This window comes from Vibrio sp. A1-b2, assembly GCF_021726015.1.
GTDB classification, from domain to species: domain Bacteria; phylum Pseudomonadota; class Gammaproteobacteria; order Enterobacterales; family Vibrionaceae; genus Vibrio; species Vibrio diazotrophicus.
Genome location: NZ_JAKKCI010000003.1, coordinates 400208 through 457878, shown reverse-complemented (window position 1 = coordinate 457878; position 57671 = coordinate 400208). Strand labels below are relative to the sequence as shown.

The following is a 57671-nucleotide window of genomic DNA, read 5'->3' as shown; positions in this document are numbered from 1 at the left end:
AACAAACTTCCAGACATTGCCGGTTTTTCACCATTCACAACAAGTAAATCAACAGAGCTAGGAACTTCGATGGTGACTTTAGCGGCCGCTGACGCGCTAAAAGCGAGGGCGAGAATATACGAGAGTGGTTTGATTAATTTCATTTTGTTTGTCCTTGAAGCCAACTTGCGGAAATACGCAAACTACTTGCAGTAACAGCAGAACCAATAACGAGGAACGCCGCTGGCATCGCTGTACATTCAAATAGGAAGGATATAGAGGGTGCCGATAGATGGCGGGAAATGCAAGTCATCATCTGTGAGTAACATAAGAATTGCGATTAATTATAAATCTGCATTTATTTTGCAACATTCTCACTCAGTGAGAATGTAATGCTTTAATTTGGGTGGGATTCTCGATATATAAGAATTTGAGTTTGAGGCGTTTACTGATAAAGGCTAAAACAATCCCATGAATGAATTAAAACTGTCTACGAATCAGGTCAACGAAAAGTCACTCCAGCTATTAATGCAAGTGGCGGTGAATAGTGAACCTGTTTCAGCGAAAACGCTGAGTGAACAATTGCAAGTCCCTTTGAGTAGTCTTTACCGACACTTAAAGTTGCTGAAAGAGTGGAGTTTGATTGAGGAAAGTCCATACGACAAAACCTTGATCATCGGTCCGGCTGCTTTGCTGTTAATGCATAGTTACGAGACCAGCCAACACAATTTAGACGAAGTTGATGCGGTGTTAACACGCTTGCAAAAACAGACAGGTGAAATGGCTGCATTCATGGTGCCGGTAGGTTACAGAGCACTGTGTGTCATCCAGAAAGAAAGTATGCAGGCGCTCCGATGCAGCTACGTCCAGGGTCAAAGTCAACCCCTGCTTCGTGGCGCCTCATCCAAAGCTATGCTGGCTTTTATGCCAACTCAGCGTTGTGAAAAGATATTGCGACACTTCGGGCAAGAAGAGCAATTGGACAAGTGGCAAGTTGAGTTGGAGAAAATTCGGCAACGAGGATATGCCGTGAGTACTTCTGAGATTGATCCGGGCGTTTCTGGGATCAGTGCTCCGGTGATGAAAGGAAGCAAATTGATTGGCGCGATTACAGTTATGGCTCCAGCCCATCGCGTTGACGCTAATAAACAGCGAATCATTTTGCATGTGTTACAGGCCGCTCGCGCGTTGCCACCTGAGAGGTAATCATCATGTTGAGTTTATTCAAACGTTACCGTATGAACCGCAGTTCGGTGCATACATTCTCTCCGTTCACTTTTCTAACCGTTTGTGAACGTGTAAAGCCTATGACACAGGTAGAGTTTGAATTTGCTCAGCAGAGTTTGGAGTTGTCTTCAGAGTGGCTTTACAAACAGCAATCTAATCTTAACTACAGTGATGCTGGTCATTTCGTGGTTCAAGATCATCAGGATGTTGTTTATCAAGAGTTGCTCAGCCGACACTTTGCGTTGTGCTCTGTCCCGGTGGCTTTGGCAAACTGCCATGAGCTGATCCTCAAAGCGATGCCAGTGCTTGCGTTGGATAACGAAGAGATTGGTGTGATTCATATTGGTCACGGATTTGAGCTGAAGCAATCGCTTGAGCCAACTTTGGGCTCTGCGTTTCACTTTATGTTGTCGCGTTTTCAAAATACCAGAGCTTTCTTTATTGGCGCAGATCTCAAGCGTACTGCTTCTCAAGTATTGGAGTATGCCGAGGATCTCGGTTGTGATTGGCTAAGCTCTGACGAATGCAGTTTTCGTCATCGCACACAGTTGAAAAACCAGCTTAACCACTTTATGGATCACTGCGATCAACTGGTGGTGAATATCGATTTGGCGTCATTGGTGCCAAGTACTGGGTTGTCCGATGATGACGTGCTCGATAATCAGATGGTTTTGCGTATTTTAAGACATGCGATTTTGTCTAAAAAAGTGAAGATGGTTCAGTTGGTTGGCTCGAAAGATAAGTTGATCTACTCAAAACAAACCAAAGAGATTGTTGATGAGCTTTGTTCGCTCTCTCCGGACATTATTCATGCTGCTTAATTAGCGACTGCAACATTAGCAACTGAAACGGCAGATGAAAAAAAACCACTCTTATTAAAAGAGTGGTTTTTGCTTTTTAGAGCCAGTTGATGGAGGTTGTTTCCACACTAAGTATAGACACAGATTATTCTTTCAAAGCTACTTTCGATATCTTTTTATTAGTTAAACCTAATTTTTCTAACCTTACCGCTGAAACCTTGAACTCCGGTATTTTGGCATAAGGGTCTCTTGCTTCAGATGTCAGTCTGTTAGCGGGAGCTTCCGCAAAATGGAACGGAACAAAGACCACACCTTCTTGCATTCGTTTGGTGACAAAAGCTGGCGCTTCGATAATGCCTCGGCGAGAGCATAGGCGTACCATTTCACTGTTTTTGATACCCAGTTTTTCTGCATCCTGAACGCTGATCATGATTCTTGGCCCTGCGAGTTTGTCCAGCCCTTGGGTTTTACGAGTCATGGTTCCAGTATGGAACTGCTCCAGCAAACGCCCAGTAGTCAAAATTAACGGGTATTTCTCGTCTGGCATTTCAGCAGCATAGATGAAAGGTACTGCTACCATCTCACCACGACCACGTTTGAATGTGCTTTGGTGCATGATACGTGTACCGTTTGGTGCTTGGTCGTTACATGGCCATTGCACACCTTGGCTGCCCACTTTCTCCCATGTGATGCCTGCGTACTGCGGTGTCACTTCGCATATCTCAGCATTGATTTGTTCAATGTTTTGATAGTGCCAGTTGCCACCCATTGCATTCGCTATCTGAGTAATGATCCACCAGTCCTGTTTCGCTTCGCCCGGTGATTTAATCGCAGGAGAAAGTGCCTGAACACGTCGCTCGGTATTGGTAAAGTGCCCGCGTTTTTCTGCAAATGACGCCGAAGGTAACACTACATCAGCTAGTTCGGCAGTCTCCGATAAGAAGATATCTTGCACCACCAGAAAATCGAGCGCTTTAAGCGCTTCAATCACATGGGCTTGGTTCGGATCACTGAGTACAGGGTTTTCACCCATAACGTACAAACCTCGAAGCTCTTTACGATGCGCCGCATCAATCATCTCTGTTAGGGTTAAACCATTTTCAGTGGATAAGTGTTCTGCTTGCCATGCTTTAGCAAATTTGGTTTGCACCAGCGGGCTCAACACTTTCTGATAACCAGGGTAGTCCGTTGGCAAGGCTCCCATGTCGCAAGCCCCTTGAACGTTGGATTGACCGCGCAGTGGATTGATACCGCCACCTTCAACGCCGATGTTGCCACACAGCATTTGTAAGTTGGCGATGGAGCGAACGTTATCGTGCCCTGTGGTGTGCTGGGTAATACCCATAGCGTAATAGACGGCGGTCACTTTGGCTGTACCGATCATCTCTGCCATTTGCTTAATGTCTTGTGCTTTGACACCAGTGACGAGTTCAACTTTTTCCGGTAAATAAGCATCGGACATTACTTCCATCATCAAGTCTTCAAAGCCGTCAACACGCTCGCGAATGTACTCTTTGTCATACCAAGCATTCTGGATGATTTGCTGCATGATACCGTTGAGTAGCATTACGTCTGTACCCGGACGCTGTTGAACATGCAGTGTTGCGACATCAGCCATGCCGATACGTTTCGGGTCTGCCACAATCAGTTTCGCACCACGACTTACTGCTTGTTTGAGGTGTGAGGCAATGATTGGGTGCGCCGATGTTGTATCTGAACCGATCACAAAAATCACATCCGAGTGCTGAATGCTGGCAATATCATTGGTCATCGCACCGCTACCAATTGACGCTTCCAGACCAGTAACCGTAGAGGCATGACAAAGCCTTGCACAGTGATCAACGTTATTGGTGCCAAACTCGCGACGAATCAGCTTCTGGAACAGATAGTTATCTTGGTTGGTAGTTTTCGCGGATGAGAAGCCACCGAGCGCATTGCTGCCGTGTTTCTGTTTAATTTCAGTAAAGCGTTTAGCGATAGTTTCAATCGCATTCTCCCAAGAAGTGGGTACTAACTTACCATTTTGGCGAATTAAAGGCTGAGTTAGGCGTTCTGGGCTATGAATGAAGTCAAAGCCAAAACGGCCTTTCACACACAGCATACCTTGGTTAACTGGCGAGTTTTTATCGCCTTCGACATAACGAACTTTGTTGTCTTTTTCATCCACATACAGTACGACGTTACAACCTACGCCACAGTAGGTGCAGACGGTTTTTACGGGTTTGAGTATTTCCACTCGGGAGTAAGACTTGTCGCGTTTGTCTGCAAGTGCACCCGTTGGGCAAACTTGAACACAAGCGCCACACTGCACGCAGCTTGAACCGCCCATTGATTCACCGTTAGCGAAATGAGGGCGTAATGAACCTTGTGTAAACTGGAGGACGCCATGCTGTGTGTCTTCTTGGCAAGTTTGTACGCACAGGCCACAACTGATGCAACGGTTCGCATCAAACACAATGAACTCACTGCTTTTGTCCACTGGGAAACGATGTTTACCCGATGCACAATCGACTTCTTCTGTTTTGACTTGATACTCACTAGCGTAATCTCGCAGATCGCACTGGGTGCTTGCTTGGCAGCCACATTCCAGACAGCGTTGAGCTTCTTGCATTGACGCTTCAATACCCGCATCCAGTTCTACTTCGTTAAAGCTGGTGGTCGATTCTGATTCTGGCAAATGCGGGAATTGGATTCTGCGTTTCACCGCCTCTAAACGATATTCGAGTTGCTTAACTCGGCTGAGTGATGGTTCTTTTCTGCTTCTGAATTGATGAGGTTTAGGAGCAATACCACCGAGCAGCAGCTTTTCTGCAATGGCTTCGGCGGCGAGTTTTCCGTCGGCTATGGCTTCGATCGCTGTGGCTGGTCCTCGGCGGAAATCACCAATTGAAAACACATTTCGCGCATGGTGCATGGTCTCTTCTGTGACATCTGCTGTACCGCGACGAGTTAGTGGTAGGTCAGCACCTGCAATGATCACCGTATCTGAGCGTTGTGAAATGGCTGAGATGACAGTATCAAATTTCATCTCGACAATCTCACCCGTTGGAATCGGTTGCCTGCGGCCGGATGAGTCTGGCTTACCTAACATCATCTTTTCGAGTTTCACCGCCCGCACATGCCCGTTTTTATCGGCAAGGTTTTCTACTGGATTGGCTAGAAACTGGAATGCCACACCTTCGTTTTTGGCTTCTTCAATTTCATACTCTTCTGCTGGCATTTCTGCCATGGTGCGACGATAAATCAGCGTTACTTTAGCGCCAAGTCGCAAAGCAGTGCGGGCGCAGTCGATGGCGGTATTACCACCACCGATAATCGCCACTCGTTTACCTGTTTTCAGTTTGCGTTCTGTTGCGGCATCTTTGAGGTAATCGACGCCCAGATAACAGCCTGCTAACTCACTGCCGGGATAGGGACTGCTCACTGCCAGACTTGCCCCAATCGCAAGGCAAACTGCGTCGTAATCGTGTTCCAGTTGTGCCAGCGTGTAATTCTCACCGATCTTCTGATTGCAGTGAATTTGCATGCCCGTTTGGGTGAGCAGTTCAATTTCCTTGTCGAGCACATCTTTTGGTAGGCGATATTCAGGAATACCGTAACGTAACCAGCCGCCTGCTTTCGGCATCTCTTCATACACAGTGGTCGCAAAACCCAATAAGCTCAGATAGTAGCCACACGCTAATCCACCGGGACCTGCGCCGACAATCGCCACCTTCTTGCCATTACTTGGCTGGATTGCAGCTTGGTAAGGTGCTGCGTCTAAATCAATGTCTGCTGCATGACGTTTTAAATGGCGTATGGCGACAGGTTCATCGACGACACTACGACGACATTCCGCTTCACAAAAAGCTGGGCACACACGACCAATGGAGGCAGGAAGTGGCAGGTGCTTTTTAATGACTTCGATAGCTTTTTGCGGTTCGCCTTGGGCGATGTGGTGCAAATAAGTTTGAATATCCACATGGGCAGGGCACGCGATTTGGCAAGGTGCTTCACAGTCGGCATTGTGGTCAGACAAAATGCGTTTCAGAGCCTGATGGCGAAGTTGCTGCAAAGTTTCTGTGTGGGTTTGAATACGCATGTTCGGTGTCAGTTCTTGTTCACAAGAACGAACGATACCGACTCCGTCAATGTCGACCACACAGAGTCCGCAAGGTTGTTTTTGTTGCTGATGACTGGCCGCGCACAGGCTAGGGACGTCAATCCCAGTAGATTGAATAAATTGAAATACGGTTTTCCCTGCCTCATAGGCATAGGAAACACCATTGATAACCACGTTCATAATACCCTCATTAACTCCCATAGGAGGAAGTTGGCCTGTTAATGAATTAAGCTCAGGCCCTTGGTTTCTGTTCTCATTGTTGTGTCGTTTCTTTTTCCGCTTGCTCTGTGGTCACTGGTTTAGGATGACGATGCAGAGTTTCTACTGATTTTTTTCTGATTAGCATTGCTATAAACAATCGTAGAAAGCTTTCTAATGACTGGGCGTTACGGGTTTGTAGTTAGTAAATAAGTCTCCATTTGCATAGATGATTCATAGATAAACAACTATGTAATGGAAACAAATAAACGTTGCTCATGCCGCAACAGCTTCAGTAACAGAAATAACGGTAATAAAAATGTGGTTACTGCTGTTGAGTATAAGGAATAGAAAGGAAATGTGAACGGATAGGGCTCTCAAATTTTTATACTGCTGTCATTAGTTAGAAACATTACATTCACCTTTTAGTCACATTTGAAAGATAAGCTCCTGAATCTTAGAAATCTAAGTTGCAATGATGCAATAACTATAATGAGTAAAGTCAAGGAGTCTCCAATGTGGAATCGTGATGAGCAAGATTCTCAGTTCAGTGAAATGATCGAAGCGAGATTGTCTCGCCGTGGTTTCCTAACTGGAACAGCAGCAGTGAGTGCGGGTGCTTTTTTAGCGCTTAATCCAGTGGCAAAAGCGGTTGCAGCAAAACCGACATCGTCACTATTGAATTTTGAGCCAGTGCCAGCCTCAACCGCTGATACAGTTGTTGTTCCTAAAGGCTACAAAGCAACACCGCTCATTTCGTGGGGTGACCCAATTTTCCCCAATGCTCCTGACTTTGATCCAAGTGGAAAACAAGAGTCTGCCGCTCAGGCGCTTCAATTTGGTGACAACACTGATGGTATGAGTTTGTTCCCGATCAGCGATGATCGCGCAGTTCTAGCAATCAACAACGAATACACCAACTACGAGTATTTGTTTGATCACCAAGGCAAGAATATGACTGCTGACGATGTGCTGAAAGCACAGGCGGCAGTAGGTAACACCATTGTCGAAATCGTACGTAAAGATGGTCAGTGGATGATTGACCGTAACGGTAAACGTAACCGCCGTATTACTGCCAATACACAAATGAAGATGACGGGTCCGGCAGCAGGTCATGAACTGCTAAAAACGGCAGCTGATCCATCGGGCACTATGCCAAAAGGGACGTTTAACAACTGTGCAAACGGTCAAACACCTTGGGGTACTTACCTAACGTGTGAAGAGAACTTCAACAGCTTCTTTGGTGCAAATACCAAAGGCAGTGTTAATGCAGACCAAAAACGTTACGGCATTTCTGCTAAGCCAAGTGATTACCAGTGGCATAAATTCGACGAACGTTTTGACGTAACGAAAAACCCGAACGAGCCAAACCGCCACGGTTGGGTAGTGGAAATTGACCCGAATGATCCGAACTCAACGCCTCTTAAGCGTTCTGCTCTTGGTCGTTTCAAACATGAAAATGCGGCGTTAACCATTAACAAAGACAACCACGTTGTGGTGTATTTAGGTGACGACGAGCGTGGTGAGCATCTGTACCGATTTGTATCGAAGAACAAATACCAGAAAGGTGATGATGCAGCGAACCGCAATTTGCTTGAAGAAGGCACCTTGTATGTTGCTCAGTTCGATATGGAAGACAAAGCGCTGAAAGGTCAAGGTCGTTGGCTAGAACTGACTTTCGGCAAAAACGGCTTAACGCCTGAAAACGGGTTTAACAGCCAAGCGGAAGTGCTGATTTTTGCTCGTCGCGCCGCAACACAAGTGGGCGCCACGACTATGGATCGCCCTGAATGGGTAGCGGTACATCCAAATAACGAATACGTATTCTGTACTCTGACCAACAACAAGAACCGTGGTAAAGAAGGTCAGCCAGTGGGTGGTCCTAACCCGCGTGAGAAAAACAACTACGGTCAGATTGTTCGTTGGATGCCAGTAAAAGGCGACCACACCGCAGAGATGTTTGCATGGGATCTATACCTGATTGCGGGTAACCCAACAGTAAACCAAGGTAACTTGTACGCAGGCAGTGAAAACATCAATGCCAACAATATGTTCAACAGCCCTGATGGTATTGGTTTTGATAAAGCAGGTCGTCTGTGGATTCAAACCGATGGTAACTATTCAAACAAGGGCGAGTTTGCAGGGCAGGGTAACAACCAGATGTTGTGTGGCGACCCAATCACTGGCGAAATCCACCGCTTCTTAACTGGTCCAGTAGCTTGTGAAATTACAGGGTTAACCTTCTCTCCAGACCAGAAAACCATGTTTATTGGCGTTCAGCATCCGGGTGAAGAGTTACAAGCGTCGAACTTCCCTGCGGGTGGTTCTTCTAAGCCTCGTTCAACCATCATGATGATTACGCGTGAAGATGGCGGCGTCATCGGTGCTTAAAGGATTGGCGCTTAAAGCGTAGTGAATGAAAGAAGTTGTGACTGATATTGATAAGTAAACCCTGCGTGCCAAGGAAGGCACGCTGGAGCTCCATGGATGGGTCTATGCGTGTTTATGTTCAATATCAGTCATCATTGAGGTGTAGACATGTTATGCGATAAAGGTAGACACAAGGCCAATTACACCACCGAAGATACCGCCCCAAACAACTAGCCAGCCAAGGTGCTCTTTAATCATTTTCTGCACCATCTCTTTAACCAGCTGAGGCGTTAACTCGCTCAAGCGTTGGTCAATAATGCCCTCAATGTTGGTTTTGATTTCATCTAACATTGCTGGTGATTCTAGCTGCTCTTTAAGGGCATTTTTTACCGATTCACTCTGACTGATTTCCACCATAGATTCTTGCATCTTCTCAACAAATGGTTGCTTCATTGGCTGAAGTGCTTCAGTGCCGCCAAACATTGCCAGCATACCGCCAAATTGAGAGTTCGCGATCACATCCACTAACTTGTCAAAGCTTGGGTTGAAGTCGACTTTGGCGATAATCGGTGTTAAGTCGAGTGGTTGTTTGCCACTGAGCTCTTGATTCAGGAAGCGGTCAATATTGGTGTCGGTAAAAAACTGCTCCATCATCAAGGTCTTAATTGCATTTTTAAATGCTTCAAATCGCGCTGGAATAACACCTGAACCATATAAACCGGGTACTTTCTCAAACAACATATGGATAGCTAGCCAGTTGGTAATTGCGCCCGAAAAAGCGAACAGACCTGCGTACAGAGCAAACTGATTCTGAGTGGTATAACCCACAGCCAATAGCACGAGAGAGATAAGGTTGGTGATAAGACTTTTATTCATGATTGATGAAATTCATTATGTTGAAACAGAAGTTGGCGGAATTTTAAGAGAAATTCACCACAGTGAAAAGAGAAGAGCCAACCTTTATAGGATGGCTCCTGTGTGGTTGGCTCTTTAACTTTAGTTGTTATTCGTTATTTTGTTTTGCTTAGTGAGACTGCTGCTTCAGGCAACGTTCTCTTCTTCAAGTTCATCACAACCGATAAAACCGCCAGTCTGATGAGCCCAAAGATGGGCGTAGATGCCGTCCTGCTCGATAAGTTCATGGTGCGTACCTTGCTCAATGATCTTTCCGTCATCTAAAACAATAAGCCTGTCCATAGCGGCAATCGTTGATAGACGGTGGGCAATCGCAATCACCGTTTTACCGTGCATCAGCTCAAGCAAACTTTCCTGAATGGCAGCTTCCACTTCTGAATCCAGTGCCGAGGTCGCTTCATCCAATACCAGCAATGGCGCATCTTTGAGTAATACTCGTGAAATAGCGATACGCTGACGTTGACCACCCGACAGTTTCACACCGCGCTCGCCCACTTGAGCATCGTAGCCGACGTTGCCATGTGGATCGGTCAGGTCAGTAATAAACTCATGAGCATGCGCTTGTTTGGTCGCTTTGAGCAGATCTTCTTCGGTTGCATCAGGTCTGCTGTACAAGATGTTGTCGCGAATTGAACGGTGCAGCAATGAGGTATCTTGCGTCACCATACCAATAGCGCTACGCAGTGAATCTTGAGTGACTTTAGAAATATTCTGACCATCAATTTTAATCTCGCCGCTCTCCACATCATGGAAGCGCAGAAGCAGATTCACTAAGGTTGACTTACCCGCGCCAGAACGCCCCACCAAGCCGACTTTTTCGCCTGCTTTGATATGCAGATTAAGGTGATCAATCACACCTTTGTTCTCGCCGTAGTGGAAGCTGACATCGTTAAATTCAATTGCACCTTGAGTAACCACCAGATCTTTGGCGTCTTTGTCATCTTGGATATCAATTGGTTTAGACAGCATCTGCATGCCATCAACTACAGTACCCATGTTTTCAAACAGACCGCCAACTTCCCACATGATCCATTTCGACATACCGTTAATACGCAGTGCCAGTGCAATCGCAATCGCAATCGAGCCTACTGATATTGCACTTTGCATCCACAAGTAGATAGACATAGCGGAAATCACGAACACCAGAATGTAGTTGGCAAGCTCAACACAAACGTTAAAGCCAGTGACTAAACGCATTTGTCGATACACGGTATCCAGGAAACTGCCCATGCCTTCTTCTGCGTATTTGGTTTCGCGTTTGCTGTGAGAAAACAGCTTCACAGTGGCGATATTGGTGTAGCTATCGACAATGCGCCCGGTCATTTGCGAGCGAGCATCAGCTTGCTCAGAAGAGACTGTTTTAAGTTGCGGCACAAAATAGAGCTGAATAGCGACATACGCGGCCAGCCAAATCAGCATCGGCAGCATTAAACGCCAGTCTGCCTGAGCCAGCATGACAACCATCGCGGTAAAATAAACGGTGACGTAGACAAAGACATCCAGCGTTTTCATCACGGTTTCTCGGATCGCCAGCGAGGTTTGCATCACTTTGGTCGCTATACGGCCAGAAAACTCGTCCTGATAAAAAGATAAGCTCTGTTTCAGCAGGTAACGGTGTGCCAGCCAACGTATCGACATCGGATAGTTGCCCAGCATGGTCTGATGTATCACCAACGAATAGAAGCCGATCAAAATAGGCATCACAACCAAAATAAGTACGGATAACCCCATCAGAGTATCTTTGTTGTCCGCCAAAAATGTTTCTGGGTTGCTACCTGATAACCAATCGACTAACTGACCCATAAAGCCAAACAGTGAGACTTCAATTATGGCGATGGTGGTACTCATTAACGCTAATAAAATCAGCGGTTTTTCAAAGCCTTTTGTGTAGTGCAGACAGAATGCTAAGAGTGTATTGGGTGGCCTGTCTGGCTCCTTTTGAGGAAACGCTTCGGTGAAGCTTTCAAATTTTTTATACATTGAAGATCCTTATTTTTATTCATTCACCACATCACAAATAGGCAGAAGTCGTTGTGATGCGAAAGCAGGATAATTTTCTCGTTGCTTACTGTGCCGCCAACGAAAATATGCAATTGAATGCTTTATGCTCAGCAGTATATCTCTAAACCGAGGTTATTAAGAGTACAAATATCCGCCAGTATAAAACGCTGCGGCTCGTTCGGTATTCATTCATTAAATTGAATACCCTATACACTTGTTGCATAAAAAGTGCATATATGCCGCTCAGCTAAAAAATAGTCAGTAATATTTACTGATATAAATTAAAACGGCAGTAAATGAGAAGGTTTGCTTGCATTTGATAGCCAAAATTCAGTGAAAGTTATTATAACAAACTGTTTACAATCCAAAACATTGCTGAACAAACGGATGTGTTTCAACCATGCTACAAGCGCAAAATTTATCCCAACGTCACTCAGGTGTTGTGCAGAATGCCAACTGTGTTGTTATGGTTCCGCCAAAAGAGTTTAAGTTCAATGCGGAGACGGCTCAAGACAACGAATTTCAGAATCAATCTGCCTTGTCTGATGAACAAATCACTCAACATGCAATGGCTGAATTCAATCAAATGGTCACCAAGTTACGGAAAGAAGGTGTTCAGGTAGTTGTGTTCGATTATCCGTTGGGCGATGTGGTGACACCGGATGCGGTGTTCCCAAATAACTGGTTCAGTACCACCACTGACGGCGCTTTCTATATCTTTCCTATGGCTTGTACTAATCGCCAGTATGAGGTTCGTTCAGATGAGTTGATTCAGCAACTTTCCTTTGCAGGCCGTACCGTCTCTCGCCAAGATTCGCTGGTGGAATACCAAAAGCAACATGCGTATCTGGAAAGCACTGGTGTTATGGTGATCGACCATATCAACCGCACTATTTATGCTGCACTTTCCCAGCGTTGTGATCGTGAAGTTCTTGAAGATTATGCTCAGCGCATTGGCTACGAGCGTGTGGTTTCTTTCCAAACGGCTTTGCCTTCAGGACAGCCGATTTATCACACCAATGTGATGATGGCGATTGGAGAAAGCTTCTGCGTAATTTGTGATGAAGTGATCCCTGAATACGAGCGCCGCTTTGTGCTGAAGTCGCTGGCGAAAGACAAACAGGTGATTTCCATTTCACTGGATCAAATGAACCGGTTCTGTGGCAACATTTTGCAACTCGAAACGGTCAATGGTGACAAGGTTATTGCGATGTCTCAATCGGCTTATGAGGCATTTTCTCCAGCGCAACGCACTCAGCTTTCCAGCCACGGTAAGCTACTGCCTATCAATGTTGAAACCATCGAAAGCATCGGTGGCGGTAGTGTTCGTTGTATGTTGGGCGAAGTATTTTTGCCAGTCCGCAGCCATACTCTCTAAGTCCAGGTTTATAGAGAAGAAACTAATCGTCTCTAAATCGGGTAACGATATCGGCAGCTTGATCGATGTTTTCAATTAGTGCGTTAACACAAACAGGATCAAGCTTGCCAATCTCTACCATTTTTTGCAGTTCTTTGATGGACTCTTCAATTGACATAGGTTCCTTGTAAGGGCGTTTACTGGTAAGTGCATCAAATATGTCTGCCACGGTGACAATTCGCGCTTCTATCGGAATTTCATCGCCCACCAAACCTTTCGGATAACCTGTGCCATTAAGGTATTCATGGTGGCCTGCCACAATGTTGAGCATTAACTGTGAATCGCTGAGGTGGGAGAGCTGATAGTCATCCAATACTTTAGAGATGATTTTGATCCCTTTATCGACATGGCCTTTCATAATCTCAAACTCTTCTTCAGTGAGCCTGCCGGGTTTGAGCAGTATTTTGTCGGGAATCCCTATCTTTCCGATATCGTGCAATGGACTAAACAAATAGAGATGCTCGATAAACTCATCGGTGAACTGAAATTGATCGGCGATCGATTTCGCTATCATGCGTGACAGCAGTGCCATTCGGTTCAGATGCATGCCAGTTTCGAAATCCCGCAGGTGAGCGAAGTCTCTCGCAGCCTGAGCGGTGGCTAACAGTGCCTGAACTGTTGATATCTCACTGACGATAGTTAGGGTAATCAGTTTGGTGAGTAGTACCAGATCTCTTTGCACCTGCTCGTCAAAGTAACCTTCTATCTCACTGTCGATAAAGATAAAACCAATGAAATGGTTGTCTGTCATCATTGGAATAGTAAAAGAGGAGCGGTATTTCTGTTCAAGAAGCCAGTCAGAGTGGGCGGTTCCTGTTCCAATCTCTTCTTCAATTTTGTCGATAACTCGGCACGAACCGCTTTCTCTCAGTTTTTGCAGTTGATAGCTTTTACTCAGTGGAAATTCATAACGACTAATGGCGTGCCCTGAGTTAGTACTGTTAATAAAGGTTTTCAGAAGGTCGGTCTGCGGGTCATAAAGTGCGCAAGCAATACGGCACACTCCTGGTGAGCGCTCTAGTATCCTGTCATGTAGATCTTTAAGCCTGTCCGTCAGCGAGTTTTCTATATTGTTTAATGGGTTGTGTAATATGCTAGCCATTTCAACGCCCAACCTTATTTATTAGATAAACTAATTATAAGTGGCATTATCTGAAGCGTTCCTAAATCTCAATTATTGGCCTTGTTTCGTGAGTCCGAGCACAAACTGTTGTCTGTTTCTAAAAGATCTACATTGGTTTCATATCTGTTTATAATGGCGTATTGCTTTTTAAGATTGAAACAAATGGCTCTCAATGACTAAAACCTTTTATATGATGCGTCACGGTGAGACGCTGTTTAATGTGAGAAGAAAAATCCAAGGTTGGTGTGATTCACCACTAACTGAAAAGGGTATTCGTCAGGCAGAACTTGCCGCCAAGTTTTTTGACAATATTGAACTCGATCGCCTCTACAGCTCTTCTACTGAACGCGCCAGCGATACCGCTGAAATCGTGACCCGCAACAGAATGCCTTTAACCCGCCTGAAAGGGTTGAAAGAGATGAACTTCGGCACTTATGAAGGTGAGAGTGAAGATCTCCATCCAAGTTACGAAGCCCGTGAAACGCATTATTTGCAGTTTGGCGGTGAGTCTCGCCAGCAACTGAAAGATCGCGTACTGAAAACTTGCATTGAAATCATGGAGCAAGAAGGTAATAACACGGTTCTGGCGGTGTCGCATTCAGGTGCATGTAAACACTTTTTGTCACTATGGCACGACTTAGATGATGTGCTGAAAGGACCGATCCCGAACTGCTGTGTGATTAAATATGAGTATGAGAACAAAACCTTTAAGTTGGTTGAAATATTCGATATAACCAAAAACTTCAGGGAATAATATTCATTCACATATAAGACGGACAATTGAGATATGGACATCATTATCGATAGCCTAGAAGGCGGAGAAGTTATAGGACTCTTGGAAGAGCATTTAGCAGATATGTACGCCACTTCTCCACCTGAGAGTGTGCATGCTCTCGATGTTAACGCGCTCAAATCTTCCGAGATCACTTTCTTTAGCGGCTGGAGAGATGGGCAGTTAATGGGGTGTGTGGCGATAAAGCAGCTGGACGAATCACACGCTGAGCTGAAGTCGATGCGCACCTCACGTCACGCCAGAAAATCAGGGGTAGCGACTCAGCTACTGCAACATGCTTTGAACGTATCAACGGAACGTGGGTATCAACGTGTAAGCCTAGAAACAGGCTCGGAAGAGTACTTTCTTGCGGCACGAAACTTATATGAGAAGTTTGGCTTTAATTATTGTGAACCGTTTGCGGACTACAAATCGGATCCGAACAGTAAGTTCATGACTGTTGAGCTAAGGTAGCCAATAAATTAGGACAGAAAGATGACACAGAAGTTGTTTTGGGCAAGGCTCAAAGCAGCCTAAGCTAATTCTCAAAGTTGACTATTTCTACGTAATAAAATAATTCCACTCCGATCACAAAATCACCAAAAAAGTGCGCTTGGTCACATTTTTGTGCAAGACTGTTAAGTTCACATAAGTGTAAATCTATTGATATCAATAAGTTAACAGTTGGCACTGCTTATGCAATTCCTTGCTATAGACAGGTATGCAGGAGATCAGTGACATGGAAATGATTGGCAATAACTTTATTCTTGGTTTGGTCGGTGAAGTTTCTACATTAGTTTCAAAAGGTTCACGTCGTAGTTTGCTAAAGCATCAGGCTTCAGTTACCAAGTTACTGGATATGATTGATATGGTGAGACAGCATCGATCGCTCACTCACCAGTTTCTTTTTAATCATCAACAAGAGGTTGTAGAGAAAATTGCGGCTCTGGATGAGGAGATGACGAAAGCAATTACCAAGCTAGCGAGTGACCGTTACGTTGGTAATTCTATCGAAAGAATCGCACTGAAAAACAAGCTGTCCCAATTAACAAGTAGCTACAAGAATCGCTCGATTTCGAACAATTTGGTGGTGCACGGTAAAGTGATTCGCCAACTGATTTTTCAGGTCGATAGCCAGATCCTTATCTCTCTTGATAAAGCCGACAAGCTGGAGTTAGCAGGAGAATACAATGATCAGTGGCAAGCGGTAATGTCTGGCATTGAAGCATTGACTCAGTACCGTTTAGGAATCATGGCGATGAACATGAATCTAAAACCGGCACTACTCGCTAAACAAGCGAATGTTCTCTATTCAAGACTGGTGAAAGTGAGTGACGTGTATTCGGATTACCATCCAGACTTGAATGAGTGTATGACACAGCTGGAACAATATTTGACCGAGCATAAACATACAGAAGAGTATCAGGCTAAGTTGTTTGATCTGAGTTCGGAGATTTCCGCTACCTTGGTTGACGTTTATGAAGCAATCATTGAAAAAACCTTTGCCAAAGCCATTAGCGGTGGTTATTCCGCTGAATGATTAGCAACATAAAAACGGGAGAGCTATTGGCTCTCCCGTTTTGTTGACTGCGATATCTATTGTTCACGAGCATTTGCTCATTGCTTTGTGATCGTTTACATCGATTGGTTTGAACGACCTAGGATTTGCATTTCTTCTTCGGTTGGAAATGAAGAATCGCCATTGAAGATGGAAGTTGCAGTATTTCTCCTTCAGCATGACCTGGCTGGATATGGCACAGGTTAGTGTCACAGATAATTTTCCAGTCCTGACCGCGATCATGAGGCAGTTTAAACCTTGCCGGAGCGTTGGTTTGGTTGATCAAATACAGCATTTCTTGTTCATCTTCACCGATGCCCATGTGTAGGGCAACCGCACTGACTCTGTTCCAGTCATCATGCTCCATCAATTCACCGTCGACTCGTCGCCAGAAGATACGATTGAAGTTGCGTTCGTCACCACTGAAGGCACGAATAAACGGAACCATATAGGTTTGACGAGCGGCAACCATTTGAGCGAGCCACTCTTTGAAGATGCCTTTGCGTTCGGTGTTCTCCCAGTTTATCCAACTGATTTCGTTATCCTGACAATAAGCATTGTTGTTACCCTTCTGGGTATGGGATAACACATCTGCGGTGAGAATATGCGGTATACCAAACGCAAACAGCAGGCTTGCCATGAAGTTACGCTTTTGGCGCTCACGGGTTGCCTGAATCACGAGGTTATCTGTTTCACCTTCTTCACCATAGTTATCAGAACGGTTATCACCGTGGCCATCACGGTTTTGTTCACCGTTGGCTTCATTGTGTTTGTGCTTGTATGACACCAGATCCTGAAGGGTGTAACCATCGTGGTAAGTAATGTAGTTGACGGTTAGCTTATATGGCCAGTTAGCTGCGCTGTAGAGATCTCGTGAGCCCATAAGACGCGTTGCAAATTCTTTTAGATAGCCCTGATCGCCACGCCAAAAGCTGCGGGTAATGTCGCGCAGTTTGTCGTTGGTTTCGTTCCAGCCAAAAGGGAAATTACCGACTTGGTAGCCGTTAGGACCAATATCCCAAGGCTCAGCAATCAACTTCACTTCTCGAAGTATTGGATCTTGAGCCACAGCTTTGAAGAACGCGGCATCGCTGCTGAAATCATCACCTCGACGACCTAGCGTTGCCGCTAAATCAAAACGGAAGCCATCGACTTTGTACTCGTTTACCCAGTAACGAAGGGTATCCATCACAAGGTTTAACGAGGGCTGATAAGAGAGGTCAACGGTATTGCCGCATCCAGTGAAATTGGCGTAATGAGAACCGTGTCTCAGGTAGTAGTTTGGATCGAGCGCTTTGAGATTGAATACTGGACCGTCTTGCCCACCTTCTGCGGTATGGTTGTACACCACATCTAAAATCACTTGGATGCCTTGCTTATGCAGTTCTCTTATGACGGTTTTTAACTCGGTTACTGCATCTTTAACGGCGTAGCGTGGATCGGGTGCCATGAACACAAAAGGGTTGTACCCCCAATAGTTCACTTTACCCATATCCAACAAATGAGGTTCATGCATACACGCTGCAATTGGAAGCAGTTGCAAGGTGTTGATATGTTGATCTCGATAAAACTGCAACATTGGCTCGCTGATCAAGCCTAAATAGGTTCCGCGAACGGTATCATCCACATTTGGGTGACGTTGAGTTAGCCCTTTGACGTGCGTTTCAAACAGCACCATTTCATCACGGGAAATAGCAGGCTTGTGTGAATCTTGCCAATCGAAGTCATCGCTTATGACGATACATTTCGCGAGCTCAAAGCTGTCTTCTTCAGAAAATGGAGGAGTATAAGTAAGCGGAGCATCTAACGCTTTGGCATAAGGGTCTGACACGTACAATAAACTGTTGTCGTCTTCATGAGAGATAAAACCATACCGTTGGCCTGCTTTGATGCCTGCCATGTAGGTGTGCTTTATTCCAGCATACTCTCCTTCCAAAGGGTGTGTTTCGTAACTGCCATCAGAATTGAACAAGGCAAGCACCAAATCATCGTTGGCAGGCGCATAGATAGAAAAGTTGCATCCATTTGGATCAAGTGTTGCACCTAAAGGATACGGACGAGAAGCTGTAGTAGTCATCGTAAGTTACGTTCTTATAGTTAGAGTTAAGTTACCCACTGAATTAAGTAAAAAGCTTTGGGACTCTTAGGTCAAGCGCCCTTTAATAAAATATATTCTGTAATTTCATTACAGTTTTATGAATAATTTATCGCCAAATAGTGATCTAATGCATTTTGTATTCCAATAACCTGAAAGGTTTCGATCACTACTCCCCCTAAATTGCGTGATCAACGTTTTAAAAACACCATACATGAAAAAAACTCCTCCCTAATCATCCCCCTCAAATTAATTTAGGGTGGAGGAAGTCATCCCTATACGACTTGATTAACCTAAATAGCGTTGAAACAACTGGGGACTTGTCCCGTCTTACCTCTTTTTATTTTGGCCGGATTTCTGCCTTTTCGGCTCCAAGTAGAAAGAGAACTAAGGAACTAAAAATAAAATCCTATTTGGAGTTAAAAATGAAAAAAGTAAGTGTAATTGCTGCCGCAGTGGCAACAGCTCTTTTCGCTGGCCAAGCTTTAGCTGAAAACGAAGTAGCACTAGATGTAACTTCTGGTGAAGGTGCAATGAACGTAGAGGTTAAAAAACCAACAGAAGTTATTACAGATGGTTGGGAAGTTCACGGTTACGCTTCTATGAACTTCCGTATGGTTGATGGTGAAACGGTAGATACTGAGTTTGGTAAGCCAGACTACAAAACTGCAGGTACTCACGGTAAGAGTACCAACCAAGTAGAATTCTCAATTAAGAAGCACACTGAACACCAAAATGGCGTTTGGTCTAACTTCAACGTACGTACTGAGTACGGCAACGGCAACTCTTATGCTTACAGCTCTTCTGGTAGTCAAAAACAAAATGACGAAGCACAATTTGAAGTTAAAGAGACGTTCGTTGAAATCGGTGGTTTTGACTTCCTAGGTCAAGATACTTCTATCTGGGGTGGTCAACGTTTCTTAAACCGTGCTGCAGGCCTGCTTTCTGGTGAGTTCTGGAAACAATCTTCAGGTGTTGGTGCTGGTGTTCAATCTAAACTAGCGGGTAACACTGCAGGTTTCGCAATCGTTGTAGCAGACCCAGACGCGGGCAATGCTACTCATGATGCAGAGCGTACAACGCTGACTTCTTATGACTTCTACTACTACGGTGTAGACGCTGGTATCGGTAGCCTAGACTTTGACTTCAAATACATGGAGCAAGCGAATAAGGACAGCAACGCAGAAGATGGCTTCGGCGCTGCAATTACCTTGAACTCTAGCTACTATGGCCTAGATGGTTGGACTCAAACTGCTATCGCATACGGTAAAGGTGTTGCTCAAAACCGTGGTGTGAACTTCGGTGGTTGGTCTGGCGGCGACGAGAACCAAGAATCAATTTTCTTCACTTCTTACGGTGTTCTTAACATCTCTGAAAACTGGCAAATGGGTTCTGAAATGACGTACTTCGCTGCGTTAGATGAACTATTTACTGCGAAAGACCTAAAACGTTATATTGTTGCTGTTCGTCCTTCTTACAAAGTGAACGACAACCTACGTTTAGAAATGACAGGTTCTTACGCACATGAAGAAGGTGCTGACGGTTACTGGGGGCGTTCTGGCGATGCAGTAGAAAGCGATATTCTAAACCTAGAAGTTGCTGCTGCGTTTACAGTGAATGCTGACTACTTTGGTCGTCCTCAAATTAAACCTTACGTAAGCTACATTTCTGCTGATGATGAAGCGAGTGCTTCACAAATCGGTATCAAAGATGGTAAGAGTGAAACTGTTATCGGTGTTCACACTGAAATCTGGTTCTAACCCGATACCATTAGCGAAGGCAGCCTAGGCTGCCTTTTTGCGCAATCACTAGAGAGATAAAATAATGACAAGAACAAAAACCTTACTTGCTGTTTCCTTAGGTGCTCTACTTACTGGTTGTGCGACTCAGTCCCAGACTCAATTGCACATCGATCCCCCGACGAATACTGAAATTTGCTGTTCAAGCTATGCGCAGTTCCCTTTTGCACAGCTTGGTGACAACGAGAATATTAAATTTGATATCGATTTGGCTTCTCCTGTGGGTAGTTTTCCATCTGGAAACAGTCATTTTGCGGCTTTTCGCTTTAGCGACCGTTCACAAGACATCCTGCTGACATTATCGAGTCAGTTTGTGAATGATTCCGTATTTGCTCCAGAAGTCATATTGCTGAACGAAGCATTTCAACCCGTAGCTCAATATTCATTAGAAGAATTCCAGACTAAAGCGGCAGATGCTTTTAGTCGTACTCAATACGTTACTCGCTTCAGAGTTGACGCGGCGAAAACGCCATACATGATCGTTTACACGTCTGCTGAGACTTTAGGTCAACGAATTACCGTTGATCACCCAGCAAAGGTCAGAGCTAAAGAATTCGGCGAAGCTATGCCAATGGTTGTAGACCCAACCTACACTTATCAACTTGGTGGAACACTAGGGCTAGAGGTGGAAACACTGAAACTTCGTCCTTTTAAAGCGAACTCACAAACGGCAGTTGCAGAACCAGTAAAAGCGAAGGCTGTTGTGATTGAAGCTCAGCCAGAGACAAAAACGTTCTACCTAAACGCAATTCAAAAGGCAGTGGCAGACAATGACATTAATAAAGCTCTAAGCCTACTCGATGAAGCTAAAGCTCTGGGTATTGAAGATGCTCAAGAAGTGTTTGTTAAAGCGGTGAACGCCAAATAATCCAATATATGGATTCGATTTGAAAACAAAGGAGCAGTGATGCTCCTTTGTCGGTTTTATTGCTACAGTTTTGTTCTATCGCTGCAGTTTTACGGCAAACGATTCAAACGGAAGCAGTGTCAGTTCACCGTTGAGGTTATCTCTTGGCGGGTAGTTACTAATCAGGTGTTCAACGTTGTCTAACCCTACCACCTCTGATAGTGAAAGAGTTTGAGGCTCTTTACTGAAGTTGTTTACCACTAGAATTCTATCGTCTTCATGTTCACGTAAATAGGCAAACACGGCCTCATGAGATTCGCACACAGGCGTGAAGTGACCGTACACAATCACTGGCATGGTTTTTCGTAGCTGAATTAACGTTTGGTAGTGATAGAAAATGGAATCACTGTCTGCGAGTGCTTGTTCAACGTTGATGTCCACATAGTTTGGGTTCACTTTGAGCCAAGGCTTAACCGTGCTGAAGCCAGCATATTCTTGATCATTCCACTGCATCGGAGTGCGGGCATTGTCGCGGCTGTTTTCATGCAGCGCCGCCATCATCTCTTCATGGGATACACCCGCTTCGGTACGTACTTTATAGAAGTTCAGCGTCTCAATATCTTGGTACTCATCCAGTGAATGGAACTCTACATTTGTCATACCCAGCTCTTCACCCTGATAGATGTAAGGCGTTCCTTTTAAGAAATGCAGTGCTGTTGCCAGCATCTTGGCTGACTCGACACGGTAGTCACCGTCGTCGCCATATTTGGACACTGCGCGCGGTAAATCATGGTTATTCCAAAACAGTGAGTTCCAGCCTTGGTTTTCTAGCTCGACTTGCCATTTGGTTAAAACTTGTTTGAACTCACTGAGTTTTAACGGAATCGGCTGCCATTTGTCGCCATCTTTCCAAGTGAGCGTGATGTGTTCAAACTGAAATACCATCGACAACTCATTGCGTTCTGGGGCGCTGTATAGTTTTGCAATTTCCGGTGTCGCACCCCAAGTTTCACCTACGGTGAGAAGATCTTTATCGCCAAAAGTAGCTCGATTCATTTGCTGTAATAGGGAATGCAAACGTGGGCCATTGTCCGTGATTTTTTTGTCGATCTCTTTGCCGATAAGGTCAATAACATCAAGGCGGAAACCACCAATACCTTGTTCTATCCACCAGTTCATCATGTCGTGAACCGCTTGCTGAACTTTCGGGTTCTCCCAGTTCAGGTCTGGCTGGCGTTTAGAGAACAGATGGAAATAATACTGCTCTGTAGTCGCATCCCACTCCCACGCGCCACCACCAAAAATGGAGCCCAAATCGTTGGGCGGTGAACCGTCAGCATTGGCATCGCGCCATATATAGAAGTCACGATATGGGCTGCTTTTTGATGATTTCGCTGAAATAAACCATGGATGTTCATCTGAGGTGTGGTTGACGACTAAATCCATCACCACTTTTATATTTCGTCTGTTTGCTTGATCAAGTAGGCATTTCATATCTTCCATGGTACCGAACTCAGCAGCGATAGCCTGATAGTCTGAAATGTCATAGCCGTTATCATCCATAGGTGACTGATAAACGGGTGACAGCCAGAGTACGTTTACACCCAGATTTTTAAGATAATCGAGTTTGCTGATGATGCCCGGCAGGTCGCCAATACCATCGTGGTTAGAGTCGCAAAAGCTGCGAGGATAAATTTGATAGACAACGGCATCATGCCACCACTGTTTTTGCATAGTACTTTCTCCCAAATTCCAACAAGACTCTAAGCAATATAGTGAGATAGAGGGGAAAAGAACAATTGATTAGATTTACTGTGATATAGAATTTGGCTATATCATATTGAGTTGATACTGGTTTGCGGTTTTAATGGTCTTCAACAGTGAAAAATCCATTTCTTAAAGTGTGATATCAATAATTATTGTTGGTTGGCTATGCATAAAAACTATCGTTATTTCCTGATGGTTGCTCATTTAGGCAGTATCAAACAGGCTGCGGAACAACTGCATATTAGTCAGCCTTCACTGACATCTGCTATGCAAAAGTTAGAAAGTGATATTGGTGTTTCTTTGTTTCATCGTCGTTCAAAAGGGATGGAGCTGACGGAATACGGCAAAATGCTTAAAGAGCATGTTCAGCAGCAGCAGGAACAGCATAATCAGCTATTGCATCGACTGCATGACATGCATCAGCGAGAAGCCGGTAAGTTGAAGCTGGGCACGGGTGATACATGGTGGGAACTGTTTGTTCGAGAAGCAGTGAGCCAACACCTAAAACAAGCGCCAAAGTCGTCTATTGAACTTGAGTTTGGTAATAACCTGTCTCTTATGCACCACTTAGTGCAAGGGGAAATCGACCTGTTTGTCGGACATGAAATTCGTCATTTGCATGAAAGGTGTCGGGTGCAGTTTGTCCCTTTGCTGCAAGATCGCGAAGCCGTTTATGTACGAGGTGATCATCCACTGCTTAAGCGTAACGTGCAGTCAATATCAGAGGTAGATGCGAGCTATCCTCTGATTCGTGTCACGCCGGATCATGCACGGCACAGCGTAGTGCTTGCGGATCATATGAAATCGCAGATGGGCATATCGTCGGATGTTGTGCGTTCCACTTATAACGTGGACTCATTTTCAGCCAGCCTAGATATATTACGCAGCAGTGATGCCATTATGCCCTACAGCAGTGAGCTGTCAGCGTGGATGATGCAGAAAGGGTTTAAGACTCTTTTCATTGATGAAAACAAGCTTGGTAACGTTGGTATCTACCACAAACTAGGCTGTGACGATGAAAAGGTGTTATCCATGATAGAAAGGATTCGGCAAAGAGTCTGAGACAGAAAAAGGAGCGAAATCGCTCCTTTGTTCGTTTTAGATACTGCCAGTGTTATCAGCTGAACGTTTTCACTCGTTGCCACTCCTGTTTCAAAATGACTTGAGTGATAGCGACGATTTCATCATTCAGTTTTGAAGGTGATTTCTTCGCTTCAATCGCCACCATGGTCTTGTCTAGCAAGCTTGAAAGCGTTTGAGAATGTTCTTCATCTGGATTAATCAGCAAATGAATTTTCGCATACAGTTTTTCGGTGTCCTGCAAGGCTTTGTTATAGGTACAAGACCACTGATGGAGCTCTTTCATTGCAAACTGCGGATCTTTCATCTCAGTAAGAATATCTTCAAAGCCATCTTTGATTTTGTGTAAGTCCCAGATTGCGTTAGTTGCGGAGACGAAATCTGCAATTTCAGCTCTTAACGATTGAATCCACTGTTGTCTGCTTTCTGCCACGATTTTTGCTTTTTCAAAATCAACGTCAATAGCTGGATTGATTGTCGGCATCACGGGGCGTGAAGATTCTTTGGCCAGTGCTGTGGCTCTCTTGATCGCCTTGCGATTGGTAATGAGCACAATGATCGAGGTTAAAATGAAAACCGCGATCAGTATCCAATCAGTATTAAAAGCCATGACAGTGTCTGAATGCACGGGCTGATTAGCTGACTCTACTGTGGTAGCAACTTGGTTGTCTTGTTTAATGCTTACAGAATTTTGGTGGTGTGAATCTTTTAGAATCAATACTTCTGCATCCTCAACAGACGGAGTTTTTGTATCCGAACTTGTTCGGTTTTCGCTTTCTGAAACGGCAACAATCGATTCTACTGCGGTGGCCTTGGGCGCAGTGCTCTCCACTTTAGCGTCTACCTTGGTTTCAGCTTCAGGTGAAGTGGTCTTGATGTTTTTTGTTGTCACTGTTTCCTCGCGTTTCGCGTTTTTCTCAGTTGTTTGCGATTTTGAAACTGCGTTAGGCGCTTCAATCACTGTTGTGGTTGAAACATTAGGCAATGCAGGGGCAACAGGCTCTATGGTTATCAGCTCTTCGGTTGTTGTGGCGTCAGCGGGTTGCTTTGCGTCTTCGTTTGGTTTGATTTCATTTTCTACTATGTTGGGCTCTGAGCCATCAACTGGCTTAACGGTTGTCACTAAAGTATCCGTATGCAAAGTGCTCATTGTTTTTCTTACCTCAAAATTTCTCGATGTCACCTTTGCGTGATTGGCTCTCTGTGTTCAATTGTCCCTAGTGTCAGATCAATACCAACTTCCATAGTGGCGCTAAAAAGAGCCGCCTCCGTGAAGTTGCAAACGTGGTAGACATAACGTTACAAGGGAGCCATTTTGCCGAAATATTTCCCAGCTGAATGCAGCCATTTGCATTCATGTCCTATCAGAAAACGCTGAAAAATAGCGTAATGCGGCTTTGAACTGGTTGGAGTAAATGTTGAACTGAGCTGAACGGCGTGTCTGGGTTGGCTTATCTAACCAGCCAGTAGAGAAGCAAATGAAGAAAAGGGGCATCTCGCCCCTTTTGGATTTTGGTTGTACACATCAATGAGCTATCAATTAGTAAGATTCAACTAACTGATGGTGATGCGGTGGTCTTCCACTTGTTGCGTTTCTAGCTTAGGAACAACCACAACCAACACGCCATCCTCAAATTCTGCGTAAATGTCTTTTGGATTTACGTTTTCGCTTAAAGAAAAGCTGCGAACCATTTTTCCTTCATAGCGTTCTTTGTGGATGACTTTGTTCTGATCTGTATTTTCTTCGGTTTTGCTGGTGGAGGCTTCAATTGTTAGCGCACCATTTTTATAGGTGATGATCACATCATCTTTAGCCACTCCCGGCAAATCGGCAATGATTTCAAATGCGGTTTCTTTTTCAATCACATCAACGCGAGGTGAAAAAGCCTCCGCATCAAATCGAGTGCGAATTGATGGGAATGCATGATCAAATACGCGATAGAAATCAGACCATGAATCACGAGGAATTAAGCTCATCATAACCTCCCATTTTCTATCTTTTGCTACCTCACTAATTGTAGTTCTTGTGGCGTCAAGTGAAGGGGAAATTGAAGTTTGATTGATCAAAATCAAGCCCAATTCAAGCGTAAGAAATACGAATTCAAACCGGAATGGCATATCGGAATTTTGTCATCAAATAGCCTTTTTTCTGTAACCCATTTTTAATGTTCGCTGCGTAGGTTATGCCGGTCTTAAAAATAGTGCTCATGGGTAAATTCCAGAGAACTAAGTGGTTAATTAAGCAGGAAATGATGGCAAGAGTAACTCACGATTTTGATGTGTTGATTATTGAACTACTGCAGCAGCAGGGCTTCATCAAGAAAGAAGCGGAAGCTTACTTAAAGAATGAAGTTTACCGTTTAGAGCCGGAAGAGATTCAGAAAATTAAAAACTACGCCAAGCATTTTGGTTTATCAGCCAAAGAGAAACTGATTCAGGAAATACTCGACCTACGCAGGGAAACCTTGTTTAACAAGCTATCTAAGAAGTTGGAGAGAGAACTAGAAATTACGGATTAACGAGTTTTGCATTTCGTTTTCCTATTTGGTTTTGAAAATTATTCTCATTAAAATTGAAACTCAAATTAATGTTATGTTATAACAAAACACTTTTGAGTCAGTAGAGTTATAATTATGAGAATTTTTACAACAGCACTGTTGGCATTAATGTTTGTTTTTCAAGCAAATGCGAACACTCCTCCTTCTAAATCAAACACAGTTACCATCAGTGCGGCGTTTGAATTTGCTAACGTTGACCCATCATCAAGTGGGTATATTTTTACTAGGATGCAGGTCATTGAGACGCTTTTTGATGTGGACAATTCGGGGAATTTGCTCCCAGGTCTGGCGTTAGAAGCGACGCCAAACAATGAGCTAACTGAATGGACAATCACACTGCGTGACGGCGTTCGCTTCCACGATGATTCACTGATGAACGCGGATACAGTGGTGAACAGTTTAAACATTGCGCTGAGCAAATATGGTTCGCTAGGCAAAGTGCCAGTGAAAAACATTTTAGCGCAAGGCGAAAATAAGATTGTTATCGAACTTTCTGAAGCATACAAAAGCCTACCTGCGGTGCTTGCCAACTATTCCAATGTAATTTTAAGCCGAGCCTCTTATGCGGAAGATGGCAAAGTGGTGAACTTGATTGGCACAGGCCCATACTCGCTTTTTGAGGTTACGCCGCCGCACAAAATTACTGTTAAGAAATTTGATGGTTATTGGGGTAAGAAAGCGAGTATTGAATACGCCACTTATCTGACTGGTCATCGCGGTGAAAGTCGCGTTTTACAAGCCACAAGTGGTCAGGCTGACATTGCGCTTCAGCTTCCGCCAGCCAGCATTATGCGTTTAAAAATGAATCCGCAAACCGATGTTCAGTCTTACTCTTTACCGCGTACTCTTGTTTTAAAACTGAACAATGCTCATTCGTTCCTAAATTCCGTTAAAGCGCGTCAGGCGTTGAGCCTTGCCATTGATCGCAAAGGCATTGCTAGCGCTGTGCTAGGCACTCCAGATTCAGGAACCGCGCAACTGTTGCCTCGCTCAATGAGCGACTGGTATTTAGAGTCTTTTGCACACCCAGAGTCTGATATTCAGAAAGCTAAAGCGATGCTTAAAGAACTCGGTTGGACTGAAAACAGCCAAGGTTTGTTGCAGCGAGACGATAAAGTGTTTGAGTTGTCATTGATTACCTACGCTGACCGTCCAGAGCTGACGAATGTAGCCACAGCGCTTCAAGCACAGTGGAAAAAGCTGGGTGTAAAACTGAATGTAAGTATTACAAGCTCAAGTTCGATTCCCGCCGGTCATCAGGATGGTTCTTTAGAAGTGGCATTGATTGCGCGCAACTATGGCGTGATTGCAGACCCTCTGGTGGTATTAAGTAATGACTTCTCTGCGGAAGGTGGGGATTGGGGCGCAATGAATTGGTCCAACCCAGAGTTTAATCAGTTGATTAAGCAGCTTAACTACACATTAGATGCAGACAAGTATCGTGAAAAAGCTCAGAGAGCGGCAACCATTCTTGCTACTGAACTGCCAGTGATCCCTGTTTCCGCTTACACAGAAGAAGTCTCAGTGAACAAACGTCTCAAAGGTTTCCACTTTGATCCATTTGGCCGCAATTTTTATCTTAGCGACTTGGAGTTTTGATTCTCGTGGGGCAGTTAATTTATAACCGCATTTTGCAGCTTTTGGCTGTGGTATTTGGCGTTGGCGCATTGACGTTTGTTTTGATGCGTTCACTTCCGGGGGATATGGCTTTCCGTATTGCCTCTAGCCGCTACGGTCAGGATAACGTTAGCGCGGAAGCGGCAGAATATATTCGCCAAGAGTTGAATTTGAACCAATCGGGGATCTCGTCTTTTTTCTCTTGGTTAATCGATCTTGCGCAGTTTAACTTGGGCAACTCTTTGGTCAGTGGTCAGCCAGTCAGTGATATTGTCAGTCATCAGTTAGGCCATTCCTTAATGCTTGCAGTTGCTGGACTTGCTTTGTCCGTTTTGATTGCTTTCCCGCTCGGTCTCGCGAGTGTGAAATGGCAGAAATGGTTTGAGCCTGTCGCTGTTGTTTTTTCAATCGCAGTTCGTGCGCTTCCTGTGTTTGTAATTGGTTTAATTTTCATTCTGATGTTTGCGCTTTATTGGCAATGGTTGCCCGTTGCTGGTTTTGACACACCTCAGCATTTGATTCTGCCTACCCTGACTCTGGCTATAGCGTTGGCTGCAACCTCAAACCGGATTGTCGCGAGCTCAACTCGTCAGGTTTTACGTGCGCCTTTTTATCAGTTTTCAATGATGAAAGGGCTATCACCTTTACGAACCTTTCAGCGTCACGGAGTTCGCAATATTTTGCTGCCTGTTGTTGCGTTTATCGGTATCCAGTTTATTACCGTGATTGAAGGGATAGTAATGATCGAATCTCTGTTCTCATGGCCGGGAGTCGGGCACGGTTTAGCTCATGCGATTTTTGCCCGCGATATTCCTGTTATTCAGGGCACGGCGCTTTGTTTAGGTGTGATGTTTGTAATGTTGAATACGATTGTTGACCTTCTGTGCTACTGGATAGACCCGCGAATTAAGGAGGAGCAATAACATGCTAGCAGCCTTCGATAACAAAAAACTCTATAGCAACAGATCGCGCCTTTTCGGTGTGTTGCTGCTGTGTGTGTTGATCTCGATGTCGATGATTGGCTGGGCTATGAACGTCGATCCGGCAGAGCAAAACTTGTCTGCGGTTTTGACACCACCTAGTGCCGAATACTGGTTAGGTTCCGATCACTATGGTCGCAATATGTTTGCCCGTTTAAGTGAGACTCTGCGTCTATCACTGAGTCTGGCAATCATCTGCGTATTAAGTGCGAGTACCATTGGCTGCATATTAGGTGTGATTGCAGGTTGGTACGGTCGTTGGCTCGACAATGGGCTCAATATTATCGTCAACATACTTCTGGCTATGCCTGGTTTGGTTTTCGTGCTGTTGTTTGCAGCGTTGGTACCCGGTTCTTTTACCGCCATTTATATCGCGATTGCGCTGGTACAGTGGGTAGAGTATTTCCGTGTAAGTCGCTCGCTGACTCAGTCTCTTGCCAACAGTCCTGAAATTCAAAACGCTCTGTTGTTGGGCTTTGGCCGTGTTTATATTTTTCGCCATCATTTATGGCCGACACTACGTTCACCTGTGTTGACTATGGCCGCATTCGGTGCCGCTAACGCTGTGCTTTATATGGCTTCTCTTGGCTTTGTTTATGTGGGTATTCAACCGCCAACCAGTGAACTCGGACAAATGATTGTTGAGCTTTTCCCATATTACGGTGATGCGCCGTGGTTACTGCTTCAACCTCTAACAATGCTGGCGTTAATTGTATTGGCATTCCATTTGATTGCAGGAGAGAAACGATGAGTGAATTGCTGAGAGTTTCGAATCTGCATATCTCAATGGGTGAGCGCATTCTTTTGGAAAATGTGTCGTTAGCGGTGAATAAAGGTGAACCGCTGGTGATCCTTGGTCAAACAGGGTCAGGTAAAAGCTTGTTGCTTAAGTGGATCATGGCGAGTATTGATTCTGCATTATCGTGCACGGGTGAGATTGCTGTTCACGGAGAGGTGATGAATATGATGCAGCGCCGTACTCTCTGGGGTAAACAAATGGCAATGCTGTCACAAGAGCCAATGTCGACGCTTGATCCTTTGATGATATCGGGTGAGCAAGTGGCAGAAGTGTCGAGATTTGTCCTAGGATATTCCGCGGCACAAGCACGTCTCATGGCACAGCAAGAGCTGGAGCGTTATGGTTTAGCGCAGGCTTATCAAAAGCGTGTAGGGCAGCTCTCAGGTGGTATGGCTCAACGTATGGCGATTTGTGTGTCAACTGCCGCCAATGCTTCCATCATTCTTGTAGACGAGCCAACCAAGGGTTTGGATGTCAGTCGACGTGATGATGTTGTCGACATGCTGCGTGATAAGACCAAAAACGATGGCCTGATTGTGGTAACGCATGATGTCGAAGTTGCGCAGCGCCTAGGCGGACAAATACTGGTTCTTCATTATGGAAAGGTAGTCGAGCAAGGGCAAACACAGCAAGTGCTTGCTCATCCGCAGCAGGAATACACTAAAAAGCTGATTCATTCGACACCGAAAAATTGGGCACAAAGCCGAAGTAAATATATTGCTCAGGAGCGAATCTTGAGTGTAGAAAACTTGGCAATACAACGCGGCAAACAAAAGTTGTTTGATTCGCTGACGTTTAACGTTCAGCAAGGTGAGATTGTCGGCATTGTTGGCGACAGTGGCTGTGGTAAAAGCAGTTTGGGTGATGCGATTTTAGGGCATCTTAAAGTGTCTTCGGGTGAGATTGTTCGTCAAAAAACTCAGGGTAAAGCTAAGTGGCTTAAGTTATATCAAGATCCATTTACTTCGCTTTCTCAGCATCCCACTCTAGGAAAAATGTTGGATGACTTGATTGCACTGCACAAGTTGGATGCCAGTCGCGTTGCTCCATTAATGAAAAAACTCGCTTTGCGTGAGCAGGTGCTTACTTGTAACAGTAGTCAGGTATCCGGTGGCGAGCTTCAGCGCTTCTCGATTTTACGTGCTTTGCTGATGGAGCCTGTATTCTTGTTTGCTGACGAACCGACGTCGCGTTTAGATCCTATTATTGCCAAAGAAGTGACGATGCAATTGGTACAGCTAGCACGTGAGCAAAATTGCAGCTTGCTAATCGTCAGCCATGACCCTGATTTGATTAATGCGATTGCGGATAAAGTCATCAACATTAGCGATTATGCCCCTCAAGCGGTAAGTTTGCAGGAGTGTGTTGCTTAGCTTTCATCTCTTCCAAAAAAAGGACAAGCGCAGATGTGCCCTTGTCCTTTTCTATCTTGATTGTGAGTAATTACTTACCGACAAACGCAACGATAACTTTGTCTTCTCCTAGGGTACGAGAAAATACGTAAGGGCTATCTTGTTTTGACGACGCTTGTGTTATGACTTGGTGTTTGCCCGCACCAATGGCTGGGTGACGCTGCCTAAATTGTCCAACGGTTTGCCAGTGTTTCAGCAACGCTTCACGCTCGGCATCGAGTTTCCAAACCATGTCTGAGCGGGTTCCTTGATGGAAATCATCCGCATAAGGGCCTAAGTCTCTTGCGACTTCATCTCCGTAATAAACCTGAACAGCTCCTGGGTTTAGCAACAGGGCGTTGGCTGCGTTACGTTGCATTTCAAACGACTTGAAACGGCTGAAAAATAGCTCGGTATCGTGTGAAGACATATAACTCACAGCGTTGAAATCAGCTTCTTGTTGCAGCGTTTTCGCGTTTGCCTGATAAACACTTTCCATCTGGCTAAAGCAGGTTGCACCTTTGTCCATTTTCTTCTGCACATCAAAGTTAATCAGCGCATCGAAGCCGTCATCAAAATACGGGCTGCGATAAGCGCCATGTCCCCACACTTCGCCCATCATCCAAAATGGTTCGCCTTGCTTGCCATGCGCTTTGCGCCACTGGTTCAGATTATCGCTGGCGGCTTGTTTCAGACGTTTCCACACTTCACCTTCAACGTGTTTCACCGTATCTACACGGTAGCCATCAATTCCAAAGCGTTTCACCCAGTCGCTTTGCCATTCAATCAGATAATCAGAAACGGTGAAGTTATCTTGCGCCTTCACTCTTGTTCCTGCGTTTTCCAGCAGCCACTTAGGTGGTTTAACAAATTCAGTCGATTCAGTACGGAAATCGGGTAGGCCAGCCAGCGTCATGGTGATATCACCAGAGCCCGGTTTCGGATAACCCGGTAGTCCGGTGCGGACCCAGTCGCCTCCCCACCAGTCTTTCCAGTTATTGCTGTTGTAATCAATGAACTGGTGGAAACTGTGCCAGTTCTCTCCAGCAGAACTTGATGGTGCCCAGTCCGCCCATTTTGCTGGCAGCTGTGAACCGTTTACAACGTTGATTTTATCGACTTGTAAATCAGCCAGTGTCGCGTAACCGGAGTGGTTAATAACCGCATCTAGCAGAATTTTTATGCCCCGTTTATGGGCTTCTTCAACCAGTGTTTTTAAATCTTCATCGACACCAAAGTTTTCATCGATTTTAGTGAAATCGCGAGTCCAGTAACCGTGGTAGCCATAGAATGGGAATGAGCCACTTTCTCCACCACCGACAAACCCGTGGATTTGTTCCACAATCGGAGAAAGCCAAATAGCATCTGTACCTAGGCTTTTGATGTAGTCTAGCTTTTCAATTACGCCTTTGAGATCACCGCCATGAAAGGTGCCGACTTCAACTTTACCGTCTTTTCTTCGCCCATAACTGTTGTCGTTACGGGTATCGCCGTTGTTAAAACGGTCGACCATGACGAAATAGATATTGGCATTACGGTAGTTGAATGGCTGAGGTTTGGCTTCAACAGGCTCAAGTAAGATTAAGCCGCCGCTGTTCGCTTGTGGGGGTAATGACACGGCACCTTGTTTGACTGTCACCACCTTGCCACTGAAAGCATCTCTTAATTGCGTTCCGTTTGTGAAAGTGTCACCGACTTTGACAGTGACTTCGCCGCCAGAGTATTTCTCACAGGTGACATCTGGAATCGGTCGTTTGAACTCACTGTTCGCTGTTTTCTTCGCCTGACGAACAAATGTCAGCGTTTGTGCTTTGTCGTCATAGCTAAACGCGTAATCGCCGGTGAAGCGAATTTTAAGTGGCAGCGTGGTCGCTCCTGCACAGTTGAGAGCTACAGGAGTATTAAATTTGATGCTTGATGTTTCACCGGCCTGACAGCTTCCTTCCAAACCCGTAACTGTTAGTGTGTAGTCATCTTTGGTCAATGGAATTACTAACGGGTTTTGGCTGTCTAATGGGTAGTCACGACTGTTGGTTGTCGTGGCTATGGTCAGGTTTGGCGCCGCAAAGGCACTTGGAATAATGGCACATAAGGCAAGGGTTACAGTTTTTAGTTTCATCGTCACGTCCATATGGGATCTTATAGTCCCTCTAGGTAAACAGACTTTAGGATAAATCGATTAAAGACTAAGCACATCATTCCTCGCCCTACGCCTTAAGAGCTTGAAGTGGTTCACAAAAGAGAATTTGGGGGCGTAGTTCTTCTGGCACTTGTAGAAAGTGATGAAAAGGCTAACACTAAGGGCAGGAAAGAGAGGAAATCGTATGTGGAAATGGTTCGTGATCATGTTTTGGAGTGGGGTAGCATTCGCTGCGCACCCAAGCTTTTTGCAGCCATTTATCAGCGGTGAGCAGCCTTGGCCCACTCAGCAAGAACTTCGCCAAACCGACACATGGTTAGAGTGCAGTGAAAATATCTTTATCACCTCTTGGTGTGGTGATGAGTTTAACTACTATACCTTGCGAGTGTGGCCGGAAGTCACAGGCGACCAAGATGGGGGTATCAAAACGCTGACTCTGCATGGTGCTTATTCGACCAACGATTGGAGTCTGTTGCAATTGAACTTGCGTAAAGATGGTTTTCAACTGCAAAGCATCCAACTCGGAGAGCAACAGTTTTCAATCCGTGACCAATTGAAGACTGAGTCGACCCGAGAAGTTGATAAGGCCTTAGTTTTGTTCATTAATCGCAATGCCCACTCTTTTCCTAAAATCCTTCACTGGCAGAAAGAAAAGGTTATGGCAAAGCTTGTCACGGACGGAAAAAGCGCTGAAGTTCAGTTTACTCGTTCGGAGTAATCGCTGAAGGTTGGCGTTGAAGAAAGTTTGCCATTGAGGTCTCGTCTAAATACCCATCGGCTTTCTTATGTGCCCGCAAATACTGATAACCCGCAATTATCTGTCGCTGCTGATGTTGCTTATCCTGACTTAAGGTTTCGCCGGTGACGAACTTGTGTGCGAGGCAGTAAGCTTCCATATCCACCACTTCTGCTTTGCGATACAGATACCCACAGCCGGTTGCTAACCATTCCAGCGAACAGTTGGCACGAATCGCTATCTGATTTGCCTTTGCTAAGCTAGGTTCACTACCTTTTAGATATTTTCTTATCAGGCCTTCAGACAGATCAACGCGTCGCGCAAACCCGCTGATGCTTTCTTCGCCAATCAATTCTTGTAAACGTGTAGAAAAAGTCACAACTTCGTACTCCAGTTCGAACTTCTATAGTTTATCTGTTGAGGCGAGGAATAAACAAGCTTAGGATGAGCCCGTCGGATTAAGGAGTAATATTATGGTTGCAAAAGTGACAATCGCCCCGCAAGGACCAGACTTTTCAGAACTGGTTCAAGGGTATTGGCGAATGGCAGATTGGGGAATGACTCCTCAAGAGCGCCTGACGTTTATCAAACAGCACCTAGAGTTAGGTATCACGACTGTTGATCACGCAGACGTTTATGGTAACTACGAATGTGAAGCCTTGTTTGGTGAAGCTTTGGCTTTAGAACCATCTCTTCGTGAGCAAATGCAGATCATTACTAAGTGTGATATCAAACTGCGCAGCGACAAGCACCCAGAACGCAAAATTAATCACTATGACACCAGTTCTGCACATATCTACCAATCGGTGAATAACTCACTTGAGCGCTTAGGTGTCAACGAGATTGATGTTTTGTTGATCCACCGTTTAGATGTTTTGCTTGACGCGGATGAAGTGGCAGAAGCGTTTGCTGAGCTTCACAAAGTCGGTAAGGTGAAACACTTCGGCGTTTCAAACTTCACACCGTCTCAGTTTTCACTGCTTCAATCTCGTTTGGGCAAACCACTGGTTACCAATCAGGTAGAGATTAACCCGCTTAACTTTAATGTTGCCGATGACGGTACATTAGACCAGCTACAAATGCTGCGTACCCGCCCTATGGCATGGTCATGTCTAGGTGGTGGTGAAATCTTTAAAGGTCAGTCAGAGCAAGCTGTTCGTGTTCGTAACGTGTTAGAAGAACTGCGTGAAGAGATTGGTGCTGAAAGCATCGACCAAGTGATCTACGCTTGGGTTCGTCGCCTACCTTCTAAGCCACTTGCAATTGTTGGCTCAGGTAAGATTGAACGTGTTCAATCGGCAGTGGCTGCACTGGACTTAGAACTGACTCGTGAACAATGGTACCGAGTTTGGGTTGCTTCTAAAGGCCACGGTGTGCCATAGAAAGTACTTAAAACAGTATTTTTGAATCGAAACCGCTCCCTGTCATGAATGTGGCAGGGAGTTTTTTTTATAACTCTCCTCTGGGTCATACTGCTCCTGTCTCTTCACTCTTGCTGGATTCATCCCTCTTAAATTAGTCAGCTAGCTCACTCATCTGTCTGATTCGTCTTTTGTCGCTTTTTGTCGGTGTTGTTTGTTCGGAAGCCGACAAACAAAGCGACAAATTGTCGTTTTATCTCTGGTCGTTTTGTGACCTTCTTCAAATTTATATAGTAAATCAACCTGTTAGCGAGGGCGGTGGTCTGGATTAGTAATTGCACTGGATTAGCCAATGAAGACGTTATGAAAAAGTTGATGTTGTAACAATACGGTTTCAGTCAAGCACCAAACCAACGCAATGGAAGCGGGTGTCGGAAAAACGAAGGAGCGGTTATGTGGGATTATTCAGAGAAAGTTAAAGAACACTTCTTTAACCCAAGAAATGCCAAGTTGGTAGCAGAGGCTAACGCACGAGGCGATGTAGGTTCGCTGAGCTGTGGAGACGCTCTAAGTTTGACTCTCAAAGTCGACCCAGAAACAGACATTATTCAGGATGCAGGTTTTCAAACTTTTGGTTGCGGCAGCGCAATCGCCTCTTCTTCTGCATTAACTGAGATGATCATTGGTAAATCCATTGATGAAGCGTTAGCTATCACTAACAAAGACATTGCCGACTTTCTTGATGGCTTACCGCCAGAAAAAATGCACTGTTCGGTTATGGGGATGGAAGCATTGCATGCAGCAGTCGCGAACTATCGCGGAGAAACACTGGAAGATGATCATGAAGAAGGTGAGCTGATTTGTAAGTGTTTCGCGATTGATGACCTGATGATTAAACGCGTGGTCGCCGCCAATAATCTCACCACTCTAGAGGAAGTGGTCAACTACACCAAAGCGGGCGGCGCTTGTACCTCTTGCCACGAAAAGATCGAATGGGTGTTGGAAGAATGCTTGGCAGAAAGAGCAAAAGCCCCTGCCTTATCTAATAAATCTAGCGTGAAACCAGCCATAAAACCGGTTGAAGCAAGCAAAGACTCTGGAGTTGATGCGTCAGTAAGCCCTGAGATCATTGCGCTGATTGAGAAAATTATCGAAGAAGTTCGCCCTGCGGTACAAGCGGATGGCGGGGATATCAGCTTAGTCGATGTGGAAGATTATGTTGTGTTTGTTTCATTAACAGGTGCGTGTACCGGATGCGGCTTGTCGGGTCTCACTCTGGCTAATGTGGAACATAAGATCAACCGAGCGCTGGGCGAATCATATACCGTTTTTCCGGTACAAGAAGATCCACAAATGACGGTAAAGAAAGAGGGTACTTACAATGTCTAATATCCAACCAATGACCTATCTAGATAACTTTATTTACCTAGATAACAATGCTACCACTCGCATTGACCCACGAGTCTTGGACGTCATGATTCCTTATCTTGATGAATTTTATGGCAACCCTTCATCCATTCACCGCTTAGGTGCTCGCGTGGGGCAGGCTCTGGAAATAGCCAGAGAGCAAGTTCAGCAGCTTCTTGGTGCGCAGCACTCAAGTGAAGTGGTATTTACCTCTTGTGCTACTGAAGCGACCACAACAGCTATCTTGTCTGCATTGGAAGCCAACCCCGAACGCAGAGAAATCGTAACATCTGTGGTTGAACATCCCGCTACTTTACAACTTTGTCAAAACCTTGAACGTAAAGGCTACAAGGTGCATTGGATTGGTGTCGACGGTAAAGGCAATATCGATTTGGAAGCGTATGCCCAAGCATTAAGTGAAAACGTCGCGATTGTTTCGATGATGTGGGCAAACAATGAAACTGGCACTCTGTTTCCTGTGGAATCAATGGCGATGATGGCGAAAAGTGTCGGCGCACAAATGCATGTTGACGCGGTACAGGTGGCAGGTAAACGCATGATCAACGTGCATGAAACCGAAATTGATATGCTGTCGATTTCTGGTCACAAGTTCCATGCTCCAAAAGGGATTGGCGCTTTGTACTTGCGTCGTGGTACGCGTTTTCGTCCATTACTGCGCGGCGGTCATCAGGAGCGTGGTCGCAGAGCAGGAACTGAAAATGCAGCATCTGCAATAGCGATGGGTAAAGCGGCAGAGCTGGCTTATCAAGCTATTGATACCGAGCTCCATCGCATCAAACTGCTGCGTGATCGCTTAGAGCAGGGTTTGCTTGCGCGCATTCCGAATACGTTTGTCACCGGTAATCCTAAACAACGTGTCGCCAATACCACCAATATTGCGGTCGAGTTTATCGAAGGTGAAGCCCTTTTATTAATGATGAACCAAGTGGGTATCGCGGCGTCGTCTGGCTCTGCTTGTACATCCGGTTCATTAGAACCTTCACACGTGATGAAAGCGATGAAGATTCCATTCACTGCAGCACATGGCACTTTGCGCTTCTCGCTGTCTCGTTTTACCAAAGATGACGATATCGATTATGTGCTTGAGCAACTGCCACCGATTGTGCATCGCTTACGCCAGATGTCTCCTTATTGGGATAACGCCGCCAATGCGGGTAACGTTGAAGAGTTTGCTCCAACGTATGCCTGATAAAGGTGTGCTGTGATTAGGGAAGGATTCCCTGTAGTGAGTAAATATCAGTGAGCAAAGGGATGGTACATGTATGGTTACAGGGATAGCAGAACCCATTCATAGGTCAGTCATTATTAATGACACCACGCTTCGGGATGGTGAGCAGGGACCTGGTGTGGCGTTCACCATAGAAGAGAAAATGCATATTGCGATGCTGCTTGAAATGGCGGGTGTGCCTGAATTGGAAGTGGGCATTCCCGCAATGGGAGCGGAAGAGCAATACGTCATCAGTTCAGTGTGTCACTCTCTTAGTACTGCGCGAACTATGGGCTGGTGTCGGATGCTGGAGCATGATGTTCATTGCGCATCCGGTCTTGGATTAAATTGGGTGGATCTCTCTATTCCAGTCTCAAGTCAGCAGATCCGCAGCAAACTCAATCTGACGCCTAAAGCGTTGTTTGAACGCTGTGAAAGAGTGATTAGCCAAGCGTTAAATGCAGGTTTGAAGGTTTGCGTGGGAATGGAGGATGCTTCGCGTGCAGACGCCGATATGCTCTATCGGGTTGCAGAAGTGGCGGAAAAATGCGGAGCAGGAAGAATCCGCTTTGCGGATACTAACGGCATCCTCGACCCATTTTCGACTTACCACGTTATCACTCAGTTATATGCCCATACGGATCTTGAGATCGAAATGCATGCGCACAACGATCTTGGGTTAGCGACGGCGAACTCCTTAGCCGCCATTCGTGCTGGTGCTGCGTCAGTGAATACTACGGTAAATGGATTAGGCGAACGTGCGGGAAACGCTGCATTGGAGGAGATCTCCGTTGCGCTTACCGTGTTGCAGCAGACACCGAGCAACATTGATTTGCGCCAGCTACCGACCATTTGCAATTACGTACATCTGGCTTCTGGGCGACCTCAAACAGCGCAAAAAGCGATAACAGGCAATGTGGTGTTCACCCATGAGTCGGGAATTCATGTTGATGGCTTGCTGAAAGACATCAATAACTATCAGGGTTTCTCGCCTTCATTAGTGGGGCGCGAACATCACTTTGTCTTAGGCAAGCATTCTGGTGTCAGTGCCATCATGCGTATCTATCGCGATATGGGGATAGTGCTCACTGAGTCGCAGTGCGAGCAGATAAAGCAGCAGCTTCGTGTTTGGTCTGAGCGGCGTAAAAGCGTTCCGACCACTGACGATCTGCTTGAGTTTGCCATTCATCACCAGCAAATCGCGTAGGGCTACAGGTATGTATTTAGAGTTAGAGAGTGATTTCACCGAGCAACTGGCGTTGTTGGAAACCGCAGAAGATTTTCTCGACTACTTCGTTGTGGATTACGACCCTGAGCTGGTGGAGAAAAAACATATACCACTACTGCGCTTGTTTCAGAAGCTATTGGTTTGCAAACCAATAGCTGATTACGCCACTTATCAAAAGTCGCTTCGCTTAGCATATAAGCAAATAAGCTTGGGGCATGAGCCTATTATCTCGGCCGGTGGTTGCGCGAGTTGTGCCTCCGATTGTACTGAATCTGGTGAATAGGAGTGAACGAAATGGATATGGATTACGGCTCCGACACTGTACGTTTTGCGCCAGGAAGCGAAGTCAGAATTGTGCGTAATATCCGTAATGACGGCAGCTTTCAGGACTTTGCTAAAGGGGATTTGTTAGTGGAAGCAGGAAGCGTCGGCATTGTTCGACGTTACGGATATTTTTTGCAAACTCAGGTGATCTATCAGGTATTTATTCCCACGCAAAATCGGGTGATCGGAGTACGAGATAGCGAAGTGATCGATGCTGAATTGGCTTGGGTTCCATGTCTTTTTCGCTCATTAGACAAAGCCAAACTGACTTGTAGCCTGCGTATGTTTGGTGAACCATTAGCCAATAAGGGCGATGTGATTGAGGTTCACCGAGTCTATCGAGACTTAGACGATGGCACTGTGAGTTTCGAAGTTAAATTTGGTGCTCACTTAGTCAAACTCGATTCAACCCGGCTGGAGCCTGTCGCTTAATTAGGGAGGAAAGCATGGAAGCTTATCAACGCAATTATTTAACCGCTAAAATCGCCACCGATATGTACAAACTTAACCCTGAATGGCTTTCAAGTATGCAAAGGGTCAAAGTGGATGAACAGGTTGAACGTCTGTTTCGGGTACAAAAAGCCATCTTGGGTAGCAGTGAAGCAAATTTCGTTACTGTATCGGCACAAGATATCCAAACCGCTTTTGACAAGTTGGCAGAAGGGTATCAATCCTACAACGAATTCAAAGCCGCAATGCAGGGGCAGCATTTGACGGAAGGTCAGCTTAAGCAGGTTTTAAGCGAAGAATTGAAGTGTGAAAAAGTCATGGAGCTTATTTCTCAAGACATTCCAGAGCTTGAACTAGCGACGGCTATGGAATACTTCAACACTCACCTACAGGAGTTTTCTCGCAGTAATGTTTGGGAAATGAGCCAAATCCTTATCACGGTTAACGACGAGTTTTCAGAAAATCATCGCGATGAAGCTTGGCGTCGTATCCATGATGTAAAAAAGCAGTGTGAGTACACAGCATTTGGCACGCTGGCATTGAAGTATTCGGAATGCCCGAGTGCCATGTCTAACGGCTATTTAGGCTGGTGCGAAGAGACCAAACTCTACCCACAAATTGCTGCAAGTCTATTGGATTTGAACAACGGCGAAGTGAGTGAGGTGATTGAGACCGAGCTCGGTTTTCATCTGGTGCGAGTGCATCAACATAAGGGCGCTAGAACCGCTACGTTTGAAGAGGCTTATCCGTTTTTGCAAAGAAAGCATGAGCAACGTGCGCGCCAATTTTTGCAAAAGCAGTGGATTAGCCAGTTATTGCACTCTGCATCATTGTGTCGTTGAACCCGTGTTGTTGATGTTAGGTAAGGATAAATAAATGAAAGGATTTCATCGTTTTTTGCTGCGTTTTATTTTGCATGCATTTGGTTTGGTTGGCCTGATTTTGGGCTCTTTTTCTGTTCAGGCTGAAGATGGCACTTTAGCGGTTGCCAATAATTTTTATGCTCCAATTCAAATGCTGGTGGATGACTTTGCCAAAGTGTCTGGTTTTCAACTGAGTGTCAGCACAGGTTCTACGGGACAGTTGTATGCCCAAATCGTCAATGGCGCGCCGTTTGATCTGTTTCTTGCAGCCGACACTGTCCGCCCAGAAAAGTTAGTCAATCAAGGATTAGGTTTCGAGCCGTTTGTTTATGCGAGAGGCGTATTGGTGCTCTGGTCGAAACAAGCTAACTATGACGTGAAAGAGCATATGTTGTTGGGTGATTATAACCACTTCGCGATCGCCGACCCTAAGCTTGCACCTTATGGCTTGGCGGCTCAACAAGCGCTAACCAAAATGGGTTTATGGGAGAGCATGACGCCGAAAATCGTGATGGGCAAAGGCTTGAATCCTACCTTTCAGTTCCTTTCCACAGGCAACGCGCAATTAGGGATGGTGGCGAAATCTCAAGTGTTTAAAAACGGTCAGCACATTGGCGGTTCATTCTGGGAGGTTCCAGTATCGGATTACGAGCCCATTGAACAGGCAGCGGTGACACTTAAAATCGGTGTTGATAAAGCAGCAATCAATGCTTTTCTGGAATACTACTCAAGTGAGCGCGCACAGAAAATTGTCTCTAGCTTTGGCTACTTGCAGTAGTGAATTAAGCGGCACTGAAGGCAGAGGCAAAGCGCTATGTTAGTCGTCGATACGGTGGTGATAACAACCACACTCAAACTAGCCTTTGTGGTTATGGTGACACTGCTACTGCTTGGTGTCCCGATCGCTTGGTGGCTCTGCCATTCGACTTCGCGCGTGAAAGGTGTGGTGGAAGCTGTGTTGATGTTGCCATTAGTTTTGCCACCAACGGTTCTAGGTTTTTATCTGCTCTTGTTGCTGGGACCGGTTGGGTGGGTTGGTAGAACTTTAAATCAACTTGGCGTTGCCCAACTGCCCTTTACGTTCACAGGCATTGCCATCGCCTGTACCTTACATTCGTTTCCTTTTGTTATTCAGCCGCTTAAAAACTCGTTTATGGCGATCGGTCGCAGACCTATGGAAGTGGCCGCGACACTTCGTGCTTCTCCAATTGACACTTTTTTCAATGTCACCTTGCCCTTGGCTTGGCCTGGTGTCTTTTCCGCTGCCATCATGGGATTTTGTCATACCCTCGGCGAGTTTGGCGTGGTGTTAATGATAGGCGGGAATATTCCGGGGCAGACTCGGGTTATGTCGGTTGAAATCTATAACAATGTCGAAGCGTTGGAATATCTTAATGCGCATATCTTGTCTGGCGGGCTAGTGGCATTTTCATTTGTCGCTTTGTTGCTGATTCATTGGTTAAACCAAAAACATCAACAAAGGCTAGGGTAGATGTCTATGCCCGTCTCTAGGTCTAGGTCGCACATTACTGCAGAGTTAAATATTCGTTATGCGGATTTCAGCCTAGACGCCAACCTGACTCTACCAGCGCAGGGTATTACCGTTTTCTTTGGTCATTCAGGATGCGGCAAGACCACCTGCCTCAGAGCCATTGCCGGGTTAGAAAAACTGGAGCAGGGCAAAGTATCTGTTGCGGGAGATGTGTGGCAGTGCAGTGATAGCCAACAATTTGTGCCTACTTATAAGCGCGATTTAGGCTATGTGTTTCAAGAGCCGGGCCTGTTTCCCCATCTAACGGTGGAAGCGAACTTGCAGTTTGGTGCAAAACGTATTTCGGCCAATAAGCGGCACGTCAGTTTTGATGAAGTGACACAACTTCTGGGTATCACTCCGCTGCTAAATCGCTATCCGGCTCAGCTTTCTGGTGGGGAAAAGCAGCGCGTTGCGATAGGGCGAGCTCTTTTGACAAGCCCCAAGTTACTGTTGATGGATGAACCACTATCCGCTCTGGATCAAGCGCGAAAGCAGGAGTTTCTACCTTATCTTGAACGTCTACACAGCGAGCTGGATTTACCCATTCTTTATGTAACTCATTCGATGCAAGAACTGGCACGACTCGCTGATCACATTGTGTTGTTTGATAAGGGTTCGATACTGGCGAGTGGCAGTGCCTACAGCATTATGTCTGACCCTAAATTCGATGCACTGTTCGGCGATGAAATTGGCAGTGTGTTTGATACCAAAGTGGTTGCGATGTATGAAAATCGGATGACTGAACTGGGTTGTGACGGCTTAACCATATGGGCGGTAGGCTACATTGCAGAGCAGGGTGTCACTTATCGCTGCCGCATTCTGGCATCTGACGTAGGGCTTTCTCTTGAAGAGCCTAAGTTCTCCACTGTGCTAAACCGCTTTCGTGCAACCATTATCGATATTCAGACCACTCTTGCTGAAGATGGACAGGCGCTGGTGGTGTTAGAGCTGGAAAATCAACAGCGCCTGCTATCCAAAATTACCCTTAAATCGCTACACGAACTTAACCTCACCCAAGGCTTAAAAGTATGGGCGTTGGTGAAATCGGTCGCGCTGTCTTGATGTCAGTTCAACTTGCATTTTGTTAGAACTCCAATAGTGTAGGGTTCATATGGAACATTGAGTAAGAATGCAAAATGGAAACAGAACAGCAATGCGACCTAAACGCCCAACTGATTGAATTTGAGTCCCAGCACTATCCGTTACTGATGGAATGGATTGATTCAGACGAGCTGAATTACCTTTGGGGAGGACCTCAGTTCGAATACCCGCTAACGGTTGAGCAACTTGATACGCACTATGGAAAACAAGCGCCATCACCGTTTTTATTTGTAGTGAATGGCGAGATGGTGGGGTTTATTGAGTTATTTAAAGTGTCGGATTGCGAACAAAGGCTATGTCGAGTTTTTATTCACCCGACATGCCGAGGGAAAGGTTATGCGACCACAATGCTTGAGTTGGCTATTGCCAAAGCCAAAATGGCAGAGGGGCCGCAATCACTCTCTTTAGCGGTTTTCGCTCACAATCAGTCTGCTATCTCTTGCTATGAGAAGCTTGGCTTTAAGCCTTATGAAACGATCAGTGGCTTGCGCTTTTTTAAAGGGAAAAACTGGGATCTGATTAGAATGTCCCAAAGTGTATAGCGAAACAGACAGCTCTAAGTTTTAAACCTTATTGGGTTTGTTGACGGATGCTGCCAATACCGAGAACAGCAAAATAGCTGCGCCTATCCACTGAATGTTTGACAGTGTTTCGTTTAGCCACATCATCGAGAACAGCGCGCCGAACAGTGGTTCACTGCCCATCAGTAGTGAGGTTTTGGTCGGTGAAATCTTCCTCACCGCATAGTTTTGTGCGTAGAACGCAAACAAAGTACAAAACAGAACCAAAAATGCAGTCACAAGCCAGAATTCTCTATCCGTAGGGAATTGATACAACGGCTCTTGCGCTATCAAGCTTCCAACTAAATAAGCACTTACCGCCACTGCGAAAGCTTGTATGCAGGTTAATGTGGTGTTGGTTATCTCCTTATTGTCAGTAAGTTTCTTGGTCATGGTCACCATTAAGGCCCTCAAAGCGGCGGCAGTGAGAATGCAGAGATCGCCACTGTTAAGTGAAATACCCAAATCTTGATGGTATGTCAGAAGCAGCACACCAACAGTACTGATCACCGATAGCAACATCAGGCTTTGGCTCGGTTTGTTTTTGCTGAGCAGGCTATCGACTAAGGCCGTAAATATCACATTTAAACTGATAAGAAAGGCAGCATTCGACGCGGTCGTTTGCGAAACGCCGTACACTTCGAAAAAGAAAATCAGCGCCAAGATAACACCTGTTGGTAGTGCCACTTTCCAGTCCCTGTTTTTGCCTTGCTTAAAATCTTTTAAAGCTAATGGAAGCAGCAGAAAACCCGTCAGCCCGAATCGGATAGCAATAAACATTGAGATGCTGGTATAGGCAATCGCTGTTTTGGTTAGTCCGTAACTGGTGCCCCAAACAATCGCAACCATCAGCAGCAAAAGCTCTGGCATGGTAACAAACGATGTTCTCGTTTTAATGGCTAAGCTAGACATGGTTTCCTTCCTTCTAAAACAGTTCGAAATTGACTCAATCACTATCCACTAGTACGTTATTCGGAACAATATGACGATATGCAAAGGATTTTTGCGTTATGGACACGAATAAGCTCATTACCTTATTGCCGGAAATGGCGATATTTGTGGTGGTGATTGAAGAGGGCAGTTTTTCAAAAGCGGCAGATAGGCTGGGGGTTGCTCCTTCTTCGGTGAGTCGTTCGATTGCCAAATTGGAAAATTCGCTCAACAAAAAGCTGCTTGAGCGCACGACTCGCAATATGCGTTTAAGTACTTCAGGAGAGCAGATATACAGTTTGTGTGTTGATATGCTCAAATCTGCGCGCTTGGCGACGGATGCTGCTTATTCCTCACAGGATGAAGTATCTGGAGAGATTCGAATTGCCGCTCCAAGAGCCTTTTCCAGCCAAGTTCTGTCACCCATCATTCTGGATTTTCTCCAGCAATACCCGAAGGTAACGGTGCACTTTGTTGTCGAAGACCATTTTATCGATCCGGTAGGATATGAAGTGGATATGATCATCCACATTACAGAAAAGCCTGTAGAAGGTTTGGTCGCTAAAGTACTAGGGACAAACCGATTGGTTTTATGTGCAAGTCATGAATATTTAAATGAGCATGGTTACCCAACTGAGCCTGAAGAGTTGGCAAACCATCAATGCATTCGTTTGGGAGAGTCTACATTTGACCGCAAGTGGGAGTTCCGCAAAGACCAGACGATTCGCAGCGTATCGGTCGATGGGCGACTGGCGGTGAACCACACCCATATTCGCAAAGATGCAGTACTTCGGGGGATGGGTATTTCGATATTTCCTCAGTTCTCAATCGCTAAACTAGTTCAGTCTGGGGCGGTAGTAGAACTGTTCCCTGAGTGGGAAATACTCAGTCGTTATCAGGGACAAATCGTGGCTCAATACCCGCAGTCCCGATTCATTCCAAACCAGTTAAAAGTGTTGGTAGATTTCCTTCAGAGTCGCCTAAGTAGTTAAAAAAGATAGTTCTGTGCTTTATCGTTGAGGCTCAAGTGCTAGTATGTTTTTTTGTTCGGAGATGTATTTCTAATGAGTAGTGAACACTTTAAAGGTAAATACGAAGTTGAACTGAAGTTCAGAATCTCGTCGAAAGCATTGTTTCTCGAAGTTCTCAAGGGGCTTCCTCATGAAACTATGCTAGAAGACAACGCTGAGCGAGACTGGTATTTCGATACGCCTGACAATGCGCTCCAAGCGCAGAACAAAAGCTTATGCATCCGTACTATGGAGCCTTCAGGTATCAAGTTATGGATAGTCAAAGGCCCTGAAGCAGACCGATGTGAAGCGACCAATATTACCGATGCCGACAACGCGAAGAGCATGCTGCAGAATCTGGGATATCGCGTCAGCTTGCAGGCGATGAAAACGCGCAGCATTTACTTTGTGGGCAATTTTCATATTACTGTGGATTCACTGGACGGTATTGGCGACTTCGTAGAATTTGCCATCATGACGGATGATGAAAGTAAACTCGAAACTTACCGCGTTGAACTGCTGAACTTAGCGAGTCAGTTTGGGCTTACTGAAAGTGACCTAGAGTTCAAATCTTACAAACAAATGTTTGTGGCTAAGTCTGCAAACCCTTCGACATAGCGATCAAAGAATCTGACGAATATCAGAAGAAATATCACTGATCATCTGTCGGGCACTTTCATCTCGAAGCTGAACCAGATAGATGAACAGAAGATCGGTAATCACGTTCTGCGCACTTCTAGATGCAATAGCCGAGCTACGGTTTTCCACTTCATCGGCTATCGTATCGAATGTGATATCCGCGATGTGTCTGAGCTTACTTTTATTGGGTGAGCTCAGTGCAATTACTTTTGCGCCTTGTTCTTTGGCCGCTTCTGCTGCAACCAGAATTTCTTTGCGCTCTCCAGAAAAGGAGATGGCTATCTGCACATCTTTTTCAGTCAGGGTTCGAGCAACTGCAATCTGCACATGGCTGTCTTGTTCGGTTAAGGCTGTGATGCCCAACTTTAAGAGTTTGTAACCGAGATCTTTCGCTGTCAGGGCAGAGCCACCAATTCCGACAATTTGTACGGTACGAGCATCACTAAGCCATTGCGCAGCTTGATTACAGGCATCAAAAGAGAGTGCATTGGTGGTCTGAATCATGGCATCGGTTTTGGCTTTGATCAGCTTTTGTGCAATGACCGCAAGAGGGTCATCGGCAAATATCCCACTGTGCAGCGGTGTCGAAGCAATTGCCTGCTTACGACCAATGTCTTCAGATAGTGCAAGCTTAAACTCACTGTATCCTTTGAAACCTAAGCGCTGAGTGAACTTAACGATCGTTGATTGGCTCACCTGTGCTTCTTGAGCCACTTCTTGGCTCGTCATATATGCAGCTTTTTCGGCATTTTCAACAATCCAGTCAGCCACCAGACGACCACTTTGAGAAAGTTGACTGCGTTTCGCGATGATTTTATTGCTTACGGACATAACATAAACTCAATTATTTTGAATAAATTATTCCAAGTCAGAAATAATGTTGATTGATTATATCTCTATGTTTTTGTGTAAATATTTTCTATTTCAATAACGGTTATCCATTGTTTTGACAGCAATTATTCCACAGTTTTAGAGGCTAAAGAATAACCTCAATTGTGATTTTTGTCACCTTAAAGGAATATTTTATTCCATAGAATCGCCCTCAGATAAACCTAGTGAGTAATACCGAATGAAAATTGATTTAAGTCGATTGACCACTGAAAGCCGTAATCCAGCAAGCGCTGAGATTGATACCCTTTCAACCACAGAAATGCTGAAAGTGATCAACCAAGAAGACCAAAAAGTTGCTCTGGCAGTAGAAGCGGTACTTCCGCAGATTGCTCAAGCTGTCGATGCGATTACAGCAGCATTTGCCCAAGGCGGCAGACTGATCTACATGGGCGCGGGCACTTCAGGGCGCTTGGGTATTTTGGATGCGAGTGAATGTCCTCCGACTTACGGCACATCTCCGGATATGGTTGTCGGTCTGATAGCTGGTGGTCATCAAGCGATTCTAAAAGCAGTAGAAAACGCAGAAGACAACCGAGATTTGGCACAAAGTGATTTAAAAACTTTGAACTTAACCAACAAAGATGTGGTAGTAGGTATCGCCGCAAGTGGCCGTACGCCTTATGTATTGGGTGGCTTAGAGTACGCGACACAAGTTGGGGCAACCACGGTATCTGTGGCGTGTAATCCTGTGTGCGCAATGGCAGACGCGGCGCAAATTGCGATTCTTCCTATCGTTGGTGCGGAAGTGGTGACAGGTTCGTCACGCATGAAAGCGGGTACAGCGCAAAAGCTGGTGCTGAACATGCTGACAACAGGCGCGATGATTCGCAGCGGTAAAGTGTTTGGCAACCTGATGGTGGATGTTGAAGCAACCAACGCCAAACTGATTCAACGCCAAACCAACATTGTGGTGGAAGCGACAGGCGCATCGAGTGAAGAAGCGGAACAAGCACTCAACGAATGTGGCCGTCACTGTAAAACCGCCATTCTAATGATTCTTGCAGGGCTGGATGCCGAAAAGGCAGCCGCCAAACTTCAGCAGCACAAGGGTTTTATTCGCGCTGCACTTAACGATAAATAATCTTCTCTGCTAATTAAGGACTCTTTTATGGCAAAGATTACCGAAACAATGATATCGCAGATCCTCTCTGCGGTGGGTGGTAGCAGTAATGTCAGCAAATGCGGCAACTGCATGACTCGTCTTCGTTTGACTCTGGCAAACAATGCGGTTGCTGAGCAAGCTGCGATTAAACAAATTCCGGGCGTGCTTGGCGTAGTAGAAAGTGATGAGCAGTTCCAAATCATCCTTGGCCCTGGGAAAGCACAACAAGCGGCTGATTTGATGAATCAGCTGATTGACAGTTTAACCGCTGGCGGTGAAGCGCCAGCACATCAAGACTTATCTTCGATTGCCGCAGAGCAGAAGAAACAAGTTAAAAGTAAACAAACCAGTTCAGTGCAACGTTTTCTAAGCAAATTTGCGACTATTTTTACTCCACTGATCCCTGGTTTTATCGCAGCTGGTCTGCTGCTTGGCTTCGCGACTTTGCTAGAGCAAATCTTTGTTATTGGGCAAGAGCCTAGCCAGTTTATGGTCGACTTGATTGCCTACATGAAGGTGTTTGGTAAAGGTCTGTTTGCTTTCCTAAGTATTCTGATTGGTTACAACGCTCAGCAAGCTTTTGGTGGTTCAGGCGTCAACGGTGCGATTCTCGCTTCATTGTTTGTGTTGGGCTACAACCCAGAAGCGACTTCTGGCATTTATTCGGGAATGAGTGAGTTCTTCGGTTACACCATCGACCCGCGCGGCAACATCATCGGTGTTCTGCTGGCTGCAATTGTTGGTGCTCAGGTTGAACGCAGAGTTCGTCGTTATATGCCTGATGATTTGGATATGATCCTAACTTCAGTGGTGACTCTGCTTATCATGGGTGTAGTGACTTATGTGGTGATCATGCCAATTGGTGGTGAGCTATTTAAAGGCATGTCTTGGTTATTCCTGAATCTGAATGACAACCCACTTGGCGCTGCAATCTTGGCGGGTCTGTTTCTGATATCAGTTGTGTTTGGTATTCACCAAGGCTTTGTTCCTGTCTACTTCGCGCTGATGGAAGCTCAGGGTTTTAACTCTCTGTTCCCGATTCTAGCTATGGCTGGTGGCGGTCAGGTTGGTGCGGCACTGGCTCTTTATGTGAAAGCTAAGAAAGAAGCGGTACTGCGTACTCAGATTAAAGGTGCGATTATCCCGGGTATCTTGGGTATCGGCGAACCGTTGATTTACGGTGTGACACTGCCTCGCGTGAAACCATTCGTGACAGCGTGTATTGGTGGTGCAGCTGGCGGCTTCTTTATTGGTTTGGTCTCTTACCTAGGATTACCAGTGGGCTTGAATACGGTGTTTGGACCATCGGGCATTGTCGCGATTCCTCTGATGACCTCTCACCACGGCATTTTCACCGGCATGATGGTGTTCGTCACTGGTTTGGTAATCTCTTACATTGTCGGCTTCCTGAGCACTTACTTCTTCGGTAGCAAAGACATCGATTTAAGCTGATTCATTCACCCCTATAGGAATGAAATAGCGGCGCCTTTGAGAAATCAAAGGCGCTTTTTTATGCAGTAAAAAAGCGGCTTATGCCGCTTCTTTCTATTAAACCCGAAGAAGGTTGAAGGTATTACAGTGCGAGCTTGAGGATCTCTACCACGTCATCGGGAGTAATGTCGCCGTGTTCACCGAGCGCTAGCATGCCGTGTTCGATAAGCTTTTGCTTCACCGCTGGAATGGCTGATTCATCCAACCCGTAAGCAGAAAGCGTGGTTGGGTTGCCCATTAGTACGAAGAACTCTTCCGTCTTTTGAATCGCAAGTTCTATTTGCTCGTCTTCATTACCGGAAGTGATATTTAGAACTCGGTTTGCGTACTGAAGTAGTTTGCCTTTCTTTTGTTCCTTTTTGTAACGCCACAGTGAGGGCATTACAACTGCCAGTGTTTGCGCGTGATCTAAACCGAATAGTGCAGTGAGTTCATGGCCAATAGCGTGAGTAGCCCAGTCTGACGGAACGCCATTTTTCAATGTGCCGTTCAGAGCCATTGTCGCCGTCCACATTAGGTTCGCACGCACTTCATAGTCGTTTGGCTTTTCTAGTGCAGTCGGCCCATCTTCTAGAATATTCAGCAGTAAGCTTTCAGCAAAACGGTCAGAGACTTTCGCGTTTACAGGGTAGGTCATGTACTGTTCCATGATGTGAACAAAACTGTCTACCGCACCATTAGCGATCTGGCGAGCTGGGAGAGAATAAGTGGTTTCTGGATCTAGAATTGAGAACGCAGGGCGAACCAAATCCGAGCCGAAAGAGAGCTTATCCTGAGTCGCTGCACGCGTTACCACACCGTTGCGATTCATCTCTGAGCCCGTCGCCGGAAGCGTCAGTACGCAGCCCAATGGCAGTGCTTTCTTCACGCAGTTACCACCGGTCGTAATGATGTCCCAGTAGTCACCTTCATAACAAGCGCCTGCAGCAATAAGCTTGCTACCGTCAATCACTGAACCGCCACCCACAGCAAGGATCAGGTCTACCTTCTCTTGTTTAGCCAGTTCAATCGCTTTAGTCAGCGTCTCATAATGTGGGTTTGGCTCAATACCGCTGAATTCAAATACGGTGCAATCTTTAAGCGCATCGATGACTTGGTCGTAAACACCGTTTTTCTTAATGCTGCCGCCACCGTAGGTCATAAGGATTCGGCTGTTCGGTGCAATTTCTTGCTTTAGAGTCGCAATTTGACCTTTACCAAAGTGGACTTTAGTGGGGTTGAAGTAAGTAAAATTATTCATCTTCTTTGAGCTCTTTGAACGTGGTAATTGAAGCTATTTGCCTGTTCGACAAAATCTCTGAGTACCTGATTATACTCATTGAGCCAGTTTATTGGGTGTTTTTGTCAGTCATTTATGCTTAATTTTTATGGCGTCGATATACGAAAGAATTGAGTAGCAGCATGGGCTGGGGAGTAATAATGAAGGAGAAGATCTGTTTGATGAAGTAAATATATTTGAAATATATGAAAATAACGCTGTTTATTTAGCACACAAGGTGTATAGTAGCTGCAGCTCTTAAGCATGAGCTATTAATGAAACATTAAGTACAAGTCTCTTCTCAGTTCTCTTGCGATTTTCTCGTCATATTCCTGCGATAACTTTTCTTCATATTCCATAAAGTAGTTTTTGTTTACGACTTTTAATTAATTTTATCGAGGTATATATATGTCTAACCAAACAACTGGTTCTGTAAAGTGGTTCAACGAAACTAAAGGCTTTGGCTTTATCACTCCTGATAACGGCGGCGCTGATGTATTTGTTCACTTTAACGCTATCGCTGCTGAAGGCTTTAAAACGTTAAACGAAGGTCAAAAAGTTAGCTTCGTAATTGAGAAAGGCAACAAAGGCCCTCAAGCTGCTAACGTATCACCACTATAAGTTTTAAAGTAGGAGGTGTCGCCATCACCTCCTATTTCTTTCCCAAAGATCCCTTCCTATTTTTATTCCACTATCTGAAGTATTTTATGACTAGAAGAACAAGTCGCCAGCTTTACTGGTACCATAGCAAGCGCGATAAGAAATCCGCTAAGGATGCATATCCGTTTGTTTAAAATAGATTTTCACTTGCACCAAGAAAATGTACAGTGGTCTGCCAAGATTCATCAGCTCAATAGCGATGTGTTAAAGAGACACACTTTAATTAAGCTCCAAACATTCGAAGATGATCTTCACTTTTCATTTTGTGAAACAACAAATGAAGGTGAAATATTTTCTAGCCAAGGGCACCAATTAGGAACTTTTTTAGTTCACTAATTATTGATGAGCAAGAAGAAGCATGAAAAAAAGCAAACAAACTAAGACGAAAACTAAGAAAAAAATTCAAGAAGAATCAATTGTTGATAAAAAACCATCGTTAAATGATACAAGAAGAAAAATTGAAGATATTTTGTTAGAAAGAGAACAAGAAAAATTGTTCAATCTTTAAATTTGCACATTATTACTACTTCTTAAATTTGCCGCGTAAGTTGGATGGAATTCTATTGCTAAAACATTTATATGCTTTTAGTTTGAATGCCATCGCGATTCCTTAAAAATTGATTTTCAGTCTCCGGATTTCAATTTTGACCTATCTAGTACCAAATCCCCTTAATTTTCAATTCCTAGCATTACTAAAAAGTTTTCATTCTTTTCGTTAATCTGTCTTTTTTGTCTAAATGTCGAGCTATGATAAACGTGACATGAATTGAAGAAATAGATTGAAGTAGAGGCATTAGCATGGCAAAAACACAACAGTTGATTGAAGGTCCTATCAATAAAGCGCTTTTGTCACTCGCCATTCCCATTGTTTTCGGTCAACTTTTACAGTCAGCATATCAACTGACGGATGCTTTCTGGGTTGGTCGTTTGGGCGCTAACGAAGTGGCTGCCGTTTCAGTGAGTATGCCAGTAACTTTCCTTGTGATTGCTTTAGGTGCCGGGCTTGCAATGGCTGGCGCGACTCTAACCGCTCAATACATGGGAGCAAGGCAGTACGACAAGGTAAATCATGTTGCGGGGCAAACCATGTTGATGGTGTTTATCACCTCCGTTGTCTTGGGCTTTCTTGGCTATTTGCTTTCACCTTACTTCTTGAAGTTATTGGGTGTTGAAGAAGCGGTATACACCAATGCTCTCAGCTTTATGCGCATCTCATTTGTTAGTGTGATTTTTGTCTTTGTCTACAACATGTTTCAAGCGTTGATGCGAGGCATTGGGCAAGTCAAAGTACCGCTTTATATCGTGCTTGGTACGGTGCTGCTTAACTTCGTGCTAGACCCATTGTTTATTTTTGGTATCGGTAAGTTCGATGGCTTAGGTGTATCCGGCGCTGCACTGGCAACGCTTGTCACTCAAGCTCTTGCTGCTCTCACTGGTTTTTATATTCTTTCCAAAGGCAAACACGGCATTCACTTAACATGGCGAGATTTATCGCCTGACTGGACCTACATCAAACGCGCTTTCTTTTTAGGTGCTCCGGGTTCGGTAGAGCTTTCAGCACGGGCTCTGGGGCTGATTACTATGTCATTCTTAGTAGCGAGTTTCGGGACTGTAACGATAGCCTCGTATGGAGTGGGTTCGAATATCCTTCAGTTGATCACGATCCCTGCGATGGGATTAGCGATGGCGGTCTCTACTCTTGTTGGACAAAATTTAGGTGCAAACCGTGTTGATCGTGCAGCGAAAATTACCGTTATTGGCTCAGTTTGGAGCTTTGCCATGTTGACGGTTTTCGGTGTGTTTGCGTATTTATTAGCACCAAACGTGGTGAGATTTTTCATTCCCGACAATCCACTAGTGGTTGAACAAGGTGCCGAGTTCCTCAAAGTGATGTGTTTATCTTGGGGCTTCATTGGTGTTCAGCTTTCGATCATGTCGGCGTTTCGTGCTTCGGGAAATATGACCAACAGTATGATCCTGTCTTTACTCACTCAGTGGGTATTCCAGTTCCCTCTGGCGTATATTCTTTCTAAACATACCTACCTAGCTGAAAAGGGCATTTGGTGGTCTTTTGCTGTCACTAACATACTTGTCGCGCTGGTCGCTGTGGCTTGGTATGCGCGTGGAAGCTGGAAGAAAACCCGTATTATTGAACAAGACGATATTGAAACGTTGGCAACATCTGAAGAAGCACTGATCGAAGTCGGTGAAAGAAGAGCTTAATTGTTTGTCAGTATTGGCTTAATCAGCCTACGTACATTAGAGTTTACTGTTTTATTAGTGGTAATCTAGCGGTGTATTTCCTCACCTATAAGTTACTGCTTTCTCATGCAAAAAATTATCTCATCTCTGGCCTTATCACTGTTGCTTTCAGCCTGTGGTGGCGAAGAGCTAGGCTCTCCTGATATGAATACTTCCACGACAACTTCCACTTTTGCAACGGATGTTGTGGATAGCATGACTAAAGCGAACCAAGCTACCTTGTTAAACGCTTCTGCAGATGCCAGTTGGTCGAAAACGGGACATATTACACAAGGGCTACCTAGAGGAGATGCTGCACCCGCATGGTGGGCAGATTCTGTACTTGATGGCAGCCTGAAAACATCTGACTCATGGAATGCTCTCACTGGCTGGTTCACTGTATTTGAATCAGTAAACAACATCGATCACAACGTAAAGGTCTACTACAGCGATTTCGAAGTTTGGCTGCTCAAAGGCAGCGATGTAAACCATGCTTCTTGGGAAAAATTAGCAGTCACGCCAACCACATGGGCTTCGTATTACGACTCCGATATTGTGACTTGGCAGGGCAGTGCGTTACCTGATGACAGTTCTGGCTACTACGAGTTTCAGCATCCGGATATCTTGCATGGTGGAAGCAGTAAAGTCGCTTTCGATGGGAATAATGTTCTTGGTGTATTTGTACGTACGCAAGCTTGGCTTGATAGTGCAGATGCGGATGCCGAACTGCTGATGAGTATTGGTGTCGATTATTATCCAACGTCGACCAGCTCTGTTTCTAAAGGGGATTTTGCGGATGCAAATTATCTTCCTGGAGCGGGTAGCAGCCGATTTGTCTATCTCACAACAGAACCCAAATGGTTCACGATGGCAAACGTCGCCGACGATGCTTTGGTCAACGGCGATAAGACCAGCCCATTTGTTGAAAGTGGCGGCAAGACCTATTTAACCATTGAAGAATGGATGAACAATCATCCACCCCTTGATGAATAAATCGCTAACAGTTTGGTCTCTCTACTTCACCAGACCACTCTTCAGGATTGGTCAGGCGAGTTTTGTCCTCAAAGATTTCTGCTCGAATGTCCTGTGGGTTGTAAATGGCGCACGACTCCATCGACAAACAACCGCAACCAATGCAGCCACCAAGATCGTTTTTCAATGCTTGTAACTGTTGAATACGGTGTTCGAGCATAGCACTCCAACTCGAAGCCATTTGCTCCCACTGTTGACGGCTGGGTGCCTGATGCTTCGGTAAATCTGCCAACGAGGCAGAGATCTCTTCTAACGTCAGGCCGACCATCTGCGCCGCTTTAATTACGGCAATTCTTCGCAGAACATTTCTATGATAGCGGCGTTGGTTGCCTTGATTACGCCAACTGAAGATCAGCCCTTTTTGTTCGTAGAAGTGCAGAGTGGAGACATTCACTCCAGATCGTTTAGCCACTTCACCGACAGTCATCTCCATATCTAACTCTCCATTTGCTCTCGCTATTTATCTAAATTATAGGCAAATAACGCTTTACCTAAAGTTAACTTGAGGTATTAACCTGACTGCAAATTAATAGCAGATGGAATAGAAATATGGAAGCAACAGAAAAAACGCGTGCCAACGCTTATCTAACAGGGCGCTTCTTTGATGGCGTGTCGTCAGGGCTGTTTATGATGGCGTTACCTTGGGCAATGCTGTCAACTCCCAACATGGGGGCATTCGTCGCGATAGTGGCGTTAGCATGTACGGCAATTTCGTTTTTCCTAACACCGATTTTTTCCACCTTGATTGACCGACATTCGAGAAAGCAGCTACTGGTATTCGTACAGTTTGTGCAAGCAGGGACGGCTGCGTTTGTTGCGGTGTTTTATGGGGCTGGATATGAGTCACATTGGCTACTGGCGGCTGCGCAATTGGTGTTTTGGGCGTCCAGTAATCTAGCGTGGGCAACCAATAATGCGTTTACTCAGGAGAACTTCCATCAGCATGAATATGCGGTCATTTCCGGTAAACAGGAAGTGATTATGCAGGGTACGACGTTAGGCTCTGGTGCATTGGGCGTTGTGTTACTCGAAATGTGGGGAATGCTGGAGTTTTCAGCATTCGCGGCAATAGCATCTGCTATCGCGAGTATTAGCTACATATTGACGCCTTATCGCCGACAATTGCGACAGTCTAGTTCTGAGTCGTTTGTTGGACAAATGAAAGAGAGCCGAGACATTTTTACTCAAAGACCCCATTTTTACGCCTTTTTAATGCTCTCTGTGTTGAGTTACCCCATTCTGACCTTCCTGACTAAGCTTGTGCCGATCTGGTTTGCTGAAACGGGTATCTCTGGCGACTGGTTTGCTGGGTATAACATCGCGTTTGGCATGGGATCGTTAATCACGGGTTTGATGGTTGGCAGACTGTTAGGGCTGGGTTCTCATCAGGGAATTATGATTGGCGCAATGGGTCTGGCTGCGCTCATGCTTTTTGGAATGAGCATGTCACCGACACCGCTAGTATTACTGATATTCACCTTTTTCTTTGGCACGTTTAACGCTTTAAATCGTATCGCTCGGACAAACTGGATGCATCACAGTATCAGTATTCACCAACGTGGCCGAGCGGATGGTGGCTTGCAAATGTTTGCGACCCTAGCACAAAGCATCAGCTACGTTGCGATTGCGTTTTTGAGTCATTTTGGTATTACTCAGTTAGGTTTCTTTCTTGCTTCAATGGTTATGGCGATAGCTGTATTGTTAATGTTACGCCTGAGCAAAGCATTCGAACTTAAAGTGAGTACGGTTTAATTTTTGCGATGGCTTTTATTTTCCGGCTTAGCATTAATGATGCTATGAACAACACCATACTACTCATTCAATTATTTTATGGAGCGAGTAGTTTTAAGGTTATATCAAAAAATGCTTTGGTCTGTTGGGGATCATAACGTTGCTGTTCTATCGGCGATATGATCATCCATCCATCGACGAGGGCACTCAACTGATCTGCGAGAAATGCAGCATCAATATCGGTTCTAATTTCGCCACGAGCTTGTCCTTGCTCTAAAGTTGCGGTTAATGAGCTTCTCATTCTTACATACCACTTTTGCAGGTGCTGGGCGTAATTAGGGTCTTGTCTTGCATAAACG

Annotated in this window: 52 protein-coding genes (2 of these 52 running past the window's edge); 36 read left to right on the top strand and 16 right to left on the bottom strand. The window is 45.2% G+C overall.

Features of this window, described 5'->3' with window-relative positions; genetic code table 11:
• Nucleotides 1-143: the start of a DUF2057 family protein gene (locus L3V23_RS09615; protein ID WP_237292266.1), read on the bottom strand. 484 nt of this gene lie to the left of the window's left edge; only the first 143 of its 627 coding nucleotides appear in the window; it begins with the start codon at nt 141-143; its stop codon lies off the left edge, out of view.
• 307 nt (nt 144-450) lie between these two features.
• Between L3V23_RS09615 and L3V23_RS09610 the strand changes: the two genes are divergently transcribed.
• A complete protein-coding gene (locus tag L3V23_RS09610; protein ID WP_042479490.1) occupies nt 451-1185 on the top strand; it encodes an IclR family transcriptional regulator in 735 nt (244 codons plus the stop codon).
• A gap of 5 nt (nt 1186-1190) precedes the next feature.
• Complete coding sequence (locus L3V23_RS09605) at nt 1191-2027, top strand: arginase (RefSeq protein WP_237292265.1); 837 nt, start codon at nt 1191-1193, stop codon at nt 2025-2027.
• Between the two features lie 124 nt (nt 2028-2151).
• Here L3V23_RS09605 and fdhF read toward each other — a convergent pair whose 3' ends face one another.
• Nucleotides 2152-6288 carry a formate dehydrogenase subunit alpha gene (gene fdhF / locus L3V23_RS09600; RefSeq protein ID WP_237292264.1) on the bottom strand — a complete coding sequence of 1379 codons (4137 nt, stop codon included), beginning with the start codon at nt 6286-6288 and terminating at the stop codon, nt 2152-2154.
• A 534-nt stretch (nt 6289-6822) separates the two neighbouring features.
• Between fdhF and L3V23_RS09595 the strand changes: the two genes are divergently transcribed.
• A complete protein-coding gene (locus tag L3V23_RS09595) occupies nt 6823-8697 on the top strand; it encodes a PhoX family phosphatase (protein ID WP_237292263.1) in 1875 nt (624 codons plus the stop codon).
• Between the two features lie 150 nt (nt 8698-8847).
• On the opposite strand, the gene L3V23_RS09590 is transcribed toward L3V23_RS09595, so the two are convergent.
• Together L3V23_RS09590 and L3V23_RS09585 are read right to left on the bottom strand one after the other, a co-directional pair.
• On the bottom strand, nt 8848-9552 hold the full coding sequence (locus L3V23_RS09590; protein WP_102953258.1) for a DUF445 domain-containing protein: 705 nt from the start codon (nt 9550-9552) through the stop codon (nt 8848-8850).
• Nucleotides 9553-9717: 165 nt separating this feature from the next.
• The gene (locus L3V23_RS09585; protein WP_237292262.1) at nt 9718-11571 is read right to left on the bottom strand and encodes an ABC transporter ATP-binding protein; all 1854 of its coding nucleotides are present in this window, start codon (nt 11569-11571) and stop codon (nt 9718-9720) included.
• A 421-nt stretch (nt 11572-11992) separates the two neighbouring features.
• On the opposite strand from L3V23_RS09585, the gene L3V23_RS09580 reads away from it, so the two are divergent.
• On the top strand, nt 11993-12970 hold the full coding sequence (locus L3V23_RS09580) for an arginine deiminase-related protein (protein ID WP_237292261.1): 978 nt from the start codon (nt 11993-11995) through the stop codon (nt 12968-12970).
• A gap of 22 nt (nt 12971-12992) precedes the next feature.
• Here L3V23_RS09580 and L3V23_RS09575 read toward each other — a convergent pair whose 3' ends face one another.
• The gene (locus L3V23_RS09575) at nt 12993-14111 is read right to left on the bottom strand and encodes an HD-GYP domain-containing protein (protein WP_237292260.1); all 1119 of its coding nucleotides are present in this window, start codon (nt 14109-14111) and stop codon (nt 12993-12995) included.
• A gap of 193 nt (nt 14112-14304) precedes the next feature.
• Between L3V23_RS09575 and L3V23_RS09570 the strand changes: the two genes are divergently transcribed.
• The 3 genes from L3V23_RS09570 (at nt 14305) to L3V23_RS09560 (ending at nt 16444) form a co-directional block, all read left to right on the top strand.
• Nucleotides 14305-14886 (top strand): histidine phosphatase family protein, encoded by a 582-nt coding sequence (locus L3V23_RS09570; RefSeq protein WP_102962315.1) that lies wholly within the window; start codon nt 14305-14307, stop codon nt 14884-14886.
• Between the two features lie 33 nt (nt 14887-14919).
• Nucleotides 14920-15378, top strand: a complete 459-nt coding sequence (locus tag L3V23_RS09565; RefSeq protein WP_237292259.1) for a GNAT family N-acetyltransferase — start codon at nt 14920-14922, stop codon at nt 15376-15378.
• A 265-nt stretch (nt 15379-15643) separates the two neighbouring features.
• The gene (locus L3V23_RS09560; RefSeq protein WP_102953253.1) at nt 15644-16444 is read left to right on the top strand and encodes a hypothetical protein; all 801 of its coding nucleotides are present in this window, start codon (nt 15644-15646) and stop codon (nt 16442-16444) included.
• 118 nt (nt 16445-16562) lie between these two features.
• Here L3V23_RS09560 and glgX read toward each other — a convergent pair whose 3' ends face one another.
• Nucleotides 16563-18539, bottom strand: a complete 1977-nt coding sequence (gene glgX / locus L3V23_RS09555; protein WP_102965096.1) for a glycogen debranching protein GlgX — start codon at nt 18537-18539, stop codon at nt 16563-16565.
• Nucleotides 18540-18982: 443 nt separating this feature from the next.
• Here glgX and L3V23_RS09550 point away from each other — a divergent pair, with 443 nt between their 5' ends.
• Both L3V23_RS09550 and L3V23_RS09545 read left to right on the top strand, forming a co-directional pair.
• Nucleotides 18983-20317: a carbohydrate porin gene (locus tag L3V23_RS09550; protein WP_102953251.1), complete on the top strand. Its 1335-nt coding sequence runs from the start codon at nt 18983-18985 to the stop codon at nt 20315-20317.
• Between the two features lie 64 nt (nt 20318-20381).
• Entirely contained in the window at nt 20382-21224 is an 843-nt protein-coding gene (locus L3V23_RS09545) for a MalM family protein (RefSeq protein ID WP_102965097.1), read from the top strand.
• Between the two features lie 75 nt (nt 21225-21299).
• On the opposite strand, the gene L3V23_RS09540 is transcribed toward L3V23_RS09545, so the two are convergent.
• Nucleotides 21300-22937, bottom strand: a complete 1638-nt coding sequence (locus L3V23_RS09540) for an alpha-glucosidase (protein ID WP_102965098.1) — start codon at nt 22935-22937, stop codon at nt 21300-21302.
• A 198-nt stretch (nt 22938-23135) separates the two neighbouring features.
• Here L3V23_RS09540 and L3V23_RS09535 point away from each other — a divergent pair, with 198 nt between their 5' ends.
• Complete coding sequence (locus tag L3V23_RS09535) at nt 23136-24032, top strand: LysR family transcriptional regulator (RefSeq protein ID WP_102965099.1); 897 nt, start codon at nt 23136-23138, stop codon at nt 24030-24032.
• 55 nt (nt 24033-24087) lie between these two features.
• On the opposite strand, the gene L3V23_RS09530 is transcribed toward L3V23_RS09535, so the two are convergent.
• Nucleotides 24088-25200, bottom strand: a complete 1113-nt coding sequence (locus L3V23_RS09530) for a hypothetical protein (protein WP_237292258.1) — start codon at nt 25198-25200, stop codon at nt 24088-24090.
• A gap of 404 nt (nt 25201-25604) precedes the next feature.
• Nucleotides 25605-26027: an Hsp20/alpha crystallin family protein gene (locus L3V23_RS09525; RefSeq protein ID WP_042479459.1), complete on the bottom strand. Its 423-nt coding sequence runs from the start codon at nt 26025-26027 to the stop codon at nt 25605-25607.
• 275 nt (nt 26028-26302) lie between these two features.
• On the opposite strand from L3V23_RS09525, the gene L3V23_RS09520 reads away from it, so the two are divergent.
• The 5 genes from L3V23_RS09520 to L3V23_RS09500 all read left to right on the top strand — a co-directional run bounded on the left by L3V23_RS09520 (nt 26303) and on the right by L3V23_RS09500 (nt 31377).
• Nucleotides 26303-26569 carry a hypothetical protein gene (locus tag L3V23_RS09520; RefSeq protein WP_102965311.1) on the top strand — a complete coding sequence of 89 codons (267 nt, stop codon included), beginning with the start codon at nt 26303-26305 and terminating at the stop codon, nt 26567-26569.
• A 114-nt stretch (nt 26570-26683) separates the two neighbouring features.
• A complete protein-coding gene (locus L3V23_RS09515; RefSeq protein ID WP_102965101.1) occupies nt 26684-28207 on the top strand; it encodes an ABC transporter substrate-binding protein in 1524 nt (507 codons plus the stop codon).
• Nucleotides 28208-28212: 5 nt separating this feature from the next.
• Nucleotides 28213-29148, top strand: a complete 936-nt coding sequence (locus L3V23_RS09510) for an ABC transporter permease (protein ID WP_237292257.1) — start codon at nt 28213-28215, stop codon at nt 29146-29148.
• 1 nt (nt 29149) lies between these two features.
• A complete protein-coding gene (locus L3V23_RS09505; protein ID WP_237292256.1) occupies nt 29150-29956 on the top strand; it encodes an ABC transporter permease in 807 nt (268 codons plus the stop codon).
• Complete coding sequence (locus tag L3V23_RS09500) at nt 29953-31377, top strand: ATP-binding cassette domain-containing protein (RefSeq protein ID WP_237292255.1); 1425 nt, start codon at nt 29953-29955, stop codon at nt 31375-31377. The genes L3V23_RS09505 and L3V23_RS09500 overlap by 4 nt, the downstream gene beginning before the upstream one ends.
• Before the next feature lie 70 nt (nt 31378-31447).
• Here L3V23_RS09500 and L3V23_RS09495 read toward each other — a convergent pair whose 3' ends face one another.
• Nucleotides 31448-33514, bottom strand: coding sequence for an alpha-amylase (locus L3V23_RS09495; protein WP_237292254.1), 2067 nt, complete (start codon nt 33512-33514; stop codon nt 31448-31450).
• A gap of 205 nt (nt 33515-33719) precedes the next feature.
• Here L3V23_RS09495 and L3V23_RS09490 point away from each other — a divergent pair, with 205 nt between their 5' ends.
• Complete coding sequence (locus L3V23_RS09490) at nt 33720-34253, top strand: hypothetical protein (protein ID WP_237292253.1); 534 nt, start codon at nt 33720-33722, stop codon at nt 34251-34253.
• On the opposite strand, the gene L3V23_RS09485 is transcribed toward L3V23_RS09490, so the two are convergent.
• The gene (locus tag L3V23_RS09485; RefSeq protein WP_042479449.1) at nt 34237-34650 is read right to left on the bottom strand and encodes a transcriptional regulator; all 414 of its coding nucleotides are present in this window, start codon (nt 34648-34650) and stop codon (nt 34237-34239) included. The two genes, L3V23_RS09490 and L3V23_RS09485, sit on opposite strands and share 17 nt — an antisense overlap.
• A 94-nt stretch (nt 34651-34744) precedes the next feature.
• On the opposite strand from L3V23_RS09485, the gene L3V23_RS09480 reads away from it, so the two are divergent.
• The 11 genes from L3V23_RS09480 to L3V23_RS09430 all read left to right on the top strand — a co-directional run bounded on the left by L3V23_RS09480 (nt 34745) and on the right by L3V23_RS09430 (nt 44309).
• Nucleotides 34745-35653 (top strand): aldo/keto reductase family oxidoreductase, encoded by a 909-nt coding sequence (locus L3V23_RS09480; protein ID WP_042479447.1) that lies wholly within the window; start codon nt 34745-34747, stop codon nt 35651-35653.
• A gap of 432 nt (nt 35654-36085) precedes the next feature.
• Nucleotides 36086-37021, top strand: coding sequence for a Fe-S cluster assembly protein NifU (nifU, locus tag L3V23_RS09475; RefSeq protein WP_102962330.1), 936 nt, complete (start codon nt 36086-36088; stop codon nt 37019-37021).
• A complete protein-coding gene (nifS, locus tag L3V23_RS09470; RefSeq protein ID WP_237292252.1) occupies nt 37014-38249 on the top strand; it encodes a cysteine desulfurase NifS in 1236 nt (411 codons plus the stop codon). Before nifU ends, nifS begins: the two co-directional genes overlap by 8 nt.
• A 73-nt stretch (nt 38250-38322) precedes the next feature.
• Nucleotides 38323-39474 carry a homocitrate synthase gene (gene nifV / locus L3V23_RS09465; protein WP_102965109.1) on the top strand — a complete coding sequence of 384 codons (1152 nt, stop codon included), beginning with the start codon at nt 38323-38325 and terminating at the stop codon, nt 39472-39474.
• A gap of 10 nt (nt 39475-39484) precedes the next feature.
• Nucleotides 39485-39778, top strand: coding sequence for a nitrogenase-stabilizing/protective protein NifW (locus L3V23_RS09460; protein ID WP_102965110.1), 294 nt, complete (start codon nt 39485-39487; stop codon nt 39776-39778).
• Between the two features lie 11 nt (nt 39779-39789).
• Complete coding sequence (locus L3V23_RS09455) at nt 39790-40251, top strand: nitrogen fixation protein NifZ (RefSeq protein WP_237292251.1); 462 nt, start codon at nt 39790-39792, stop codon at nt 40249-40251.
• 14 nt (nt 40252-40265) lie between these two features.
• Nucleotides 40266-41111 carry a peptidylprolyl isomerase gene (locus tag L3V23_RS09450; RefSeq protein WP_102965111.1) on the top strand — a complete coding sequence of 282 codons (846 nt, stop codon included), beginning with the start codon at nt 40266-40268 and terminating at the stop codon, nt 41109-41111.
• A gap of 34 nt (nt 41112-41145) precedes the next feature.
• Nucleotides 41146-41910: a molybdate ABC transporter substrate-binding protein gene (modA, locus tag L3V23_RS09445; protein ID WP_102965112.1), complete on the top strand. Its 765-nt coding sequence runs from the start codon at nt 41146-41148 to the stop codon at nt 41908-41910.
• A gap of 36 nt (nt 41911-41946) precedes the next feature.
• Complete coding sequence (modB, locus tag L3V23_RS09440; RefSeq protein ID WP_102965113.1) at nt 41947-42624, top strand: molybdate ABC transporter permease subunit; 678 nt, start codon at nt 41947-41949, stop codon at nt 42622-42624.
• The gene (modC, locus tag L3V23_RS09435) at nt 42625-43728 is read left to right on the top strand and encodes a molybdenum ABC transporter ATP-binding protein (RefSeq protein WP_102965114.1); all 1104 of its coding nucleotides are present in this window, start codon (nt 42625-42627) and stop codon (nt 43726-43728) included.
• Nucleotides 43729-43802: 74 nt separating this feature from the next.
• Entirely contained in the window at nt 43803-44309 is a 507-nt protein-coding gene (locus L3V23_RS09430; protein WP_102965115.1) for a GNAT family N-acetyltransferase, read from the top strand.
• Nucleotides 44310-44330: 21 nt separating this feature from the next.
• Here the strand turns inward: L3V23_RS09430 and L3V23_RS09425 are convergent, their stop codons facing one another.
• Nucleotides 44331-45239, bottom strand: a complete 909-nt coding sequence (locus tag L3V23_RS09425) for an EamA family transporter (RefSeq protein WP_102965116.1) — start codon at nt 45237-45239, stop codon at nt 44331-44333.
• 98 nt (nt 45240-45337) lie between these two features.
• Here L3V23_RS09425 and L3V23_RS09420 point away from each other — a divergent pair, with 98 nt between their 5' ends.
• Together L3V23_RS09420 and cyaB are read left to right on the top strand one after the other, a co-directional pair.
• Nucleotides 45338-46249: a LysR family transcriptional regulator gene (locus L3V23_RS09420; RefSeq protein WP_180980244.1), complete on the top strand. Its 912-nt coding sequence runs from the start codon at nt 45338-45340 to the stop codon at nt 46247-46249.
• Between the two features lie 72 nt (nt 46250-46321).
• Nucleotides 46322-46885 carry a class IV adenylate cyclase gene (cyaB, locus tag L3V23_RS09415; RefSeq protein ID WP_102965117.1) on the top strand — a complete coding sequence of 188 codons (564 nt, stop codon included), beginning with the start codon at nt 46322-46324 and terminating at the stop codon, nt 46883-46885.
• A gap of 3 nt (nt 46886-46888) precedes the next feature.
• Here the strand turns inward: cyaB and L3V23_RS09410 are convergent, their stop codons facing one another.
• Entirely contained in the window at nt 46889-47737 is an 849-nt protein-coding gene (locus L3V23_RS09410) for an SIS domain-containing protein (protein ID WP_102965118.1), read from the bottom strand.
• 238 nt (nt 47738-47975) lie between these two features.
• On the opposite strand from L3V23_RS09410, the gene murQ reads away from it, so the two are divergent.
• Both murQ and murP read left to right on the top strand, forming a co-directional pair.
• On the top strand, nt 47976-48878 hold the full coding sequence (murQ, locus tag L3V23_RS09405) for an N-acetylmuramic acid 6-phosphate etherase (protein WP_102965119.1): 903 nt from the start codon (nt 47976-47978) through the stop codon (nt 48876-48878).
• A 27-nt stretch (nt 48879-48905) separates the two neighbouring features.
• The gene (gene murP / locus L3V23_RS09400) at nt 48906-50351 is read left to right on the top strand and encodes a PTS N-acetylmuramic acid transporter subunit IIBC (protein ID WP_102962344.1); all 1446 of its coding nucleotides are present in this window, start codon (nt 48906-48908) and stop codon (nt 50349-50351) included.
• A 121-nt stretch (nt 50352-50472) separates the two neighbouring features.
• On the opposite strand, the gene L3V23_RS09395 is transcribed toward murP, so the two are convergent.
• The gene (locus L3V23_RS09395) at nt 50473-51630 is read right to left on the bottom strand and encodes an iron-containing alcohol dehydrogenase (protein WP_102965120.1); all 1158 of its coding nucleotides are present in this window, start codon (nt 51628-51630) and stop codon (nt 50473-50475) included.
• A gap of 426 nt (nt 51631-52056) precedes the next feature.
• Here L3V23_RS09395 and L3V23_RS09390 point away from each other — a divergent pair, with 426 nt between their 5' ends.
• From L3V23_RS09390 to L3V23_RS09375, 4 genes are all read left to right on the top strand, one after another.
• On the top strand, nt 52057-52269 hold the full coding sequence (locus tag L3V23_RS09390) for a cold-shock protein (RefSeq protein ID WP_042479407.1): 213 nt from the start codon (nt 52057-52059) through the stop codon (nt 52267-52269).
• Nucleotides 52270-52666: 397 nt separating this feature from the next.
• Nucleotides 52667-52816 carry a hypothetical protein gene (locus tag L3V23_RS09385; protein ID WP_167828585.1) on the top strand — a complete coding sequence of 50 codons (150 nt, stop codon included), beginning with the start codon at nt 52667-52669 and terminating at the stop codon, nt 52814-52816.
• Between the two features lie 290 nt (nt 52817-53106).
• On the top strand, nt 53107-54531 hold the full coding sequence (locus tag L3V23_RS09380) for an MATE family efflux transporter (RefSeq protein ID WP_102965121.1): 1425 nt from the start codon (nt 53107-53109) through the stop codon (nt 54529-54531).
• A gap of 105 nt (nt 54532-54636) precedes the next feature.
• A complete protein-coding gene (locus tag L3V23_RS09375; protein WP_102965122.1) occupies nt 54637-55542 on the top strand; it encodes a hypothetical protein in 906 nt (301 codons plus the stop codon).
• A gap of 4 nt (nt 55543-55546) precedes the next feature.
• Here the strand turns inward: L3V23_RS09375 and soxR are convergent, their stop codons facing one another.
• On the bottom strand, nt 55547-56014 hold the full coding sequence (soxR, locus tag L3V23_RS09370; protein ID WP_042479403.1) for a redox-sensitive transcriptional activator SoxR: 468 nt from the start codon (nt 56012-56014) through the stop codon (nt 55547-55549).
• Nucleotides 56015-56130: 116 nt separating this feature from the next.
• Between soxR and L3V23_RS09365 the strand changes: the two genes are divergently transcribed.
• Nucleotides 56131-57333 carry an MFS transporter gene (locus L3V23_RS09365; RefSeq protein ID WP_102965123.1) on the top strand — a complete coding sequence of 401 codons (1203 nt, stop codon included), beginning with the start codon at nt 56131-56133 and terminating at the stop codon, nt 57331-57333.
• Nucleotides 57334-57409: 76 nt separating this feature from the next.
• Here the strand turns inward: L3V23_RS09365 and L3V23_RS09360 are convergent, their stop codons facing one another.
• Nucleotides 57410-57671 carry the final stretch of a TetR/AcrR family transcriptional regulator gene (locus tag L3V23_RS09360; protein ID WP_102965124.1) on the bottom strand. Its footprint extends 365 nt past the window's final position, so the window shows 262 of its 627 coding nt (coding positions 366-627); its start codon lies off the right edge, out of view — the gene reads right to left on this strand; it ends in the stop codon at nt 57410-57412.

Excerpts from the sequence above, each read along its gene's own strand:
- L3V23_RS09380 (WP_102965121.1), top strand. The coding sequence starts at position 53,107 with ATGGCAAAAACACAACAGTTGATTGAAGGTCCTATCAATAAAGCGCTT.
- L3V23_RS09425 (WP_102965116.1), bottom strand. The coding sequence starts at position 45,239 with ATGTCTAGCTTAGCCATTAAAACGAGAACATCGTTTGTTACCATGCCA.
- L3V23_RS09585 (WP_237292262.1), bottom strand. The coding sequence starts at position 11,571 with ATGTATAAAAAATTTGAAAGCTTCACCGAAGCGTTTCCTCAAAAGGAG.
- nifS (WP_237292252.1), top strand. The coding sequence starts at position 37,014 with ATGTCTAATATCCAACCAATGACCTATCTAGATAACTTTATTTACCTA.
- L3V23_RS09450 (WP_102965111.1), top strand. The coding sequence starts at position 40,266 with ATGGAAGCTTATCAACGCAATTATTTAACCGCTAAAATCGCCACCGAT.
- nifV (WP_102965109.1), top strand. The coding sequence starts at position 38,323 with ATGGTTACAGGGATAGCAGAACCCATTCATAGGTCAGTCATTATTAAT.
- L3V23_RS09365 (WP_102965123.1), top strand. The coding sequence starts at position 56,131 with ATGGAAGCAACAGAAAAAACGCGTGCCAACGCTTATCTAACAGGGCGC.
- L3V23_RS09530 (WP_237292258.1), bottom strand. The coding sequence starts at position 25,200 with ATGAGCACTTTGCATACGGATACTTTAGTGACAACCGTTAAGCCAGTT.
- L3V23_RS09610 (WP_042479490.1), top strand. The coding sequence starts at position 451 with ATGAATGAATTAAAACTGTCTACGAATCAGGTCAACGAAAAGTCACTC.
- murQ (WP_102965119.1), top strand. The coding sequence starts at position 47,976 with ATGAAAATTGATTTAAGTCGATTGACCACTGAAAGCCGTAATCCAGCA.
- L3V23_RS09385 (WP_167828585.1), top strand. The coding sequence starts at position 52,667 with ATGAAAAAAAGCAAACAAACTAAGACGAAAACTAAGAAAAAAATTCAA.
- nifU (WP_102962330.1), top strand. The coding sequence starts at position 36,086 with ATGTGGGATTATTCAGAGAAAGTTAAAGAACACTTCTTTAACCCAAGA.
- modC (WP_102965114.1), top strand. The coding sequence starts at position 42,625 with ATGTCTATGCCCGTCTCTAGGTCTAGGTCGCACATTACTGCAGAGTTA.
- L3V23_RS09460 (WP_102965110.1), top strand. The coding sequence starts at position 39,485 with ATGTATTTAGAGTTAGAGAGTGATTTCACCGAGCAACTGGCGTTGTTG.
- L3V23_RS09515 (WP_102965101.1), top strand. The coding sequence starts at position 26,684 with ATGAGAATTTTTACAACAGCACTGTTGGCATTAATGTTTGTTTTTCAA.
- L3V23_RS09410 (WP_102965118.1), bottom strand. The coding sequence starts at position 47,737 with ATGTCCGTAAGCAATAAAATCATCGCGAAACGCAGTCAACTTTCTCAA.
- L3V23_RS09375 (WP_102965122.1), top strand. The coding sequence starts at position 54,637 with ATGCAAAAAATTATCTCATCTCTGGCCTTATCACTGTTGCTTTCAGCC.
- L3V23_RS09540 (WP_102965098.1), bottom strand. The coding sequence starts at position 22,937 with ATGCAAAAACAGTGGTGGCATGATGCCGTTGTCTATCAAATTTATCCT.
- L3V23_RS09595 (WP_237292263.1), top strand. The coding sequence starts at position 6,823 with ATGTGGAATCGTGATGAGCAAGATTCTCAGTTCAGTGAAATGATCGAA.
- L3V23_RS09535 (WP_102965099.1), top strand. The coding sequence starts at position 23,136 with ATGCATAAAAACTATCGTTATTTCCTGATGGTTGCTCATTTAGGCAGT.
- L3V23_RS09430 (WP_102965115.1), top strand. The coding sequence starts at position 43,803 with ATGGAAACAGAACAGCAATGCGACCTAAACGCCCAACTGATTGAATTT.
- L3V23_RS09490 (WP_237292253.1), top strand. The coding sequence starts at position 33,720 with ATGTGGAAATGGTTCGTGATCATGTTTTGGAGTGGGGTAGCATTCGCT.
- L3V23_RS09560 (WP_102953253.1), top strand. The coding sequence starts at position 15,644 with ATGGAAATGATTGGCAATAACTTTATTCTTGGTTTGGTCGGTGAAGTT.
- soxR (WP_042479403.1), bottom strand. The coding sequence starts at position 56,014 with ATGGAGATGACTGTCGGTGAAGTGGCTAAACGATCTGGAGTGAATGTC.
- L3V23_RS09455 (WP_237292251.1), top strand. The coding sequence starts at position 39,790 with ATGGATATGGATTACGGCTCCGACACTGTACGTTTTGCGCCAGGAAGC.
- L3V23_RS09605 (WP_237292265.1), top strand. The coding sequence starts at position 1,191 with ATGTTGAGTTTATTCAAACGTTACCGTATGAACCGCAGTTCGGTGCAT.
- modB (WP_102965113.1), top strand. The coding sequence starts at position 41,947 with ATGTTAGTCGTCGATACGGTGGTGATAACAACCACACTCAAACTAGCC.
- glgX (WP_102965096.1), bottom strand. The coding sequence starts at position 18,539 with ATGACTACTACAGCTTCTCGTCCGTATCCTTTAGGTGCAACACTTGAT.
- L3V23_RS09525 (WP_042479459.1), bottom strand. The coding sequence starts at position 26,027 with ATGAGCTTAATTCCTCGTGATTCATGGTCTGATTTCTATCGCGTATTT.
- L3V23_RS09565 (WP_237292259.1), top strand. The coding sequence starts at position 14,920 with ATGGACATCATTATCGATAGCCTAGAAGGCGGAGAAGTTATAGGACTC.
- L3V23_RS09580 (WP_237292261.1), top strand. The coding sequence starts at position 11,993 with ATGCTACAAGCGCAAAATTTATCCCAACGTCACTCAGGTGTTGTGCAG.
- L3V23_RS09390 (WP_042479407.1), top strand. The coding sequence starts at position 52,057 with ATGTCTAACCAAACAACTGGTTCTGTAAAGTGGTTCAACGAAACTAAA.
- murP (WP_102962344.1), top strand. The coding sequence starts at position 48,906 with ATGGCAAAGATTACCGAAACAATGATATCGCAGATCCTCTCTGCGGTG.
- L3V23_RS09480 (WP_042479447.1), top strand. The coding sequence starts at position 34,745 with ATGGTTGCAAAAGTGACAATCGCCCCGCAAGGACCAGACTTTTCAGAA.
- L3V23_RS09545 (WP_102965097.1), top strand. The coding sequence starts at position 20,382 with ATGACAAGAACAAAAACCTTACTTGCTGTTTCCTTAGGTGCTCTACTT.
- L3V23_RS09420 (WP_180980244.1), top strand. The coding sequence starts at position 45,338 with ATGGACACGAATAAGCTCATTACCTTATTGCCGGAAATGGCGATATTT.
- L3V23_RS09395 (WP_102965120.1), bottom strand. The coding sequence starts at position 51,630 with ATGAATAATTTTACTTACTTCAACCCCACTAAAGTCCACTTTGGTAAA.
- L3V23_RS09500 (WP_237292255.1), top strand. The coding sequence starts at position 29,953 with ATGAGTGAATTGCTGAGAGTTTCGAATCTGCATATCTCAATGGGTGAG.
- cyaB (WP_102965117.1), top strand. The coding sequence starts at position 46,322 with ATGAGTAGTGAACACTTTAAAGGTAAATACGAAGTTGAACTGAAGTTC.
- modA (WP_102965112.1), top strand. The coding sequence starts at position 41,146 with ATGAAAGGATTTCATCGTTTTTTGCTGCGTTTTATTTTGCATGCATTT.
- L3V23_RS09590 (WP_102953258.1), bottom strand. The coding sequence starts at position 9,552 with ATGAATAAAAGTCTTATCACCAACCTTATCTCTCTCGTGCTATTGGCT.
- L3V23_RS09520 (WP_102965311.1), top strand. The coding sequence starts at position 26,303 with ATGGCAAGAGTAACTCACGATTTTGATGTGTTGATTATTGAACTACTG.
- fdhF (WP_237292264.1), bottom strand. The coding sequence starts at position 6,288 with ATGAACGTGGTTATCAATGGTGTTTCCTATGCCTATGAGGCAGGGAAA.
- L3V23_RS09570 (WP_102962315.1), top strand. The coding sequence starts at position 14,305 with ATGACTAAAACCTTTTATATGATGCGTCACGGTGAGACGCTGTTTAAT.
- L3V23_RS09495 (WP_237292254.1), bottom strand. The coding sequence starts at position 33,514 with ATGAAACTAAAAACTGTAACCCTTGCCTTATGTGCCATTATTCCAAGT.
- L3V23_RS09575 (WP_237292260.1), bottom strand. The coding sequence starts at position 14,111 with ATGGCTAGCATATTACACAACCCATTAAACAATATAGAAAACTCGCTG.
- L3V23_RS09505 (WP_237292256.1), top strand. The coding sequence starts at position 29,150 with ATGCTAGCAGCCTTCGATAACAAAAAACTCTATAGCAACAGATCGCGC.
- L3V23_RS09550 (WP_102953251.1), top strand. The coding sequence starts at position 18,983 with ATGAAAAAAGTAAGTGTAATTGCTGCCGCAGTGGCAACAGCTCTTTTC.